The 57,671-nt window shown below is 51.3% G+C and carries 49 protein-coding genes (1 of these 49 running past the window's edge); 38 read left to right on the plus strand and 11 right to left on the minus strand.

Annotated elements, in window-relative coordinates; genetic code table 11:
- Positions 1 to 49: 49 nt before the first annotated feature.
- Together purN and purM are read right to left on the minus strand one after the other, a co-directional pair.
- Positions 50 to 1,018: a phosphoribosylglycinamide formyltransferase gene (gene purN, locus V7676_RS01990; RefSeq protein WP_335657983.1), complete on the minus strand. Its 969-nt coding sequence runs from the start codon at positions 1,016 to 1,018 to the stop codon at positions 50 to 52.
- A gap of 3 nt (positions 1,019 to 1,021) precedes the next feature.
- A complete protein-coding gene (gene purM / locus V7676_RS01995) occupies positions 1,022 to 2,128 on the minus strand; it encodes a phosphoribosylformylglycinamidine cyclo-ligase (protein ID WP_335657984.1) in 1,107 nt (368 codons plus the stop codon).
- 62 nt (positions 2,129 to 2,190) lie between these two features.
- Between purM and V7676_RS02000 the strand changes: the two genes are divergently transcribed.
- The 4 genes from V7676_RS02000 to V7676_RS02015 are packed head-to-tail and all read left to right on the plus strand — an operon-like array spanning position 2,191 to position 7,890.
- Positions 2,191 to 3,537 carry a heavy-metal-associated domain-containing protein gene (locus V7676_RS02000; protein ID WP_335657985.1) on the plus strand — a complete coding sequence of 449 codons (1,347 nt, stop codon included), beginning with the start codon at positions 2,191 to 2,193 and terminating at the stop codon, positions 3,535 to 3,537.
- A complete protein-coding gene (locus V7676_RS02005; protein WP_335657986.1) occupies positions 3,537 to 4,187 on the plus strand; it encodes a DnaA ATPase domain-containing protein in 651 nt (216 codons plus the stop codon). Before V7676_RS02000 ends, V7676_RS02005 begins: the two co-directional genes overlap by 1 nt.
- Positions 4,188 to 6,371 (plus strand): RNA degradosome polyphosphate kinase, encoded by a 2,184-nt coding sequence (locus V7676_RS02010; protein WP_335657987.1) that lies wholly within the window; start codon positions 4,188 to 4,190, stop codon positions 6,369 to 6,371.
- A 28-nt stretch (positions 6,372 to 6,399) separates the two neighbouring features.
- Positions 6,400 to 7,890, plus strand: coding sequence for a Ppx/GppA family phosphatase (locus V7676_RS02015; RefSeq protein ID WP_335657988.1), 1,491 nt, complete (start codon positions 6,400 to 6,402; stop codon positions 7,888 to 7,890).
- A 7-nt stretch (positions 7,891 to 7,897) separates the two neighbouring features.
- Here the strand turns inward: V7676_RS02015 and V7676_RS02020 are convergent, their stop codons facing one another.
- Both V7676_RS02020 and rnd read right to left on the minus strand, forming a co-directional pair.
- Positions 7,898 to 8,206, minus strand: coding sequence for an I78 family peptidase inhibitor (locus tag V7676_RS02020; RefSeq protein WP_335657989.1), 309 nt, complete (start codon positions 8,204 to 8,206; stop codon positions 7,898 to 7,900).
- Positions 8,203 to 9,393, minus strand: a complete 1,191-nt coding sequence (rnd, locus tag V7676_RS02025; RefSeq protein WP_335657990.1) for a ribonuclease D — start codon at positions 9,391 to 9,393, stop codon at positions 8,203 to 8,205. The genes V7676_RS02020 and rnd overlap by 4 nt, the downstream gene beginning before the upstream one ends.
- Positions 9,394 to 9,593: 200 nt before the next feature.
- Here rnd and aspS point away from each other — a divergent pair, with 200 nt between their 5' ends.
- The 3 genes from aspS to V7676_RS02040 all read left to right on the plus strand — a co-directional run bounded on the left by aspS (position 9,594) and on the right by V7676_RS02040 (position 13,166).
- Positions 9,594 to 11,378 (plus strand): aspartate--tRNA ligase, encoded by a 1,785-nt coding sequence (gene aspS / locus V7676_RS02030; RefSeq protein WP_335657991.1) that lies wholly within the window; start codon positions 9,594 to 9,596, stop codon positions 11,376 to 11,378.
- The gene (locus V7676_RS02035; RefSeq protein ID WP_335657992.1) at positions 11,375 to 12,259 is read left to right on the plus strand and encodes an alpha/beta fold hydrolase; all 885 of its coding nucleotides are present in this window, start codon (positions 11,375 to 11,377) and stop codon (positions 12,257 to 12,259) included. The genes aspS and V7676_RS02035 overlap by 4 nt, the downstream gene beginning before the upstream one ends.
- A gap of 118 nt (positions 12,260 to 12,377) precedes the next feature.
- Positions 12,378 to 13,166 (plus strand): polyphosphate kinase 2 family protein, encoded by a 789-nt coding sequence (locus tag V7676_RS02040; protein ID WP_335657993.1) that lies wholly within the window; start codon positions 12,378 to 12,380, stop codon positions 13,164 to 13,166.
- A gap of 61 nt (positions 13,167 to 13,227) precedes the next feature.
- Here V7676_RS02040 and V7676_RS02045 read toward each other — a convergent pair whose 3' ends face one another.
- Positions 13,228 to 15,219 (minus strand): lytic transglycosylase domain-containing protein, encoded by a 1,992-nt coding sequence (locus V7676_RS02045; RefSeq protein WP_335657994.1) that lies wholly within the window; start codon positions 15,217 to 15,219, stop codon positions 13,228 to 13,230.
- A 103-nt stretch (positions 15,220 to 15,322) separates the two neighbouring features.
- Between V7676_RS02045 and dapA the strand changes: the two genes are divergently transcribed.
- From dapA to alaS, 7 genes are all read left to right on the plus strand, one after another.
- The gene (gene dapA / locus V7676_RS02050) at positions 15,323 to 16,198 is read left to right on the plus strand and encodes a 4-hydroxy-tetrahydrodipicolinate synthase (RefSeq protein WP_335657995.1); all 876 of its coding nucleotides are present in this window, start codon (positions 15,323 to 15,325) and stop codon (positions 16,196 to 16,198) included.
- On the plus strand, positions 16,198 to 16,680 hold the full coding sequence (smpB, locus tag V7676_RS02055) for an SsrA-binding protein SmpB (RefSeq protein ID WP_335657996.1): 483 nt from the start codon (positions 16,198 to 16,200) through the stop codon (positions 16,678 to 16,680). The genes dapA and smpB overlap by 1 nt, the downstream gene beginning before the upstream one ends.
- Complete coding sequence (locus tag V7676_RS02060; protein WP_335657997.1) at positions 16,673 to 17,281, plus strand: DUF2062 domain-containing protein; 609 nt, start codon at positions 16,673 to 16,675, stop codon at positions 17,279 to 17,281. The genes smpB and V7676_RS02060 overlap by 8 nt, the downstream gene beginning before the upstream one ends.
- Positions 17,271 to 19,709, plus strand: a complete 2,439-nt coding sequence (locus V7676_RS02065; RefSeq protein ID WP_335657998.1) for a response regulator — start codon at positions 17,271 to 17,273, stop codon at positions 19,707 to 19,709. The genes V7676_RS02060 and V7676_RS02065 overlap by 11 nt, the downstream gene beginning before the upstream one ends.
- A gap of 152 nt (positions 19,710 to 19,861) precedes the next feature.
- Positions 19,862 to 20,959: a recombinase RecA gene (recA, locus tag V7676_RS02070; protein ID WP_335657999.1), complete on the plus strand. Its 1,098-nt coding sequence runs from the start codon at positions 19,862 to 19,864 to the stop codon at positions 20,957 to 20,959.
- A 287-nt stretch (positions 20,960 to 21,246) separates the two neighbouring features.
- A complete protein-coding gene (locus V7676_RS02075; RefSeq protein WP_335658000.1) occupies positions 21,247 to 21,873 on the plus strand; it encodes a glutathione S-transferase family protein in 627 nt (208 codons plus the stop codon).
- Between the two features lie 73 nt (positions 21,874 to 21,946).
- A complete protein-coding gene (gene alaS, locus V7676_RS02080) occupies positions 21,947 to 24,595 on the plus strand; it encodes an alanine--tRNA ligase (protein WP_335658001.1) in 2,649 nt (882 codons plus the stop codon).
- Here the strand turns inward: alaS and V7676_RS02085 are convergent.
- Both V7676_RS02085 and V7676_RS02090 read right to left on the minus strand, forming a co-directional pair.
- Positions 24,579 to 26,387 (minus strand): cation:proton antiporter domain-containing protein, encoded by a 1,809-nt coding sequence (locus V7676_RS02085; RefSeq protein ID WP_335658002.1) that lies wholly within the window; start codon positions 26,385 to 26,387, stop codon positions 24,579 to 24,581. The genes alaS and V7676_RS02085 overlap by 17 nt on opposite strands.
- 57 nt (positions 26,388 to 26,444) lie before the next feature.
- The gene (locus tag V7676_RS02090; RefSeq protein WP_335658003.1) at positions 26,445 to 27,665 is read right to left on the minus strand and encodes an NADP-dependent isocitrate dehydrogenase; all 1,221 of its coding nucleotides are present in this window, start codon (positions 27,663 to 27,665) and stop codon (positions 26,445 to 26,447) included.
- Between the two features lie 182 nt (positions 27,666 to 27,847).
- Between V7676_RS02090 and V7676_RS02095 the strand changes: the two genes are divergently transcribed.
- Both V7676_RS02095 and V7676_RS02100 read left to right on the plus strand, forming a co-directional pair.
- Positions 27,848 to 28,582: a phosphatidylserine decarboxylase gene (locus V7676_RS02095; protein WP_335658004.1), complete on the plus strand. Its 735-nt coding sequence runs from the start codon at positions 27,848 to 27,850 to the stop codon at positions 28,580 to 28,582.
- A 33-nt stretch (positions 28,583 to 28,615) separates the two neighbouring features.
- Positions 28,616 to 29,407, plus strand: coding sequence for a CDP-alcohol phosphatidyltransferase family protein (locus V7676_RS02100; protein WP_335658005.1), 792 nt, complete (start codon positions 28,616 to 28,618; stop codon positions 29,405 to 29,407).
- Here V7676_RS02100 and V7676_RS02105 read toward each other — a convergent pair.
- Positions 29,358 to 29,597 (minus strand): hypothetical protein, encoded by a 240-nt coding sequence (locus V7676_RS02105; RefSeq protein WP_335658006.1) that lies wholly within the window; start codon positions 29,595 to 29,597, stop codon positions 29,358 to 29,360. The two genes, V7676_RS02100 and V7676_RS02105, sit on opposite strands and share 50 nt — an antisense overlap.
- Before the next feature lie 188 nt (positions 29,598 to 29,785).
- Here V7676_RS02105 and V7676_RS02110 point away from each other — a divergent pair, with 188 nt between their 5' ends.
- From V7676_RS02110 to cobA, 10 genes are all read left to right on the plus strand, one after another.
- Positions 29,786 to 30,367, plus strand: a complete 582-nt coding sequence (locus V7676_RS02110) for an ANTAR domain-containing response regulator (RefSeq protein WP_335658007.1) — start codon at positions 29,786 to 29,788, stop codon at positions 30,365 to 30,367.
- Entirely contained in the window at positions 30,364 to 31,581 is a 1,218-nt protein-coding gene (locus V7676_RS02115; protein ID WP_442955383.1) for an ABC transporter substrate-binding protein, read from the plus strand. The genes V7676_RS02110 and V7676_RS02115 overlap by 4 nt, the downstream gene beginning before the upstream one ends.
- Before the next feature lie 254 nt (positions 31,582 to 31,835).
- The gene (locus V7676_RS02120; protein ID WP_335658008.1) at positions 31,836 to 33,248 is read left to right on the plus strand and encodes a CmpA/NrtA family ABC transporter substrate-binding protein; all 1,413 of its coding nucleotides are present in this window, start codon (positions 31,836 to 31,838) and stop codon (positions 33,246 to 33,248) included.
- A 28-nt stretch (positions 33,249 to 33,276) separates the two neighbouring features.
- Entirely contained in the window at positions 33,277 to 34,347 is a 1,071-nt protein-coding gene (locus V7676_RS02125; RefSeq protein ID WP_335658009.1) for an ABC transporter permease, read from the plus strand.
- A gap of 10 nt (positions 34,348 to 34,357) precedes the next feature.
- Complete coding sequence (locus tag V7676_RS02130) at positions 34,358 to 36,082, plus strand: ABC transporter ATP-binding protein (protein WP_335658010.1); 1,725 nt, start codon at positions 34,358 to 34,360, stop codon at positions 36,080 to 36,082.
- A gap of 48 nt (positions 36,083 to 36,130) precedes the next feature.
- Entirely contained in the window at positions 36,131 to 37,363 is a 1,233-nt protein-coding gene (locus V7676_RS02135) for an alginate export family protein (protein WP_335658011.1), read from the plus strand.
- 14 nt (positions 37,364 to 37,377) lie between these two features.
- Positions 37,378 to 39,885 carry a nitrite reductase large subunit NirB gene (nirB, locus tag V7676_RS02140; protein WP_335658012.1) on the plus strand — a complete coding sequence of 836 codons (2,508 nt, stop codon included), beginning with the start codon at positions 37,378 to 37,380 and terminating at the stop codon, positions 39,883 to 39,885.
- Positions 39,882 to 40,226, plus strand: coding sequence for a nitrite reductase small subunit NirD (gene nirD / locus V7676_RS02145; RefSeq protein WP_335658013.1), 345 nt, complete (start codon positions 39,882 to 39,884; stop codon positions 40,224 to 40,226). The genes nirB and nirD overlap by 4 nt, the downstream gene beginning before the upstream one ends.
- On the plus strand, positions 40,223 to 42,817 hold the full coding sequence (locus tag V7676_RS02150) for a nitrate reductase (RefSeq protein WP_335658014.1): 2,595 nt from the start codon (positions 40,223 to 40,225) through the stop codon (positions 42,815 to 42,817). The genes nirD and V7676_RS02150 overlap by 4 nt, the downstream gene beginning before the upstream one ends.
- Entirely contained in the window at positions 42,814 to 43,614 is an 801-nt protein-coding gene (gene cobA / locus V7676_RS02155) for a uroporphyrinogen-III C-methyltransferase (protein ID WP_335658015.1), read from the plus strand. Before V7676_RS02150 ends, cobA begins: the two co-directional genes overlap by 4 nt.
- Before the next feature lie 85 nt (positions 43,615 to 43,699).
- On the opposite strand, the gene V7676_RS02160 is transcribed toward cobA, so the two are convergent.
- Positions 43,700 to 44,479, minus strand: a complete 780-nt coding sequence (locus V7676_RS02160; protein ID WP_335658016.1) for a hypothetical protein — start codon at positions 44,477 to 44,479, stop codon at positions 43,700 to 43,702.
- 306 nt (positions 44,480 to 44,785) lie between these two features.
- Between V7676_RS02160 and rpsB the strand changes: the two genes are divergently transcribed.
- The 12 genes from rpsB to rpmE all read left to right on the plus strand — a co-directional run bounded on the left by rpsB (position 44,786) and on the right by rpmE (position 56,224).
- Entirely contained in the window at positions 44,786 to 45,604 is an 819-nt protein-coding gene (gene rpsB / locus V7676_RS02165; protein WP_335658017.1) for a 30S ribosomal protein S2, read from the plus strand.
- A 122-nt stretch (positions 45,605 to 45,726) separates the two neighbouring features.
- Positions 45,727 to 46,650, plus strand: coding sequence for a translation elongation factor Ts (gene tsf / locus V7676_RS02170; RefSeq protein ID WP_335658018.1), 924 nt, complete (start codon positions 45,727 to 45,729; stop codon positions 46,648 to 46,650).
- A gap of 138 nt (positions 46,651 to 46,788) precedes the next feature.
- Complete coding sequence (gene pyrH / locus V7676_RS02175) at positions 46,789 to 47,511, plus strand: UMP kinase (protein WP_335658019.1); 723 nt, start codon at positions 46,789 to 46,791, stop codon at positions 47,509 to 47,511.
- Positions 47,512 to 47,530: 19 nt separating this feature from the next.
- Positions 47,531 to 48,088, plus strand: coding sequence for a ribosome recycling factor (gene frr / locus V7676_RS02180; RefSeq protein WP_335658020.1), 558 nt, complete (start codon positions 47,531 to 47,533; stop codon positions 48,086 to 48,088).
- Positions 48,089 to 48,123: 35 nt separating this feature from the next.
- Positions 48,124 to 48,852 carry an isoprenyl transferase gene (locus V7676_RS02185; protein WP_335658885.1) on the plus strand — a complete coding sequence of 243 codons (729 nt, stop codon included), beginning with the start codon at positions 48,124 to 48,126 and terminating at the stop codon, positions 48,850 to 48,852.
- On the plus strand, positions 48,852 to 49,658 hold the full coding sequence (locus tag V7676_RS02190; RefSeq protein WP_335658021.1) for a phosphatidate cytidylyltransferase: 807 nt from the start codon (positions 48,852 to 48,854) through the stop codon (positions 49,656 to 49,658). The genes V7676_RS02185 and V7676_RS02190 overlap by 1 nt, the downstream gene beginning before the upstream one ends.
- Positions 49,655 to 50,827, plus strand: a complete 1,173-nt coding sequence (locus tag V7676_RS02195; RefSeq protein ID WP_335658022.1) for a 1-deoxy-D-xylulose-5-phosphate reductoisomerase — start codon at positions 49,655 to 49,657, stop codon at positions 50,825 to 50,827. The genes V7676_RS02190 and V7676_RS02195 overlap by 4 nt, the downstream gene beginning before the upstream one ends.
- Entirely contained in the window at positions 50,824 to 51,948 is a 1,125-nt protein-coding gene (gene rseP / locus V7676_RS02200) for an RIP metalloprotease RseP (RefSeq protein ID WP_335658023.1), read from the plus strand. Before V7676_RS02195 ends, rseP begins: the two co-directional genes overlap by 4 nt.
- Positions 51,949 to 52,056: 108 nt before the next feature.
- Positions 52,057 to 54,765 (plus strand): outer membrane protein assembly factor BamA, encoded by a 2,709-nt coding sequence (bamA, locus tag V7676_RS02205; protein WP_335658024.1) that lies wholly within the window; start codon positions 52,057 to 52,059, stop codon positions 54,763 to 54,765.
- Positions 54,765 to 55,418 (plus strand): OmpH family outer membrane protein, encoded by a 654-nt coding sequence (locus tag V7676_RS02210; RefSeq protein WP_335658025.1) that lies wholly within the window; start codon positions 54,765 to 54,767, stop codon positions 55,416 to 55,418. Before bamA ends, V7676_RS02210 begins: the two co-directional genes overlap by 1 nt.
- A gap of 8 nt (positions 55,419 to 55,426) precedes the next feature.
- Entirely contained in the window at positions 55,427 to 55,885 is a 459-nt protein-coding gene (gene fabZ, locus V7676_RS02215) for a 3-hydroxyacyl-ACP dehydratase FabZ (RefSeq protein WP_335658026.1), read from the plus strand.
- Between the two features lie 108 nt (positions 55,886 to 55,993).
- A complete protein-coding gene (gene rpmE / locus V7676_RS02220; RefSeq protein WP_335658027.1) occupies positions 55,994 to 56,224 on the plus strand; it encodes a 50S ribosomal protein L31 in 231 nt (76 codons plus the stop codon).
- 30 nt (positions 56,225 to 56,254) lie between these two features.
- Here the strand turns inward: rpmE and V7676_RS02225 are convergent, their stop codons facing one another.
- Positions 56,255 to 57,202, minus strand: coding sequence for a biotin-dependent carboxyltransferase family protein (locus V7676_RS02225; protein WP_335658028.1), 948 nt, complete (start codon positions 57,200 to 57,202; stop codon positions 56,255 to 56,257).
- Positions 57,199 to 57,671 carry the 3' portion of a 5-oxoprolinase subunit B family protein gene (locus V7676_RS02230; protein ID WP_335658029.1) on the minus strand. The gene runs 184 nt beyond the window's last position, so 473 of the gene's 657 nt are visible here — the last part of the coding sequence; its start codon lies off the right edge, out of view; the stop codon is at positions 57,199 to 57,201. Before V7676_RS02230 ends, V7676_RS02225 begins: the two co-directional genes overlap by 4 nt.

Raw genomic sequence — 57,671 nt, forward strand, 5'->3', positions numbered from 1 at the left:
AATTGGGTGGATGGATGCCTCGTTCCAGTTCATGGCGCGGCAGGTTGTTCTAAAATTCTTCAGCGATATCCATCATCTTCGTAAGGCGTTTCGGTGCGACCATGCGCCAGCTTTTGCGCAACCAATCGGAAATATGGTCCCAATCGGTTCGTCCGGTATCCATTCGAATCGCAATCCAGCCGGATTTCCCATAAAATTTTGGCGCAAAATAAAGGCCGGGATCGGCATCGAGAAGTGCTGCTTGTTCGTCCAACCCGCTAGTCTTTACGAACACGGACGTACCAGTATCTCCTAAATGACGGTAAGAGAAATAGGCGAAATATTTGGCACTTTTTTCGCTGCCTACCCGCCAGCCGGGCGTGCCGAAACTCTCTCGTTCATGCGTTTCTTCAAGCGCTAATACACGTGTGCGAAGTTGATCCAATATCCAGTCAGGATCGGCCTTCCGCGTAACATATTTAGCAAGAGTTGCCGGATATAATTGATGTTCAGCGATTAAGACGCGATCGGCCAATATATCCGCAGTGTCGTCCGATTGAACCGCAACTTTAGTTTGCCCCAATATTGGCCCGTCGTCGAGCGTGGCTGTGACGAGATGGACGCTGCATCCTGCATGGCTATCGCCTGCGTCCAGCGCCCGTTGATAGGTGTCGAGCCCTTTATATTTGGGTAATAGGCTAGGGTGAATGTTGAGCATATGATCTTGCCATCGGTTGACAAAATCATCGCTCAAAATCCGCATATATCCTGCCAGAGCGATATATTCAGCACCAGCCAGCTTAATTGCATCATGCATAATTTGATCATGCTCTGCACGGTTCATACCTTTGTGTGGATGAGCAAAAGTGGCGATGCCCTCTGCTTCGGCGAGCGTCAGGCCAGGGGCCTCAGGATTATTGGAGGCCACTAAAATAATTTCAAAAGGGCAATTTTCGGCCTTCGCTGCATATAATAGCGCCGCCATGTTAGACCCGCGCCCGGAAATCAGCACAGCCACTTTAGCCCGATTAGGTATCATGCATCAGCCATTATGGGTCGCGGTCCAATCATTGCGGGCTGACCATGTTCCGGTACTACCTGAAACCGTGCAGCCCTTTTCGCCTATTTTAACGACCCCGACTTGATGGACTGTTTCGCCTGCGGCCTCCAAGTCTGCGGAAACCGAAACCAGCTCATCCGGCGAAACGGCCAATATCATTCCGATGCCGCAGTTAAACGTACGTGCCATTTCTTCCGGTTCAATGTTTCCTTGCGCTTGTAAGAAGGCCATTAATCGCGGCTGGTCCCAACTATTCGCATCGACATGGGCGTGCAGTTTATCGGGAAGAACACGAGGAATATTTTCCAGCAATCCTCCACCCGTAATGTGAGCGAGCGCCTTGATTCGGCCGGACTGCATCAAAGGAAGCAAAGATTTTACGTAGATTCGCGTTGGAACGATCAAGGCTTCGATCAGCAAAACTTCGGGATCGAAAATCGCCGGACGATCCAATTTCCAAGCCTTGTCCTCTGCGAGTCGGCGAACCAACGAATAGCCATTCGAGTGTATGCCGGAAGATGCCAAGCCCAGAAGCACATCCCCGTCCGCCAATTGCGCGCCGGTTACGACTTTTTCGCGCTCTACCGCACCGACACAGAAACCTGCCAGATCATAGTCTCCGGCCGCATACATTCCGGGCATTTCAGCGGTTTCGCCGCCAATTAGGGCGCAACCCGATATTTTACAGCCCTCCGCAATTCCCGCTACGACTCGTTCCGCAACGCCATTTTCCAATTTTCCGGTGGCGAAATAATCTAGGAAAAATAGCGGTTCTGCGCCTTGTACGATCAAGTCATTGACGCACATGGCGACCAGATCGATCCCCACCGTGTCATGTCGGTCAAAATCGATAGCCAATTTCAATTTTGTGCCGACGCCATCATTCGCTGCGACCAACAACGGGTCGTCATAGCCGGCAGCCTTTAAGTCAAAAAAGCCCCCAAATCCGCCCAATTCTGCATTGGCCCCCGGCCTTGCGGTTGCTTTTGCTAATGGGGCAATGGCCTTGACCAATGCATTTCCTGCTTCAATCGATACACCCGCTTTTGCATATGTGTATGATTCCGGTTCATTTTGTTTGTCACTCATAAAATAGGCGATTAGACAAGTCGCGGGTGGATTTCCACGTCATAATCGTCAAAAGAGCGGAAATGAAATTTTTGACCAGTTTTAAAATCCATATTGTCGCAATTTTTACGCTGCTTGGCTTAGCCGTGGCAGGGGTTGTCTATGCGCAGCTAGAGGGTAGCGACCGCGGAGTTGCGCCGGTCGCGAGTACCGGCGATTTCGAAGTATTCGGAATCGAAGTCGATACCAGAGGCGATACTGCTGTTGAAGCGCGCAAAAAAGGTTGGGAAGAGGCGCAGCGAAAAGCATGGCAAATGCTTTATGCACGGACACAGGGTGGTAAAACGGCTGGATTATCTGATGGTGCCTTGAATAATATCGTGTCGGCAATCATTGTTGAAGAAGAGCAAATCGGCCCCAAACGCTATATCGCGAAACTCGGAGTGATGTTTGATCGTGCCCGCGCAGGCCAAATTCTGGGTGTGAGCGGCCGCCGATTGCGTTCCCCGCCATTGCTGGTCCTGCCTATCATGTGGAGCGGCGGGTCACCTCAGGTGTTCGAGAATAAGACCGAATGGCAAATGGCTTGGGCCCGGTTCCGCTCGGGTGATAGCGCAATTGACTATGTGCGCCCTTATGGTTCCGACAGCGAATCACTCGTTCTAACAGCGGGACAGGCAGAGCGCCGGGAACGGCGATGGTGGCGGACAATATTGGATCAATTTGGTGCTGCTGATGTAATTATACCGATTGTTCGAATGGAACGAGAATATCCCGGAGGTCCAGTAATAGCGCATTTCAGTGCCCGCTATGGTCCTGACAGCAAATTTATCGATAGCTTCTCGTTAAAGACCAAATCCAGCGCGGGTATCCCTGCGATGATGGACCAGGCGATTAAGAGGTTGGACAGCATTTATACCAATGCACTGTCACGCGGTGTTTTAAAAACTGACAAGTCGCTAGCCTTTGAAGACCCGATTGATCTGGAAGCTTTGGAAAAGGAAATCGAGGCAGAGCTGGCCGCAGAGGGTTTTGGAAATAATGCCAGCAGCAGTGGCGATAGTGAACGGAGCACTTCCGATACCGCTGCAATTGCCGGTGCTGCGGAGGTTCCAACCGGTGCGGCCATAACCGTCACAATACAGTTCGACACGCCTGATGTTAGCGCTGTTGGGCGCGGCGAATCATCGGTCCGGTCAGTAGCGGGCGTATCGTCAGCCGCGACGTCCAGTTTGGCATTGGGCGGCGTTTCGGTTATGCGGGTTTCTTATACCGGTAATCTTGCAAATCTGGCTTCGGCCCTTCGCGCGAAAGGCTGGCAGGTCCAGCAAGGCGCTGGTGCGCTGAGAATTAGCCGGGCGGGAGGAGGCGCTTCAGCTAATCCTCCGCCAGCGGACGGATCGGACTCCGGGGGTGACAGGCCAGAATAGTGAGCCAGATCGCTCTCCCATTGGATATTGGGCTGACATCTCAGGATGAAGGTTATCTTGTCACGGACTGTAATGCCCGCACCCACGAGCAATTGCAAAATTGGGAAAGATGGCCAAATTTAACCGCTATACTTATAGGCCCCCATGGTTCCGGTAAGACAGCGATGGCCAAAAAATTTACCGGCCAAAGCGGTGGTCGGTTTGTTACAAATGCTGATGAATCCGCCGATGATGAGCTTTTTCATCTTTGGAACCAATCGCAAATTGATAAGAGCCCGCTTCTGTTGATGTCCTCGCGGGAAGTGTCGGGATGGAATACGCAGCTTCCTGATCTTAAATCCCGTCTAGCAGCGTCTTTGCTCATTGAAATCGGTCCACCTGACGAAGCGATGATTGAAGGACTATTCCAGAAATATTTCGCTTTACGCGGACTCGCGATTTCGGAAGATGCGCTCTCCTATCTGGGAAAAAGGATGGAACGCAGCTATGAATATGTTCACTTTTTAGCGCAAAATATGAATAATCTTGCTATTGAAAGAAAAAAGCCAATCACGCGTGCTATTGCAATAGAAGCATTAGCGCAGCATCAGGGATCCACCCGAAAGTTGAATGAAGAATCAGAAACATCATTAGATGTTGAGGAAGATTAAATGGATAGTCTTGTCCCCCAAGCACCAGAATCTAACGATGATAATCAAGCCCTGAGCTACGGCGAGCAAGGTGGCTCGGAGCGTTATTTTAACCGTGAGCTGAGCTGGCTTGGTTTTAACGAGCGGGTGATTGAAGAGGCGCAGAATAATGCACATCCGCTGTTGGAGCGGCTTCGCTTTCTGTCGATATCCGGGAATAATCTGGACGAGTTTTTCATGGTTCGGGTCGCCGGACTGGTTGGCCAATACCGTCAAAATATTGAAGAACGGTCTGCTGACGGGTTAACCGCCAAACAGCAATTGGCTGCGATAGCCGAGCATTGCGATATGCTGATGTCTTATCAGCAGAATGTGTGGGACCAGTTGGCGAAGGCTTTGGCGAATGAGGATATTCGTGTTTTGCCCGCGACCGAGATGGATGAGGCTGGCGATGTCTGGTTAGAGCGGCATTTTCTTGACCAGATATTTCCCGTGCTGACGCCGCAAGCGTTAGACCCCGCGCATCCTTTTCCATTTATTCCCAACAAGGGACTGAGTCTGGTTTTTGATCTGGTCCGGCAGTCCGATAACCGGCGCATTCGTGAATTGGTGATGATCCCGTCCGGTTTGCCGCGGTTCATTCGCATGCCTGGAGAGATCGCGACTTATGTTTCTGTCGAATCCGTTATTCAATGCTATTCTGGTCAGCTGTTTCCGGGATATGACGTAACCAGTAGCGGCCTTTTCCGTATCACCCGCGACAGCGATATCGAGGTAGAGGAAGAAGCCGAAGATCTGGTCCGCTATTTTCGTAGCGCGATAAAACGCCGTCGTCGGGGTGATGTTATTCGCCTTGAAATGGGGCCGGGCTTGTCGGAATCAGTTATCACGATGCTCCGTGAGAATCTGTTGACGGACAGTGCTTCAGAAAGCCGGGTCGAGGGGCTGGTTGGGATCGGTGATCTCGATCTACTGGTCGATGAAGATAGGCCGGATCTGAAATTCACGCCTTATAGTCCGCGTTTTCCCGAAAGGATTCGCGAGCATGGCGGGGATTGTTTCGCTGCGATCCGTGACAAAGACATATTGGTTCATCACCCTTACGAATCATTTGAAGTGGTGATCGAGTTTTTGAAACAGGCTGCCGCAGATCCCGATGTGGTGGCGATCAAGCAAACACTTTATCGGGCCGGTAAACAGTCCGCAGTCATTCGGGCGCTTATTGATGCGGCGGAGGCCGGTAAATCCGTTACCGCCATTGTCGAATTAAAAGCACGTTTTGATGAAGAGCAAAACTTGCTCTGGGCCAGTGCGCTGGAGCGCGCGGGCGTACAGGTGGTATACGGCTTTATTGAGTGGAAAACCCACGCTAAAATATCGATGGTGGTCCGCAAGGAACAAGAAGGTTATCGTACCTATTGTCACTTTGGCACTGGCAATTATCATCCGGTAACGGCAAAAATTTACACCGATCTGAGCTTCTTCACTGCTGATCCCAAGGCAGCCCGAGATGCGGCACAATTGTTCAATTATATTACGGGCTATGTCGAGCCGGTAAAACTAGAATTAATCTCTATGTCACCGCGCTATATGCGGCGAGACCTGATGGATTTGATCGATCGGGAGATCGCCAACGAGCGTGCAGGAAAGCCCGGCATGATCTGGGCCAAGATGAATTCGCTGGTCGATCCGGCTTTGATTGAAAAACTTTACGCCGCTAGCAATGCCGGCGTCGAGATTGATCTGGTCATTCGCGGTATTTGTTGTTTGCGTCCGGGCGTACCTGGCATGTCTGATCATATCCGCGTGAAGTCTGTTGTTGGCCGTTTTCTGGAACATAGCCGAATTTGGGCCTTCGGTAACGGCAAAGAACTGCCCAATAATGCTGCTGCGCTCTATATTAGCTCTGCGGACTGGATGCCGCGAAATCTCGACCGGCGGGTCGAATATATGATGCCGATAAAGAATGCTACGGTACATGACCAGATATTGGATCAGGTCATGGTCGCTAATTTCATTGACGATGAACAAAGCTGGGATCTTAATCCAGATGGTAGTTATACACGCGCAATTCCGTCAGAGAAACCGTTTAATCTGCATCGCTATTTCATGACCAATCCGTCTCTATCGGGTCGTGGTAAAGCGTTAAACAAGAATACTGCAGTGCCGCGCCTATCGTTGCGTCGCCGCAAGAAAAAAGATTGATTGTAATTTTCGGATGCAGGTCGGGGGATTGCAAATAACCAGAGAAAGAAAAACCACGCGAACTAATCGCAGGACAGCGATTGTCGATATCGGATCCAACTCGATCCGTCTGGTTGTTTATCAGGGGCCCACACGTGTGCCCGCCATATTATTTAATGAAAAAGTCATGGCTGGTCTTGGCAAAGCCCTTGCGACCACCGGCTCTATTACAGATGAATCAATGGCGCTTGCCGAGAAGGCTTTGGAAAGGTTTCACCGGCTTTGCCTCCAGATGGAGGTCGATTCCATTGCATGTTTCGCGACAGCAGCTGTCCGCGATGCCAGTAATGGAACGGAACTTCTCAGGCTGGCTGCGGAGATCGGATTTGATACGAAAGTCTTGGGCGGTGAGGAAGAAGCGGAACTGGCTGGTCTGGGTGTAATCTCCGCTATACCAACAGCCCGCGGTATCGTTGGCGATCTGGGAGGCGGCAGCCTAGAATTGGCCTTAATCGACAATGGTAAGGTGTTGGAGCGTCAAAGTTTTCCGCTCGGTGTTTTGCGGGTTGCTGAATTGCGGAGCAAAGGCAAAGATCAACTGAAACGCCAAGTCCGCAAAATGCTGAAGAAAACCGGATGGGATGAGAATGCGCAAGGCTTGCCATTTTATCTGGTTGGCGGTTCTTGGCGATCGCTGGCAAGGCTGGATATGTTTGACAGCGGTTATCCGTTGCCAGTGATCCACCATTATGAAATGCAGCCACAGCGTGCACGCAGACTGGTCAGTCAGCTCGCACGATTAAATAAAGCCACGCTGAAGGCTGTTCCAGGACTTTCGACATCGCGGATTCCTACTTTGGCTGATGCAGCATGGCTGCTCTCGTTCATTGTCCGTTATCTTGGCAGCAGCAGCATGATAGTATCTGCTTATGGTGTACGCGAAGGTTTGCTCTTCCGGAACCTCACAAAACTCGAGGCGCGGCGCGATCCTTTGTTGGTAGCAACTGAATCATCGGGGGCGGCACAGTCCCGTTTTCCCGCGAACAGCAAATTGCTCGGCAAATGGATTGCTCCGATTTTCAGCGAAGACCCGCCAGAATGGCAGCGGATCAGGCAGGCGGCTTGCAATCTTGGCGATGTTGCTTGGCGGGCCAATCCCAATTTTCGGGCCGAGCGCGGACTCGTCATGGGCCTGCATGGCAACTGGATTGGCATTACCGGCGCTGAGCGGGAGATGCTGGGGCAGGCGCTGTTCACTAGTTTTGGGGGCGGGAGTACGATATTTCCTGGCGGTGGTAAGCTGGCGAGCGAACAGGCAACACAGCGCGCAATCTGCTGGGGTTTGGCGATGCGGATGGGGCAACGGCTCAGCGGAGGCACTCGTAATCCGCTAGAACAAACACAGCTTCGCAAGATTGAGGGCCGGCTGGAAATTATCATGGCCGACGATATGCGCGGGCTTTATGGAGATGCTGTTGCAAAACGGCATTTGCAATTGGCAAATATGCTGGATTTGGAACCGGTCGTGGCGACCGAGTAAAAGTTGGTTAGCCGCAAGTGACGCGAGTGATCACGCGCTCTTCATCATATTCGATATTTAACCTATCTTGGCGGTAATCCATCGTGATAGCTGTGTGAGGCGGAACCCAGCGGAGCTTTTTTCCCCCAGATTTTGTAAGTGCGTCGGCACCAATTTCAGCAGTCACTTTCAATCCGACAAGGGTTTCAAGGCCATCGGCATTACATTCATAACGCAATGCACCTCCCCGTTCGGGAATGCCCGGTGCGGGGTCAAAGGTTGAACACGCCAGCAATATCGGGCAAGAAATTGCAACAAGAAGCATCTGTTTCTTCATATTGAGTTTTCTCCATCTATTTCCGGTTGATGAGTCATTTGCAGCCTACCATCTTTGACGGTGAAACTCATCCGTCCTTCGACCAGGTCGATCGCATCGCGGCCAAATTCTTCATAACGCCACCCTTCGAGCAGCACGACTCCGGCGCGCTCGCCTCCGACAATACGTTCCAGATCATCGGCGCGGGCCAATAATTTCGATGCGACGTTCATTTCTGCAGATCGGATTTTCAACAATAATTTCAACAGGTCCGCGACCAAAGCATTTTCTTTGCTAAATTTGGTCCGGCGACTATTGCGGTCGGGCAATTCGTCTTTGGAAAGCGGCGTTGCACTAGCGAGCGCCGCCATTAATCGTTCACCGATTTCATTATTTTTCCAACCCGACGACAGGCCGCGGACTTGTGACAATTTGGCTCGGTCTTTGGGTGGATGGGCTGCTATATCCGCCAGCGTTTCATCGCGCATGATCCGGCCGCGGGGCATATCCTTTGACTGGGCTTCTCTTTCGCGCCAAGCAGCCAGTGCTTTGAGGCGACCCAGTCCCTCTAGATTGCGCCCTTGAAATTTGACGCGGCGCCATGAATGTTCAGGATCATTCACATAATTTTCGGGATCAGCCAGCTTTTCCATCTCGGTATTAATCCACATGCCGCGTCCGGTTTCGATCAGCTTTTCGAGCATCATCGGGAAGATCGTGGACAAATGCGTCACATCGCCAATGGCATATTCAATTTGTCGGTCATTCAGTGGGCGGCGTGACCAATCGGTGAAGCGCGCACCTTTGTCGAGCGTTATGCTGAGCCAACTATCGACCAGATTAGCATAACCAATTTGCTCGCTTGGCCCCAAAGCCATCGCTGCCACCTGTGTATCGAATATCGGATGCGGCGTCTTACCCGTCATATTATGGATGATTTCTACATCCTGACCGCCAGCATGGAAGATTTTAAGGACATTCTCGTTGTCTACCAGCAGGTCCAGCAAAGGTTTTAAATCGACGCCTTTTGCAAGCGGATCAATCGCGGCGGCTTCTTTGCCATCGGATATCTGGATAAGGCACAGGATCGGCCAATATGTGTTTTCCCGCATAAACTCGGTATCGACGGCAACGAAGTCAGCGGTCGAAAAACGCTCGCAAATATCGGCAATATCCTGACTATTAGTCAGCAACGGATGAATTTTCATCAGGCTTCTATACAAGCTGTGTAAAAGCTCGCAAACAATTCTGATAGACATTTTCTATAATCACCGTCTTTTGTCCCGCCATGGGGCATTAAAGAAGATTGGTGGATAAAAGCCTTCATCCTTGACAAATGTGCTTTCGGACTGTGTTACGCCATCATAAGTTTCGTGATAAGAAGCACTCCAAATATCAAAGGTTCATCATGCACGTATATCGTTCCCATAATTGTTCACAGCTTCGCACAGTCAATGTTGGTCAAGAAGTCCGCCTATCCGGCTGGATTCATAACATTCGTGATCATGGCAATTTGATGTTTGTCGATCTGCGCGATCATTTTGGACTGACCCAGATTGTTAGCGAGGAAGGCAGCGACGCGTTTAAAGTTCTAGATTCCGCACGGAAAGAATCTGTTATTACGGTCACCGGCAAGGTTGCCGCTCGTTCCACGGAAACGATTAACGGGAATCTTCCTACTGGTGAGATTGAACTGGTCGCAGAGGCCGTGGAAATCCAGGGGCCAGCGGAAGAACTTCCGATGCCAGTCTTTGGTGAGCAGGAATATCCAGAGGATATCCGGCTGCGTTACCGCTTTCTCGATTTGCGGCGTGAGAAAGTTCACGCCAATATGATGTTGCGCTCTAAAGTCATTTCTTCCTTGCGCAATCGGATGACCGAGCAGGGTTTTACCGAATTCCAAACACCGATTTTGACGGCTTCCTCCCCCGAAGGCGCACGCGATTATTTGGTGCCTAGCCGCGTCCATCCCGGAAAATTCTATGCGCTGCCTCAGGCACCGCAGATGTTTAAGCAGATGCTGATGGTCGCCGGTTTTGATCGTTATTTCCAGATTGCTCCTTGTTTCCGTGACGAAGACGCGCGGGCGGATCGTTCTCCCGGTGAATTTTATCAGCTTGATTTGGAAATGAGTTTCGTGACGCAGGAAGATGTGTTCCAGGCGCTTGAGCCTGTTCTTGCCGGTGTGTTCGAAGAATTTGCCAATGGCAAAAGTGTTACACCTGCCGGTGAATTTCCGCGTATCCCTTATAAAGAATCGATGCTCAAATATGGTTCGGATAAGCCTGACCTCAGAAACCCGATCATCATTCAGGATGTTTCGGATCATTTCAAAGGTTCCGGCTTTGGTCTATTTGACAAGATAACAAGCTCTGGCGGAACCGTCCGTGCCTTTGTCGCACCGGAAGCGGGTAAGAATAGCCGTAAATTCTTTGATGATATGAATAACTGGGCACGCGGCGAAGGCTTTGCCGGTCTCGGTTATATCAATATGAAAGAGGGCGCGGCTGGCGGCCCGATTGCCAAAAACCATGGTGAGGAAGGTACGGCGAAATTGCTGGCTGATCTTGGCTGCGGCCCTGATGATGGTATCTTTTTCGCAGCAGGCAAAGAAGCTGAAGCAGCTAAACTGGCTGGTATCGCCCGCACCCGCACCGCTGAACAACTAGGACTTATTAACGACAATGAATTTAAATTCTGCTGGGTCGTTGATTATCCGATGTATGAATATGATGAGGAATTGAAGAAGCTCGACTTCTCCCACAATCCATTCTCTATGCCGCAGGGCGAGATGGAAGCGTTGGAAAATAAAGACCCGCTCGATATTCTCGCATGGCAATATGATATTGTCTGTAATGGCATAGAGCTGTCTTCAGGCGCTATCCGGAACCATCGTCCGGACATCATGTACAAGGCATTTGAGCTGGCTGGCTATGATAAAGCCGCAGTCGACAGCGAATTTTCTGGCATGATTAACGCTCTTAAATATGGCGCTCCGCCCCATGGTGGATCGGCGCCGGGCGTCGACCGGATTGTGATGCTGCTGGCGGATGAACCCAATATTCGTGAAGTCGTACTCTTCCCGATGAACCAGAAAGCGGAAGATTTGATGATGAGCGCGCCAAGCGGGGTTTCGGCCAAGCAATTGCGCGAGCTGCATATTCGTATCGTGGAGCCGCCGAAAGAGGGATGAACGGAAAAGGGCAACCGACAGAAAAACGGTTTCAACAAGGGGGCAGGGATCTCTGCTATTTCGAGTGGGGTGATCCGGACGATCAGACGATCTTGATGGTCCATGCCACCGGTTTCCATGCGCGCTGTTGGGACAAGACTATCGCGGCTTTGCCGTCCGGCTATCATATTATTGCTCTTGACCAACAAGGTCATGGCCGCAGTTCCAAGCCCGAGAGCTTGAGCGATTGGGGCAAGGCCGGTGGTGACGTTTGCGCGCTCGTGGCGGGACTGGATATCAACAACATTATCGGTGTTGGCCACAGTATGGGTGCTCACGTGATGGTACAGGTTGCAGACGCTATGCCAGAGCGGTTTGCGAGACTGTTGCTGATTGATCCAACCATTATGGAACCGAGAGCCTACCAAAACCCGCCTGATGTCGCGGATATGGAGCCGGTATCGCGTCGGCGCAATGATTGGAAGTCTCCTGATGTCATGTTTGCGGCGTTCAAGGGCCGCTACCCGTTTAACTTGTGGCAACCGGATGTGCTGATGGATTATTGCCAATATGGTCTCCTGCCTGCCGATGACGAGCAAGGTTTCATTCTGGCCTGCCCGCCCATATTGGAGGCTTCCGTTTACGAAGGCATATATTCGATGGACCCTTATCCGTTGGTGAAACGAATAAGGCTACCGGTTACGATCCTGCGTGCGCAAATGGGGAGCGACGATGTCACTCCGGTGCGTGATTTTGCCAGCAGCCCGACTTGGCCGGGTCTGGTGAACGTTTTTTCCAATGCGCAGGAGGTTCACATACCTGAGCTTTCGCATTTCATGCCGATGCAGGACCCGGAGCGTATTGCTCATTTTATCGCTGGCGAATCTGGTGTTAGCGCCTAATCCAAGGGCACGTTGGCGCTTTAAACTAAACAGGGTTAACTGATTCGTTCTTTCTTGGGCGCTATACTATATTCCCCTAAACCCGGGTGCTGGGCTGTTAGATATTCTGAGGCGAACAATGAGCAAAAATATCAAATTATCGGACTATGAGGCGGGCAAAGAATTTAGCGGCGATTATGTTGATGCGTTGGATGCAGCGCAGGAGCGTTTGGCGCATGTGCATTTCAAACATATTATCCATGGAAATCGTACAATATTGGTATTTGAAGGCTGGGATGCAGCAGGCAAGGGCGGTTGTATCCGCCGGATGACTGCCGAATGGGACCCTCGCTATTTTAAAGTGTATCCCATTGGCGCGCCCACTAGCGAAGAAAAGGACAGGCATTTTCTTTGGCGTTTTTGGAAACGATTGCCCGGTAGCCGGGATATCGCGGTATTTGATCGCAGCTGGTATGGCCGGGTATTGGTCGAGCGTGTCGAAGGATATTGCTCGAAAGACGATTGGAAGCGCGGCTATGACGAGATTAATGAATTTGAAGCGCAGCAGATTGATGGCGGCACGAATCTCATTAAGCTATTTTTTCACACGACCCAAAAAGAGCAGGACCGGCGGTTTACGGACAGGCTGAATACGCCCTCGAAACGCTGGAAAATTACGGCAGAAGATTTTCGCAATCGATCCAAACGGGGAGACTATGTGGAAGCCATAGAAGATATGTTCAAACAGACTGATACTCGCTGGGCGCCTTGGAAGGTCATTGACGGTAATGATAAAAAAGCCGCGCGTATCGCCGCGATGACCTATGTGGCTGAAACGTTGGAGGCCTCATTGCCTAGTGATTTGCCGGAAGCCGATCCGGAACTGGTGAAATTGGCGAAAGAGGCCTTTGGGTATGAGGCCGAATAACCGATAGCTAAATGTTACCGCCATCCCGAAATAATTTCAGGATGACGGCACAGAAGCTATTTTACCCTTTGTAATTTTTGCCGATATAGCGCGTTAGCGGCGTATCGCTTTTAATCTGTGGGCCACGAGGGTTCAGCGTGTCGTAAACCACTGCGTTTTCCAGTACACGTTTGACATAGTTGCGTGTCTCGGAGATCGGAATTTCTTCGATCCATTTTATCCAGTCGATGCCGCCTTGACGGGGATCGCCATTGGCGCGCAACCATTTGTTCACGTTTCCGGGGCCAGCATTATACGCTGCAACCGCCAACGGATAGCTGCCGCCAAAATAGTCGAGCATGCGCCCAATATAACCGCTACCCAGACGAATATTATATTGCGGGTCGTCCGTTAGAGCGGACAGGTTGTACGAAAGTCCGACTTTTCCGGATTGTTCCCGCGCTGTGCCGGGCATGAGCTGCATCAATCCGCGCGCGCCAGCATGACTGATTGCACCTTCGGCAAACTGACTTTCCTGACGGGTAATAGCGTGAATGACGGTCCAACTGCTTTCGTGACCAAAAGGCACTTGCATGGTCGGGAAAGAAGTCTCGTCGATCGGTCCGACGCCTGCGCCTAGCGCGCTTATGCCCTTGATGACACCAAGGTCACGGGCACCAATCCGGGTCGCCAGATCGCTGAGCAACATATAATCTTTTGCGCTATTGGCATTATAGGCAAGGGCACGGTGGAACCGGATCTGCTCTTTCCATGGGCCGGTGCGAATGGACGATTTGGTCGCAACAACTAGGGGTTGAGTGTCATAAACGCGCCGATCTTCGTCGGTTATGACGACTGCTGGCTTGCGATTAAATTTCGGCAATGGCTGTCCCAGCCGTTCCAGCGCCAATTGGCCATAAAAATGATCGGGAAAGACAGCAGCTTTCTCGAAATAGGCATTTGCTTCTGCCTTTTGACCGGCTTCGGCAGCGGCGCGTCCAGCCCAGTAATAGCCTTTGGACTGGATATTGGGGCTGTTATATGAACGTGCATAGCGATCAAACATCGCGACAGCCTTGGCCGGTTGACGCTGTCCGTACAGAGCTGCGTTGCCCGCTAACCAGGTGAGGTCGGAATATTTGTCTCTGATCCGGCTGGATTGCTCAGCGATATCGATGGGCGCTGCATATACATCATCGACTTTGGATGCGATATCATAGGCGACTGTCCATTGTCGGTCATTGGCGGCAGCTTCTGCGTTGATCAAATTCGCCTCATACCATGTTGCAATATGGTCGGGATCGGTTGGGCGGACGGATAATGGCGGTCGGTTGGCCATTAGCTGGCGGGCATTGTAGCTTTGGCCTGTGTTCCGCAGATAGCGCGCACGGTCAGCAAGATAGCCCGCATCGCTCCGGGCCATTGCATCCACGGCGCTGGCTTTCGATTCGGCATAAGGTGCTTCGGTAAGTAGCGCCAATCGGGCGTCAAAGACGGTTCTGCGGGCTGGTGAAGTAAAGACCAATTGTCGCGCCGCAGGTACGGTTGCCCGTACCCATAGCAAGGCATCCATCCGAGCGTCATGATCGTCCAACGTCAATATAGAGCTGAACCGGCTGAGTATGGCTGCTTCGTCTTCGGTGCTCAGCGTACCACCGAGCCATGCCTGTTTCGCCATGGCATTGGCTTTGACTGTGTCGCCTTTGGATTGCAGGGCGACCGCATATTTCGCGGCTCCCGCATTGGTGATGGGTGCGAACCGTTCAAAAAACGTAATGACCCGGTCAGCGGAATAGCTGTTTATATTAATCGCCTGTTCCGCGTTACGCTGCATTCTCGTGTCATCAGGCCATCCCGGATAGGTGACGAGGAAACCGGCATAATCTTCAAAGGAATAATTGTCCGATTGCGTGAGAACGCGCCAACGTTGCAGGCCGAGTACGGCATTGCCGCCCGTAGGATCGGAAAGCCCTGAACCACCGCCAGTTTGCCAGCCCGCTTGCTCGGCGGCCATGCATGTTACGGGGGTTAAAAGCAGCGCCGCTATAATAATTCTTGGTACCATACTGGACATTTTAGGGGTAGGCTCCTTATCAGGCGCTGAACGAAGAACTATATCACTGTTAAGCTTGTATAAGCATTGGCGCTTTCTAAGCCAAATTTAAAGGAGTATTTGCATGTTTTCCGGCTCAATTCCGGCCCTGGTGACGCCCTTTCGCGACGGATCGTTTGCGGAAGCGGAATTTCGGGCTTTGGTAGACTGGCAAATAGAACAAGGGAGTAGCGGTTTAGTTCCTTGTGGAACCACCGGCGAATCATCGACTTTGTCCAATGCCGAACATCATCGCGTGATCGAAATTTGTGTCGAACAGGCGGCCGGACGCGTGCCGGTCATCGCTGGTTGTGGCTCTAACGATACAACCAATGCGTTGCTTCATTTGAATTTTTCGAAAAAATGCGGGGCGACGGCCGGGTTGGTTGTGGTGCCTTATTATAATCGTCCCAATCAGGAAGGCATTTACGCTCATTTTGAGGCGCTCGCTAAAGGTAATGATTTGCCGATAGTGCTTTATAATGTGCCGGCGCGGACAGTTACTGACATTTTGCCGGAAACGGTTGCGGCGCTTTCCAAATTTCCCAATGTTGTTGCGATCAAGGATGCGAGCGGAGAAATTGACCGGGTCACCGATCACCGGCTTGCCTGTGATGATGATTTCTGTTTGCTGTCTGGCGCAGATGAACTTTCTCTCGCCTTTAATGCCTCTGGCGGAGCGGGTTGTATCTCTGTGACGGCCAATGTTGCACCGAAATTATGCGCAGAATTTCAAGCCGCTTGTGCTGCGGGCGACTATGAACTGGCTCGTCAATTAAATGACAAGCTCTATCCTCTTCACAAGGCAATGTTCGCCGATGCTTCGCCAGGGCCAGTTAAATATGCAATGTCGCGGGTGATTGATGGATTTCCGACTGATTTGCGTTTGCCGATGACGCCGCCTTCGGATGCGGCGCGCAAAGTTGTTGATGCTGCTCTGGAGGGCGCTGGCTTAATCTGATGGCTAAACCGCGTCCCCTGGAATTTGACAAGCAAAAGGTCGTCGCCGAAAATCGGCGCGCGCGTTATGACTATCATCTTGATGAGAAGTTTGAGGCGGGCATTATGCTGACCGGAACCGAGGTGAAATCTCTTCGGTTCGGATCAGGGGCGATTGCGGAAAGCTATGCCGAGGTTAAGGATGACGAAGTTTGGCTGATTAACGCCAATATTCCTGAATGGAGCCACGGCAATCGTTATAATCACGAACCCAAACGCCCTCGGAAATTGTTGCTCAACCGGCGGCAGATTAACAAATTCTACGGCGCTGTAATGCGCAAGGGCATGACGATTGTGCCTCTGTCAGTCTATTTTAATAGTAAAGGCCGGGCCAAGATCGAGCTTGCTTTAGCCAAGGGCAAAAAAGCACCGGATAAGCGAGCAACTGAAAAAGACCGGGATTGGAAACGCCAACAGGGACGTTTGTTGCGCGAACATGGCTGATCCTAGCCCATCGGGCAAAGATTGGGGCGCACGGACGATCTTGTTCGTTTTTAGCTGGCTCAAAGCAAAAATGCCGACGCGTACAGCAATGGCGAATAACCGTTATCTCAAGCCTATAGCACATCGTTTCCTGCGGTCGGACCTATGGCGTTTTACCCGCCGTTCGGTTCCGCGCGGCGTCGCCTTGGGCATGCTCGCGGCCTTCTTGATTCCGGTGGGGCAGATTTTTGGTGCGGTGTTTCTGGCTCTGCCTATTCGTGCGAACGTACCGATAGCGGCACTGACGACATTCATTACCAATCCGCTCACCTATCCATTCTGGATTGCAGTGGCCAATCAGGTTGGCAAGTTCGCACTGCGGATCGATGCATTGACCCTCAGTCAACCTCTGAATAATCACATGAGCAGCGAATTTGGAGTGTGGCTGAGTTGGTTCGTGCGCGAAGCGGGCGTAACGGCTTTTGGTTTCCTATTATTGGCTATTGTTTTCGCGGCATTTGGCTATGTGATCAGTTCTTTCGGATGGCGCTGGTGGACAGCGAGAAAGTGGCGCAATCGAATTAGGAAAATGACGGTAGATAGCGATAACAATGGCGAGTGAAGCACGGGACCAGATCGGCTTGTTAAGCCCCAGCACGCGAAAGAGGACCAATGATGCGCGTCTGCGTGCCGTTATTTTGGCCGCTGCCATTTTGGGATCGCTGGCTTTGCTCTATTGGCAGGTGCAGAATAGCGCGCTGCTATTCGCTTTTATGGCTTTGGTGATGACCACCGGTGCCATTGTCTACTTCTTGCGCCCGCAAAAACCCGTAAATGATGACGAGGCTGCAACTTTTGCCAATTGGGCGGTGACCCGGCTGGTTGCGGACCAATCCGAAACCGGACTGGCCATAACCGATCGCGCGGGGCGGCTTGTCTGCGCCAATGATCTCTTCACCAAATGGTTCAATGGCCCAGCCGTTCCGCCGCAATTGCCGTTGCAGGATGGCGGGAATGAATTGCTCGCCACCGCTGGTCGGAACGCATGGCGCGACGGCCGCGGCTATGCAGAAGGTCTCAAGCGGGGTGTTGCGGAATATAATGCCAGAGTCACCCGCGCGGGACAGGGTGATGAATATCTCCTGTGGAAATTCAAGCCGCAGTTGCGCAATGACATATTGGATGACACCGTTCGTATGGTTGGCGGAGCCACGGGGCGGGCACTATCCGAAGCGGGCGTGCTGGCAACAGTCATCGGCGGTGAAGGACGAATCAGGGCGTCTAATCCTGGCTTCGCGCTGAGAGCGACTGGCCGGGAAGAATCCAATATATCGGGCCGGAATTTCATCAACTTCCTGCGATCTGACGACAAAGGAACAATCTTTTTCGAACGCGATGGTCGTCACGGTACTCCCGTGCGATTATTCCATATTCCTCTCGATCGTAGTCAGGAAAAGGGCCCAGCGCTCATCCTGCTCATTGATGATGACGGTGGCATGGTTGAACGCGGTAAAGCGCTCGAGCAGGTCGAATCGATGTTGTCTTTGCTCCCTCTTGGTCTGGCTCTGACCGACCGAGATGGGCGTTTCCTGTTTTTCAACAATGCCTTTGGCAAAGTCGCTGGTGTACGAGAGGGAGAGAAACCGCTTTATCCCGGAGATCTTATGATCCGCGATGATAAATCAGCAGTTGCAGATGCTGTGCGGCGTTATGCAGCCGGGCAATCCATGTCCGGTGATCTGGCGGTGCGGCTCCGCTCGGGCGGTGATGATCCGGTTGCCCTTGGTATCGCAGGAATTCGCGGACTTGGTGATGCTGCTGTCTTGTTATCGATCAAAGATAACAGCGAAGAGGCGAAGCTGAAAACCCAAGTCGCACAGGCAACTAAGATGCAGGCTGTCGGGCAATTGGCTGGCGGTGTCGCGCATGATTTTAATAACATTCTGACCGCGATTATCGGGCATTGCGACTTGATGCTGTTACGCCATGCGCCGGGTGACAGTGATTATGATGATATTCAACAGGTTAAGAATAACAGCAACCGCGCTGCCGGCTTGACCCGCCAATTGCTGGCTTTTTCCCGTCAGCAAACATTGCGGCCGCAAATTTTGCAGCTCCCTGACGTGGTGGCTGATGTCGCCAACCTGCTAAAGCGGCTGCTCGATGATAGCATTGAGTTGGAAGTGAAGCATGGCCGCAATCTGGGCCTCGTCCGGGCTGATCCGGGACAGCTGGAGCAGGTCATCATAAATCTTGGTGTCAATGCACGTGATGCTATCAATTCCAGCGGCCCTAATGGCGGCAAGATTTCTATCACAACCCAAATGGTTTCCGCCTCCGATGTACGGGCCCTCAAAAGTGAAATTCTGCCAGTCGGTGATTATACCGCGCTGTTCGTAACCGACACGGGCAAAGGCATCGCACCAGAAGTTATGGGCAAGATATTCGAACCGTTTTTTACCACCAAGGAGGTTGGCAAAGGCACCGGATTGGGACTTTCCACCGTCTATGGGATTGTCAAACAATCAGGTGGTTATATTTTTGCCGACTCCAAGCCGGGCGAGGGGGCTAGTTTTTCAATCTATTTTCCCGTGCACAATATTTCTGATCAAGATGCCGCGCGTGCGATGGAGCCACTGAAAGCCGTGGCGAAAAAAGAGCTGTGGGGCAGCGGTCATATTTTGCTGGTCGAGGATGAGGATATGGTTCGTGCCGTGGCGGAACGGGCTTTGACGCGTCAGGGCTATACAGTGGTAACCGCTAGTGATGGTGAAGAAGGATTGCAGCATCTTGAATCTCTGGGTGAGGGGGAAGATATATTCGATATGATCGTGTCCGATGTCGTGATGCCGAATATGGATGGTCCTGCAATGGCAAGGCAAGTTCGCGCGCGATATCCGGATATGCCAATCCTGTTTATGTCTGGCTATGCCGAGGAGCAGTTGCGTAAATCCATTGATCTAGACAATGTCGCCTTCCTGCCTAAGCCATTTTCTGTCGCGCAAATTGCTGAGGCTGTCGGAGAAATTTTGTCCGAACATGCCAAGTGAATGATAGAATTGCATCTAAGGCTTTGTTACAGCGTCATTTTTAATTATTTAAAAAAGTTTGTGTTCTTCTCTTGTTCTAGTGGAACAAATGCGGTACATAATATCCATCATTGATTGATAAGGTACAAGCATTTAGCAAAGGGGACAGGCAAATGGCCGGCAATTTAAAAGTCGTAGAATCGGATACTCAGTTGAACTCATCAGACAGACAAAAGGCGCTTGACGCCGCATTGGCGCAAATTGATCGCGCCTTTGGTAAGGGCTCAGCCATGAAGCTTGGCTCCCGCAAAGCCATGGAGGTCGAATCGATCTCGACAGGTTCTTTGGGGTTGGATATCGCGCTTGGCATCGGGGGATTGCCAAAAGGTCGTGTGGTCGAAATTTACGGTCCTGAAAGTTCGGGCAAAACAACATTAGCACTGCATGTTATTGCTGAAGCACAAAAAGCGGGCGGAACCGCAGCTTTTGTTGATGCCGAGCATGCGCTGGACCCGGTTTATGCCAATGCGCTGGGCGTGGATATTGACGAACTGATCATCTCTCAGCCTGATACCGGTGAGCAGGCGCTGGAAATCACCGATACATTGGTGCGATCCAATGCCATTGATGTTCTGGTTATCGATTCGGTTGCTGCTTTGGTCCCGCGCGCTGAAATTGAAGGCGAAATGGGCGATACCCATGTTGGTCTGCAGGCCCGTTTGATGAGTCAGGCACTACGTAAATTGACCGGTTCTATTAGTCGCTCCAAATGCATGGTGATCTTCATTAATCAGGTCCGGATGAAAATCGGCGTGATGTATGGCAATCCTGAAACCACATCAGGTGGTAACGCCTTGAAATTCTACGCATCGGTGCGGCTCGACATTCGCCGGACTGGCCAGATCAAGGAACGCGATGATATCGTAGGAAATTCGACTCGTGTGAAGGTCGTGAAAAATAAAGTCGCACCGCCGTTCAAACAGGTCGAATTTGATATCATGTACGGGCACGGGATTTCGAAGGTCGGTGAGATTATCGACCTTGGTGTCAAGGCCGGCGTAGTCGAGAAATCCGGTGCCTGGTTCTCTTATGATTCGGTTCGCATTGGTCAGGGGCGTGAAAATTCAAAACGCTTCCTGCTCGAAAATCCAGAGATGATGGCGAAACTCGAAAATCAGATTCGCGGCAACGAAGATGAAATTGCCGTAGAAATGATGACCGGTCCAGTTGGCGGCGCTAGCAATACAGAGAGCGATGACGATAGCGAATAAAATTGGCGTAGAGGCAGATCGGCTCTTCCTCTGCCTCCATTTCTAAAATTTTTACTTTGCCGGTTCGTTTTCCCCGAGGCGAATCTTGGCATCCGGGCCGTCCTTCTGTCCCCCGATAGTTAGGACGGCCCCTTTTTATTTGCCCTCCTGTAATTTCCTATCAAATGTTGGAAAATACGAACGGGCCTCTTGTATATTTTGCCTTCTACCGTGTGATTTGTGTTAACTTTGGGTATATTTTAAGCATCTGACGGTTGAATTCGCGACTATTTGAAAGAGGAGAATTAATGACCCTCATCGTCCATCATCTCGAAAATAGCCGGTCGCAGCGGATACTCTGGTTACTTGAGGAACTGACGCTGCCTTATGAGATTAAACATTATAAACGTCACCCCAAAACACAGCGCGCACCCGACAGTCTGAAGGCTATTCATCCGCTCGGCAAATCGCCGATGATTGAAGATAATGGTCAAGTGATTATCGAGACTGCTGCCATTGTCGAGTATCTTGTGACAAAAGCAGGAGGGACATTGGGCGCGCCGGACGATAAGGCTGGCGCACAGCTTTATACCCAATATCTGCATTTTGCCGAAGGCTCGATGATGCCGCCGCTATTTGGTGCGCTTATCATTAATCGGTTAGGATTTCTGGGTTGGCCAGCAAAAAAGCCGATAATGTCGATGGTCCAGGAATTACTAGTCTGGCTCGAAAGTGAACTGGCATCGCGCCCTTATTTCGCGGGTAGCGAATTGACCGCTGCGGATGTGATGATGAGCTTCCCTTTGGAAGCCAGTCAATCGCGCGCCGGCCTAGATGATCGTTTCCCCAATCTGCAAGCGTGGCTCAAACGGATACATGATAGGCCGCAATATAAAATCGCACTCGAAAAGGGTGGGCCTTATGCCTACGCGTGAATTTTCTCGTGATTTTATCAATCCCACTATTGACGGGATTGTAAACTGTGCGGGGCTCGCCTAAGTCAAATCTATGATTACGACCAATGACATAAGACGTTCTTTTTTGGACTATTTCGCAGCGCAAGGGCATGAAATTGTGCCCTCATCACCGCTTATTCCGCATAATGATCCGACATTGATGTTCATCAATGCGGGTATGGTGCCATTTAAAAATATATTCACCGGTGCTGAAAAGAGCAAATATTCGACCGCCACGTCGAGCCAAAAGTGCGTCCGTGCTGGCGGTAAGCACAATGATCTCGACAATGTCGGCTATACCGCCCGGCATCATACATTTTTTGAGATGCTCGGCAATTTCTCGTTCGGCGATTATTTCAAAGAGCAGGCGATTCTCAATGCTTGGGATCTGATCACCAATAAATGGGGCATAGCGGCCGATCGTTTGACGGTGACTGTCTATCATACGGATGACGAAGCCTTTGATTTGTGGCGCAAGATTTCCGGCCTTCCGGAAGAGCGGATTATTCGCATCGCGACCAATGATAATTTCTGGTCGATGGGCGATACGGGCCCCTGCGGACCTTGTAGCGAAATTTTCTATGATCATGGCGACCATATTTTTGGTGGACCTCCGGGGAGTCCTGATGAGGACGGCGACCGGTTTGTAGAAATTTGGAATCTTGTCTTCATGCAGTATGAGCAGCATGCTGACGGCAATCGTGTCGAACTGCCCAAGCCGTCAATTGATACCGGCATGGGGTTGGAACGTGTCGCTGCCGTGATGCAGGGCACGCATGACAATTATGATATTGATCTGTTTAAGGCATTGATCGCGGAATCCGGCTCTTTGACGGGCACGGTGACGACGGGCGATAATCAAGCCAGCCACCGCGTAATTGCCGATCATCTACGTGCTTCTTCTTTTTTGGTTGCTGACGGTGTGCTGCCCGCCAATGAAGGCCGCGGCTATGTTCTGCGGCGGATCATGCGCCGCGCCATGCGCCATGCGCATTTGCTGGGTGCGCAAGACCCGTTAATGCATCGGATGGTTGGGGCGCTGACCGGTGAAATGGGTAATGCATTTCCTGAGCTTATTCGCGCAAAACCCCTGATTGAAGAGACGTTACTGCGAGAAGAAACCAATTTCCGCCAGACCCTCGACAAGGGGCTGAAGCTGCTGGACGCCGAAATAATCGACATGAACGAAGGGGACACTTTGCCCGGTGCTACGGCTTTTAAGCTATATGATACATTCGGCTTCCCTTATGATCTGACCGAAGACGCCTTGCGTGCGAAATCACTCGGCGTTGACCGCGAAGGCTTCGATGCCGCAATGGCGGAACAAAAAGCTGCGGCTCGCGCTGCCTGGAAGGGCTCTGGGGATCAGGCTTCGGAAGCCGTCTGGTTCGATATAGCCGAACGCGAAGGCGGAACGGAATTTACCGGATATAGCGCCGAAGCGGGTGATGGTATGGTCGTCGCGCTGGTTAAGGATGGCGAAGAAATTCAGACCGCTAAATCCGGTGACGTCGTGCTCTTGTTGACCAATCAGACTCCGTTCTATGGTGAAAGCGGCGGCCAGATGGGCGATAGTGGTGCTGCTTCCGGTCAGGATGGTTTTACAGCTAGCATTGTGGATACTAGCAAACCTCTCGGACGTCTCCATGCACATCATATGACAATTGAAGAGGGGGCTGTTTCGGTTGGCGATACCGTTCATCTGGTAGTTGATGCTACTCGGCGCTCGCAGCTCCGCGCCAATCACAGCGCAACCCATTTGCTGCATAAGGCCTTGCGTCATCATCTTGGTGATCACGTAACGCAAAAAGGGAGTTTGGTGGCGCCGGATCGCTTGCGTTTTGATTTCTCCCATCAGTCGGCTTTGAACGAAGCGGAAATTAAAGCAGTTGAAGTCGATGTTAATGCGCAGATCCGCGGTAATAGTGCCGTGGTAACGCGGCTAATGAGTCCTGACGATGCGGTTGAGGCCGGTGCGCTTGCCTTATTTGGCGAAAAATATGGTGATGAAGTTCGTGTGCTTTCTATGGGCGCAGAAGATAATCTTGATTATTCGGTCGAACTTTGTGGCGGCACACATGTCAACGCGCTTGGTGATATTGGATTGATGGTTATCGTTTCCGAATCCGCAGTTTCCAGCGGTATTCGTAGGATAGAATCGCTAACCGGAGAAGCCGCGAGACTATGGTTAAGCGACCGCGATAGCAAATTGAAAACCATAGCTGCAACTTTGAAATCCGCTCCCGATGATGCGGCGGAACGGGTGGCTGCATTGGTTGAAGAACGTAAAAAACTTGATCGTGAACTGACAGAAGCTAAAAAAGCATTGGCGCTAGCTGGTGATGGCGGAGGCGCGGCGATGGCTGAAGCCGAAACTATCGGCGATGTTACTTTTAGTGGTCAGGTCATTATTGGTCTGAATCCTAAGGAACTGCGCGGCTTGGTTGACGAATCCAAGAAGAAAATGGGAAGTGGTATCAGCGCACTTATTGCAGTTGATAATGGCCGTGCGACCGTGGCCGTCGGAGTGACTGATGATTTAACAGCTAAGTATAATGCGGTTGAACTGGTTCAGTCTGCCGTAGCTGCTGTCGGAGGTAAAGGCGGCGGTGGACGGCCCGATATGGCGCAAGGTGGCGGACCGGATGGAGCAAAAGCCGATGAGGCCATCGCTGCAATAAAGGCTATTCTTGCGGGTTAAGTTTGGCCGAAATATCGGGGCTTTTATCAAGAGCGGAAGATTTGAGCTTTGGTTCGAATTCCAGATCGCCGTCTTTTTGAATTTTTTGACGAATCTGGTCTCGTTTTGCATGAATCGATGCGATAACTGGTCCCATTGCGACGCCATTTTCGACTAAAATGGCTTCGGACAATTGCAAGGACCCCTCCAATGCCTCTGGGACAGCATTGGTCGCGCCAGCTTGATATAGTTCAGCCGCATGTTTCGTATCACGCGCTCTGACCAAGATCGGCAAATCGGGAACCCACGCCCGCACCCGTTTTACAATCTGGACGGATAGAACCGGTTCATCCATTGTCAGCACCAGAGCCTTGGCATGCCCCAGTCGGAGCCGATCGAGCATTTCATTGCGTGCAACATTACCGAATATAATAGAATAACCATCCCGCCGCGCGTTGGCCACCACATCTATATTGGATTCGATGGCGAGATAATTTTGATTATGAGCCTTCATCATATCCGCAACTAAACGACCGACCCGTCCAAAACCGATGATGATCGTTTTTTCTGCATCAATGACCTGATCGTCTGTTGCCGCAATATTTTCTCCACGCAATTCAACGCGACGGGCCATGTCGTGACCAAATCTTGCCAATAAGGGTGTGATTGTCAGGCCAATTGCAGTCACGATCTGCCAAAAAGCGGCTGTCTGGGGTTGAATAAGCTGCGCCTGTGTGGCTGCCGCTAAGACGATCAGGGTCGTTTCTGAAGGGCTTGCCATTAGGACACCTGCTTCCGTGGCCGTGCCGGGTCGCGCGCCTGCAAAGCGCAATAGCCCCCCGGTAACAATAGCCTTGACCAGGACCACACCAACAACTGCGGTAATCAGACTGGCCCAATTGTCCAAAATCACGCGAATATCAATTTGCATGCCCACGGTGATTAGGAATACGCCGAGAGCAAGACCTTTAAATGGTTCGGTAATGACTTCAACCTCGCCATGATATTCCGTTTCGGCGATCAAGAGGCCGGCCAGCAAAGCGCCGACAATTGGAGAAAGACCAGTTGCTGCTGTTGCGAGACTAGCGAGAATTATAACAAGCAGGCTGACGGACAGAAAAAGTTCCGGACTTTTTGTTCGGGCGGCCTGAGCAAAAATACGTGGTAGCATAAGTCGGCCGAGTACTAGCATGCCGATAACTACAGCGCCGCCAATAACCAGCGTATTGACCATTTCTTCCCAAGATGATCCGCTGGCATAGGAGGGGGCGAGGGCGCCGAGTAAAAAGATAATCGGTACGATCGCGACATCTTCAAACAAAAGCATAGCTAGCGCCGCACGGCCTACCGGGCTTTTTGTTCCGGACATGGGCAGAACAAGTGCGGTCGACGACAGGGCGAGTGCAAGACCGAGGCCTAATGCACCGGAAGCGGGTTGTCCGATCAGGTAGAGAACGAAGCCAATGATCAAAGCTGAAATAGTTAGTTCTGCAGCACCAACCCCGAATACGAGTCGGCGCATGGACCAAAGGCGTTTGAAAGAAAGTTCGAGGCCGATTGAAAAAAGTAATAAAATAATACCGAATTCAGCAAATGGTTCAATTGCCTCTCGATCATTTATCGTAACAAATTTTAGCCAATCATATTGTGCAGATAGCGAACCAAGTCCTGAGGGACCTAGCAAAACGCCTACCAGAATGAAGCCGATGATCGGCGTGATCCGAAAGCGGGCAAAGGCAGGGATAATTACCCCTGCCGCGCCCAATATTACGATTGCATCAATAAATGCCGGATTGTCGAGAGGTGTGCTCATAAGGGTTACCTATACGCAAACCATCCGGTTTGTCAGCCATTCAAAACATATGGAGGATTATTTCCAGTTTGCCATTTCGGTTTCGAGATTGGAACGGACCGCTTCGAAAAATTGCTCGGTGGTCATCCAGTTTTGATCTGGCCCGATGAGGATAGCGAGATCCTTGGTCATATCGCCGTTTTCAACTGTCTGGATGCACACTTTTTCAAGTGTTTCAGCAAAGCGTGTCACATCAGGTGTGTTATCGAATTGGCCGCGATATATCAGGCCGCGGGTCCATGCGAAGATTGACGCAATCGGGTTGGTTGATGTCGCTTTACCTTGCTGATGTTGGCGATAGTGCCGCGTAACAGTACCATGTGCGGCTTCAGCTTCTACGGTATTGCCGGTTGGCGTCATCAATACTGACGTCATGAGGCCAAGGGAACCAAAGCCTTGCGCGACCGTGTCGGATTGGACATCGCCGTCGTAGTTCTTGCATGCCCAGACGAATTTTCCGCTCCATTTCATGGCCGATGCGACCATGTCATCGATCAAGCGATGCTCATAAGTTATCTTAGCTTTCTCAAATTTGTCTTTAAATTCAGCTTCAAATATTTCTTCAAACAGGTCTTTAAAGCGCCCGTCATAAGTTTTCATGATCGTGTTCTTGGTCGACAGATAGACAGGCCATTGGCGATTGAGACCGTAATTCATTGAAGCGCGGGCGAAGTCGCGAATGGAATCGTCGAGATTATACATCGCCATGGCAACGCCGGGTGATGGAAATTGGAAGACTTCTTCGTCAATTTTCGTGCCATCATCACCGTCAAATACCAGACGGAGCTTGCCGGGGCCGGGCACTTTGAAATCGGTTGCGCGATATTGGTCACCAAAAGCGTGACGACCAATCACGATAGGATCAGTCCAGCCAGGAACCAAGCGCGGCACATTATCGATTACGATTGGTTCACGGAATACGACGCCGCCCAATATGTTACGGATCGTACCATTTGGAGACTTCCACATACGTTTCAGGCCGAATTCTTCGACGCGGGCTTCATCAGGAGTGATGGTCGCGCATTTTACGCCGACACCATGTTTTTTGATCGCATTGGCGGCATCAACGGTAATTTTGTCGTTTGTATCGTCGCGCACTTCAATGGCGAGATCATAATAATGCAGATCAATATCGAGATAGGGTACAATCAGTTTCTCGCGAATCCATTGCCAGATGATCCGTGTCATCTCATCGCCATCGAGTTCGACGACCGGGTTTTTGACCTTAATTTTCGACATAGAAATTATACTTTCCTGAAAGCAAGATTGACTGAAATAGACTTTGGGAGGAATCTAATTTGACGATCTCTTAGCAAAGATCACAATTTGTTCAACCATCTGTTAAAAACTCTCGCGATTGATCGCACGAAACTGACGTAGGAGTATTGTCAGAACAGAACACTCCTTCTAAGGATTAAATCATGGCAATAGAGAAATATTCAAACAAGGGCCTTGGCGAAGCCAAATGGTCCTTCCCCCCCATCCATCCCGAAGGTCGTAAATTTGCTGTCATCGCGGCGGCTATTACAGCGGCCTTTGCGTTTTTCGCATGGGAGACATTGGCATGGCCAATGGCGGGCATTACTATTTGGGTGCTGGCTTTCTTTCGCGATCCGAAACGGGTAACGCCGCTCGACGATAAATATATTGTCGCGCCGGCTGATGGATTGATCAGTTTAATCATGCCGGTGGTCCCACCGGTTGAATTGCAGGGTGAGGGCGGTCTGGGCAATGAAGAGCTAATCCGCGTATCCATTTTCATGAGCGTCTTCGATGTACATATTAATCGGACTCCAATCGAAGGCACAGTGAAACGACAGGCCTATATCTCGGGCAAGTTCCTGAACGCTGATCTGGATAAAGCCAGCGAAGAAAATGAGCGTCAGCATTTCATGGTGGAACGGAATGATGGTTTAAAGGTGGGCTTTACCCAGATTGCGGGCCTTGTTGCACGGCGGATCATGTCTTTTGTTAAAGAAGGTGATTTTGTCGCGGTCGGACAGCGTATCGGCCTGATCCGTTTTGGCAGCAGGGTAGATGTGTATCTTCCAAAGGGCACGTTACCAAGCGTCGTTCTGGGGCAGCGTTCCATTGCAGGCGAAACCGTACTTGCAGAAGTCGGCCAAATGAAAGAAATTGAAGGCGTCGGTCAATGACCAACAGGTCTAAAAATCAGGGGCCTCTAACTAATGGCCAATAAAAAGCGGTTGATGCGCCCCGAAAAAGGCATATCTTTGCGGGCTTTTACCCCCAATGCTGTGACAGCCTTGGCTCTGTGTGTCGGGCTGAGCGGTGTGCGCTTTGCCTTTATGGAAAATTGGGTATTGGCTGCCGGCGCCGTTGTACTGGCCGGCATATTGGATGGCCTAGATGGCCGTATAGCGCGGCTGTTAAACGCGCAAAGCCGCTTTGGTGCTGAACTCGACTCGCTCTCTGACGTGATTGCATTTGGCGTAACACCAGCGCTGATCATGTTTTTCTGGTCTCTACAATATATGCCGCAATTTGGCTGGGTGCTCTCGCTCACCATGGCTGTTGGTTGCGCGTTGCGACTCGCTCGGTTCAATGCTCAGATTGATGATGAGGATCAGCCGCATAAGTCAGCAGGTTTCTTGACGGGCATTCCCGCGCCCGTTGCAGCCGGTCTGGCCATGCTTCCGCTATATCTTTGGGTTATTACGGAACTGGAATTGTTCCGGCAATATTGGCTTGTCGGGCCGTGGATCGTATTGGTTGCATTCTTGATGATTTCCAATACCGCAACATATAGCTGGTCATCGCTTCGCCTCCGCAAGAATATCCGGTTGGAGGCGCTTGCTGGCTTTGCTTTGCTGGGCGTTGCGTTGATTACCAATCCTTGGGTGAGCCTCAGCGCGATCAGCATTGCTTATATTATAGCAATCCCATTCAGCGTCAGAAGCTATGCAAGGGTTAAGCGGCAGCGCGTAAAGGAACGGGTTGAGAAGGCCGCTGACGCATAGGCAAATAGGGTTTGCTTACGCGAACGCGGTATGGCGATGATGCCATCGAAGTTGGCGCCAAATTTTCACCAAGCTCGGCCATAATCACGGCCTTCACTTTATCCTTATAGCCAAGGAACATTACACCAATGGTCAAAACCGCACCGGCCAGAGCAAGGGCAAAAAAAGTAGAAATCGCGACGGTCAGCATATCATATTCCTATGTGTTCTTTCTATAGGCATGTAATGTTCTATTTATGTTCCACATGTCAAGGATTTAATTGAAACATATCTGAAGTACGCTGTGCGAATCAAAAAGGTTGCCTCATCGTTCATGTTGCACCTGCACACAAAAAGGCGTTACATAGCTTAAACTTTCTTCCGCTATCGGAGTGCCCATTGCGTATTGCTGTTATCGATGAAAACCCCGTTCGCGCGGCCATAATAGAAGACGGGCTTGCCGAAGTGGGGGAGCGCGATGTGTTTGTCATTTCCGAGCGGACCGGCATGGCACGGGCCATTGAAACCATTGATCCTGAAGTCATTCTGATCGATTTGGGCAATCCCTCCCGCGATATGCTGGAGGAATATTTTGCTGTCAGCCGTGCAGTTTCACGCCCCATTGCTATGTTTGTCGAACAATCGGATGACGATACAATAGCGGCAGCGATTGATGCAGGGGTTTCTGCTTATATTGTTGATGGACTTTCACAGCGCCGATTGAAGCCTATACTTGATCTGGCCGTAAGGCGATTTCAGGCGTTTTCTCGTTTGCAAACAGAGTTACAAGAGGCGCGGGATGCGCTGTCTGATCGAACGACGATCGACAAAGCCAAAAAAATATTGATCCAAAAACGAAACATTGGCGAACCGGAAGCACATAAGCTGCTGCGCGATCATGCGATGAACAGTAACAAGCGGATGGTCGAGGTGGCAGAGGCAATCGTCACGGCCGAAACATTATTGGGAGGCGGTCTGTGAGTATCGATCAAATGAATATCGGTTTTCTGCCGCTCGTGGATGCCGCTTTGCCGATATTGGCTCAGGAACATGGTTTTGCGGAAGAGCAGGGGCTCCATCTGAATTTTACACGGGATGTCAGCTGGGCATCGGTGTTGGACCGGCTGCTTTACGGTCATACAGATGCCGCACATATGCTCGCCCCCCTTGCGATTGCCACTACATTGGGCAGGGGGCGTCCAGCCAAAGCGCTATCCGTACCCTTTATATTGGGGCTGAATGGCAATGCGATTACTATGTCCCACAAATTGGCAAATGTGGTGGCCCCGGCCGGAAAATTGGGGGAGCCGGTTTCTGTTGGTGAAAAGCTAAAGGCTGAAATTGCAAAACGTGCAGAGGCGGGCGAACGGGTTCGGTTTGGTGTTGTTCACCGCTATTCCAGTCATAATTATAAGCTGCGCTATTGGCTCTCGGAATGCGGCATTGCGCCAGATTCCGATGTTGATATTGTTACCATCGCGCCGCCCTTTGCCGCCGATGCGCTTGCCAATGACGAAGTTGACGGGATTTGTGTCGGTGAACCGTGGAATAGTGTTGCGGTGGAGCGCGGTGTTGGACGTATTGTGCTGGTTACAGCACAAATCTGGCGGCGCGGTGTTGAAAAAGTTTTGGCATTGCCGACCGAGAAATTGGACGATGATCGAGATAAGATTGAACGTCTCGTGCGTGCATTGCATTTTGCCGCAAAACATTTTGTCGATCCAGAAAATTGGGATACAAATGCCGCGATCCTGTCTCGCAAGGAATATCTTGATGGGTCTGCGACGCTCATAAATCGCGCCATTTCAGACCGCATCATGCTGACTGCTGGTGCCGAAACTTTTGATGCGCCAGATTTCATGTTTCAATACCGCGAAGCGGCCAATTTCCCTTGGATCAGCCAGGCGGCATGGATTTATTCGCAAATGTTGAGATGGGATCATCTGGAATATAATGCGGATGATCAATTGCGCGCGGAACAGGTTTTTCGTCCCAATGTGTATCGTACGGCATTAAAAGGATTGGATACGCCCATTCCCGGTGCCAATTCCAAATTGGAAGGAAGCGTGACCGACAGTTTGCCGGTCGGTTCGACTCAGGGTCGTCTGACGCTTGGGGCCAATCCATTTTTCGATGGCCGTATTTTTGATCCAACAGAAGTTCTCAAGTATCTGGAATCATTGCCAAAGTCATAAAAATTGTTGCGGCGCAATATTTGTGCTTGCCTTTTCCAACGGGCTAATGTTATTTAATTCGTGACGGGAAAACTTCCCGACATCTTATTTACCGGTTTGTCCAATGACGGGCGAACATAGGGTAGAACGATATATAATCGAATAGGCAATGTCGCCGCCCAAGCCAGTCTTATCGACTGTCGCTTGAGGCGGTTTTTTTGTGTGTTTCTTCGTTCTTCCTCTTCGTTGTTTTGGAAAAGAAAAAGGGATTGAATATGAAACCGAATCGCCGCAATTTTCTTATCTTGGCTGTATGTGCAGCATCTTTGTCAGCTTGCGGAGGCAGCGGAGACAGCAAGTCGAATAGCGGAGAGACTGTGACGGCCGCTACCGTGGATGGTGCCATTGAAAAGCCGGCACTGAAACTCGGCTTCATAAAGCTCACCGATATGGCACCACTCGCGATTGCGAAGGAAAAGGGATTTTTCGCTGAAGAAGGTTTGAACGTCACTCTTGAGCCGCAAGCGAACTGGAAAGTGCTTCTTGACGGCGTGATTGGTGGTCAGCTGGACGGCGCGCATATGTTAGCAGGGCAACCTTTGGCCGCAACAATAGGTTATGGCACGAAGGCCGATCTCATCGCTCCGCTATCGCTCGACCTTAATGGCAATGCGATCACCCTCTCCAACAAAGTCTGGGATCAAATCGAGCCGGGCCTTAAGAAAAATCCAGACGGTAAGCCGGTACATCCGATTAGTGCGTCAGTCCTGAAGCCCGTGATTGCCAATTATAAGTCACAGGGGAAGCAGTTTAAAATGGGAATGGTTTTCCCGGTTTCCACCCATAATTACGAACTGCGTTATTGGCTAGCCGCTGGCGGTATTGAGCCCGGTTATTATACTCCGGGCGATGTCGGTGGGACTGTCGGCGCAGAAGCGGCGCTTTCGGTAACGCCGCCACCGCAAATGCCCGCCACGATGGAAGCCGGTACGATTGACGGCTATTGTGTTGGCGAGCCTTGGAACCAAGCGGCTGTGCAAAAGAAAATCGGCGTGCCTGTTATCACCGATGACGAAATCTGGAGGAAAAATCCGGAAAAAGTGCTTGGATTGCGCAAGGATTTTGCTGAGAAATATCCAGCCACGACAGCGGCGCTGCTTCGCGCGGTTATCAAGGCCCAGTTATGGTTAGACGTCGATAATGGGAAAAACCGTGCTGAAGCCGTGAAAATATTGTCGCAATCTAATTATGTCGGTGCAGACGAGGCTGTCATCGGTGCTTCGATGACCGGAAAGTTCACCTATCAGGCTGGTGACACGCGGGCAGCTCCTGATTTCAATATCTTCTTCAACGATTATGCCGGCTATCCATTCTATTCGGATGCTATCTGGTATCTGACTCAGATGCGGCGTTGGGGACAGATTGCTGACGACCAGACCGACCAATGGTATTTTGATACCGCTAAAGCCGTCTATCGTCCTGATCTATATCTCGCTGCTGCGAACAAGCTGGCAAAAGACGGCGTTATTCCAGCGGACTCTATCCCGGAATCCGATGGTTATAAAGGTGAGCAGTCGGGCTTTATCGATGGGATTACCTACAACGGCAAAGCACCGAATGCCTATCTCGCGAAATTTTCGATTGGACTGAAAAAGGGTCAAAAAGTGACCACTTCAGGCGTCAAATAAGCATCAGATGAACAAAGGAAACCAAGACATGGCGACCGTCATTGCAGATAAATTCAACAGCAATACCGAAAGTGAGAATAAGGTGTCGAACAATGAAGCTGGCGATGACGGTCGCACGACGGAAAAAGCCGCTCTCGCTACTAAAGCTGCCGGCGCTGGGAGGATGAAATATATTGATCCGAAGAAAATCCTGGATTGGCTGAAAGGCCTCGGCGCTCCTGCTTTCGGGATTCTGGCATTTCTGGCGCTTTGGGCCGTGCTGGCACCGCAAGTTGATACTTCTTTGGGTAGCTTGCCTGGACCGGTTGAGGTCGCGGGGCAGGGTGTCGCACTTTTTGATGAATGGTCCGCAGCGCAAGACCAGAAGGCGGAGTTTTATGCAGCACAGGACGCCAGAAATGCGGCAGCGGTTGAAAGCGGCGGACAGACACGGGATTTTCAATATAGTGGACCGCCGACCTTTCTTGACCAGATTTGGACGTCTCTGGCGACGGTTGCTTTGGGATTTTTTCTAGCCACTATTTTCGCCGTTCCCATCGGCTTGATCTGCGGCCTTTCGAAAACATTTAATGCAGCGATCAATCCGTTGATACAAATCATGAAGCCGGTTAGCCCGCTCGCGTGGCTTCCGATTGTGACGATGGTGATTTCGGCTACAATGACCGATCCAGATCCGACATTGCCAAAAAGCTTTGTTATCTCTGCCATTGTCGTCATGCTTTGCTCGCTTTGGACAACGCTGATCAATACGGCAATCGGGGCGGCGTCCATCGACAAGGATTTGCTGAATGTTGGCAAAGTCTTGCGTCTCGGGTGGTTCGCTAAATTGACCCGCTTGGTCCTGCCCTCTGCATTGCCCTATATTTTTACCGGCATGCGTCTGTCGCTGGGTGTGGGCTGGATGGTGCTCATCGCGGCTGAAATGCTCGCACAAAACCCGGGACTTGGCAAATTTGTATGGGACGAGTTCCAGAATGGATCAAGCCAGTCTCTCGCACGGATTATGTTCGCTGTCATCGTGATCGGTTTGATCGGCTTCATGCTCGACCGGGTCATGATGCTCCTACAAAATTTAGCCAGCCGTAATCGTACGGTTTGAGGGAAAAAACATGACCAACGCCCCTCCCATTTTATCGCTAAAAAACGTCAGCAAATCTTTTGTTGATGGATCCGGAACCCGCACTGAGGTACTTGATAATATCAACCTTGATGTCGCTGATGGAGAGTTTATCGCTATCCTCGGGTTTTCGGGGGCCGGTAAGACGACCTTGATAAATTGCATCGCTGGACTGACCGAAGCCGACACAGGTGAAGTGCTAGTCAAAGATAATCCATGCAAAGGTCCAGGGAAGGACCGCGGGCTGGTGTTTCAAAGCTATTCGCTTTTCCCGTGGCTAAGTGTTGAGGCCAATGTCGCACTGGCAGTAGATGCTGTTCATAAGGACAAAACAAAAGAAGAACGCGCTGCGCTCGTAAAGCAGAAGGTTGAACTGGTTGGTCTGGGCCATGCCATGGACCGTAAACCGGGACAGCTTTCAGGCGGTATGCGGCAACGGGTAGCGGTAGCCCGCGCTCTGGCGATGGAGCCGGAAATCCTGTTGATGGACGAACCACTCTCGGCCCTCGACGCGCTGACCAGAGCCAAGCTACAGGACGAAATTGAACGTATCCGCAAGCATGAAAAACGCACCATTGTTCTGGTGACCAATGATGTTGATGAAGCGTTGCTTCTCGCTGACCGGGTGGCGATCTTAACCCCCGCTCCCTCAGCAACCATCGGGAAGATATTCGATGTGAATATCGAGCGTCCCCGTGAGCGCGAAGCGATGAACGAAGATGCTGCGTATAAAACACTGCGCAATACGATTGTGGGTTATCTTGATATATTGAGCAGCGGTCAAAAAGCAGTGGCGTCGGAGTCAACCAATCTGCCCGATATCACGCCTTTGGACCTTTCAAGTTTACGGGAAGGCAAAGAGGTCGAATTGCCACAGGCCTATCTCGATGCCGCAAAAAGCCCGATTAAAACGCGCTATCTCGAATTTTTTAAGCTTAAGAAAATTTATCCAACCCCCAAAGGTTCGCTGACGGTTGTTGAAGATGTAAATATCCTGATGGACAAGGGCGAGTTTATTTCGCTGATCGGCCATTCTGGTTGCGGAAAATCGACGGTACTCACCATGGCCGCCGGATTGAATAGTATTAGTGATGGCGGGATTGTTCTGGACGGACGCGAAATTGACGTAGCAGGACCTGATAAAGCGGTTGTTTTTCAGGCACCCTCGCTTATGCCTTGGCTGACTGCCCGGCAGAATGTCGCTCTCGGTGTGGAGCGGGTTTACCCGCACACCTCGCGTTCAGAACGCACAGATATTATTGAATATTATCTTGAGCGCGTAGGACTTGGTGACGCGATGGACAAAATGGCCGCCGATATGTCGAACGGTATGCGCCAGAGAGTGGGTATAGCCCGCGCTTTTGCTCTGTCTCCGAAATTACTGCTACTCGACGAGCCATTTGGCATGCTCGACAGTCTGACTCGCTGGGACTTGCAAGATGTGCTGATTGAGGTCTGGAACCGCACTAAAGTGACCGCGATTATGGTTACCCATGATGTGGACGAGGCGATCCTGCTCGCCGACCGCGTGGTGATGATGACCAATGGTCCGCATGCCACCATCGGTAAAATTCTTGACGTTGATTTGCCGCGACCACGTGATCGTAAGGCGTTGCTCGAGCATCCGAAATTTTACGCTTACCGGCAAGAGGTTCTACAATTTCTCGCCGAATATGAACATGGAAATACCAAGGGATCGTCCGCAGAGGCGGCCTGAACAGAGAGGGTGCCCGGCAAAAGCGAAGCTATTTAACGGGAAACGAAAATGAAAAAAATGAAATTAAATTCATATCTACTATTATCAGCCACTGTTCTTGCTGCACCGTCATTGGCGCATGCGAAGACCGGTGATCCGGTTGTCGTTGCCGAGGGTATAACATTGGACCCGATTTTTGATGCACGGCTTGCTTATGAACATGTTGACCAACCGGCAACGAGCGCGGATTCGTTAACTTTGCGGACACGCGCCGGAATAGAGTTGGCCAGTGATATCGGCTTGTCCTTCTTGATCGAAAGCGAGGCCACGCTGGGTCTGGTCAATGATTTTAATGATACCAACATTGGCAATGGCATTGAGCCCTATTCTGTTGTTGCCGACCCCGAAAATATTGAACTGAATCGTATTCAGCTTAAATTTGCGAAAAAGGATAAAGGCAGTCTCACCGTCGGTCGTCAGCGGATCAATATTGACGATCAGCGTTTTGTCGGCAGCGTTGGTTGGCGGCAAAATGAGCAAACTTTTGATGCTGTCAGTGCATCTGTTACGGCGCTGAAACCGCTGACATTGGAAGCCACTTACGCGATTTCCCAGCGCACGATATTTGGTGCGGATGCCGGAACGCGTGAAGCCTTTGACGGGGACCTTATATTCTTGGGCGCAGGGGTAAAAGCTGGGCCAGCCAATCTGAAGGGGTTTGCTTATTTACTCGATTTTGATGCGGGCCAACCGGTTTCACTGAGTTCCAGCGCAACTTACGGTGCGCGCGCGACGGCGACGTTCCCGGTGGCCGAGGGTTTCTCGATAGACTTGGCCGGCAGCTATGCCGTGCAAAAAGATTATAAAGCCAACCCTAATAATTACTCGGTCGATTATATTGCCGGTTCCGTTGGTACGTCTTTCTCCGGTTTTGGCCTAACGTTGGGATATGAGAGTTTAGGCGCGGATGGTGCGGGAAATAGTTTCCAGACGCCACTGGCTACACTGCATAAATTTAACGGGTGGGCGGATGTTTTCCTCAACACACCGGGGGCAGGTCTTGAAGATAAATATGTCAGCGTGAGTAAGAAGTTCAAGTTGCTAGGCGGACTCGCTGCCAGCGCTGCCTATCACGATTTTCGTAGCGATGTGGGAAGCGTGAAATATGGCACCGAATTTGACGCGGCGCTTAATTTCAACATCGACGTGATCAGCGTTGGTCTCAAATACGCCAATTACAACGCCAAAAATTTGGCTGTTGATACCGAGAAATTCTGGCTTCGGCTGGGTTATAGTTTCTAACAAGGAATAATCGAATGAACGCACCAGTTACACTAGGCGACAAGAAAAAAGACGCTTCGCACTATCCCCGCGAACGGCTTGTCGTTATCGGTAATGGCATGGCGGGATGCCGCGCCGTGGAAGAAATTCTTGCCCGCGATGCAGACCGCTATGCCATTACTATTTTTGGTGCGGAGCCCCGGGTCAATTATGACCGGATAATGTTGTCACCCGTGCTCGCGGGTGACAAGACATTTGATGAAATCATCATCAACGACCAAAATTGGTACGATGATAACGGTATAGAATTGGTCAGCGGTGATGCCGTAATCGCGATCAAGCGGGAAGCGAAAGAGGTGGTTAGCGCTTCCGGCCGGGTTACGCCTTATGATCGGCTGCTTATCGCTACAGGGTCTGACCCGTTCATTATTCCGGTGCCGGGACATAAGCTGCCGGGCGTTATCACTTTCCGTGACCTGGACGATGTCGAAAAAATGTTGGCAGCGGCAGAAGGCGGCGGCAATGCGGTCGTCATCGGCGGCGGTTTGCTGGGCCTTGAGGCAGCACATGGCCTTTCTCTGCGCGGAATGCAGGTGACGGTTTTGCATCTGATGCCAACGCTTATGGAGCGCCAGTTGGATGAGGCTGCAGGCTTTCTTCTAAGAAGCGAACTGGAAAGGCGCGGGCAGACGATCATCACGCAGGCCGATACTGCCGAGATATTGGGAGACACCCATGTTGCGGGTGTGAAGCTAAAAGATGGTACCGAAATTGCCGCTGATTTGGTGGTCATGGCCGTCGGGATAAAACCGTCCGTTAGTCTCGCCAAGCTCGCCGAGTTGGAAGTGGAGCGCGGGATTGTTGTCGATGATCACATGGTGACCAGCGATCCAGCGATATTGGCGGTGGGAGAATGTGTTCAGCATCGCGGCGCTTGCTATGGACTTGTTGCACCGCTCTGGGAAATGTGCCGTTCGCTCGCTGATTTTATGACGGAACAGCCAAGCGGCTATACAGGTTCAGTCACGGCTACCAAGCTCAAGGTTTCAGGTATCGACCTTTACTCTGCTGGTGATTTTTCGGGCGGCGATGACACAGAAGATATTGTCATGCGTGATGCCACGCGGGGCGTTTACAAGCGGGTTGTCGTGAAGGGTAATCAGCTGATTGGCGCGGTGCTGTACGGCGATGTCGCTGACGGTAGTTGGTATTTCGATCTCCTAAAACGCCAAGAAGATATATCCGATATTCGCGAAGCGCTGATATTCGGCCAGGCCTTTGCTTCTGGAGGCGCTACGCTGGACCCTGACAGCGCCGTTGCAGCATTGTCCGACGACGCAGAGATCTGCGGCTGCAACGGCGTAACAAAGGGACAGGTTATTGCATGCATCGAAGGCGGGGCAGGCGATCTTGACGGCGTAAGGGCAGGTTGCAAGGCATCCGCTAGCTGCGGTTCTTGCACTGGTTTGGTCGAGAGCTTATTGAGTCTCTCGCTTGGTGATGATTATGGCGGTGCGCGCACTGTCACGCCGATGTGCAAATGCACCAGCTTCACCCATGAAGATGTGCGGCGTAATATTCTCGACAAGGAATTGAAATCCATTCCGCAAGTAATGCAGGAACTGCATTGGACCACGCCGGATGGCTGCGCTTCCTGCCGCCCTGCGCTCAACTATTACCTGTTATGTGCATGGCCTACCGAACATGAGGAAGATCCGCAAAGCCGGTTCGTCAATGAACGGATGCATGCTAATATCCAGAAAGACGGAACCTATTCGGTTGTCCCAAGAATGTGGGGTGGGATTACCTCGCCGAGTGAACTTCGGGCGATTGCTGATGCAGCCGATAAATACGGCGCGCGTCTGTTAAAAGTAACGGGCGGTCAGCGGCTTGATATTTTCGGTATCAAAAAAGAAGATCTACCCGCAATCTGGGCAGATTTAAACGCCGCTGGTATGGTGTCCGGCCATGCCTATGGCAAAGCGCTGCGCACCGTAAAAACCTGCGTGGGCAGCGAATGGTGCCGCTTTGGTACGCAGGATTCCACAGGCCTCGGCATTAAAGCCGAGCAAATGACATGGGGCAGCTGGATGCCGCATAAATTCAAAATTGCCGTGTCAGGTTGTCCGCGCAATTGCGCGGAAGCTTCGATCAAAGACCTTGGTATCATCTGTGTTGATAGCGGTTATGAGCTGAGCGTTGGCGGCAATGGCGGTATCCATCTGCGCGGCACTGACTTCCTGTGTAAAGTGGAAACCGAAGAGCAAGCGCTCGAATATATCGCGGCCTTCATCCAGCTCTACCGCGAAGAAGCCCGCTATCTTGATCGCACGGCACCCTGGGTTGAGCGTGTCGGCATGGACTATATCAAAAACCGTATTGTGGAAGATGAGGAAGGACGCAAAATGCTTCAGGAACGCTTTCTATTTGCCCAGTCGGTCCAACAAAAAGACCCATGGGCGGAACGGGCCGCAGGTGCCGAAGGTCACTTGCATAAACATATCGCCGAGATCCGTCCCTTTGCTGTTCTGGAGCCTGCATGATGGCCGATGCAAAATGGATTGATATTGGACCCGTGGAACAACTGCCTGCGATGGGATCGCGAACTTTGCCTGTACAGGGCGGTCAAGAGATAGCGATATTCCGCACAGCGACAGGCAGCATCCATGCTTTAGCCAATAAATGCCCGCATAAACAAGGCCCGCTCAGCCAAGGTATGGTGCACGACACTAGCGTCACTTGCCCGCTCCATAATTGGCGCATTTCCTTGATTACTGGCGAGGCGCTAGGCGAAGATAAGGGGTGTGTTCCAGTCATTCCGGTCAAGATTGACGCGGGGCGAATTTATATCGAACGGGCGGCTGCTTTGGCCGGGGTCGTGTGACGCAGATTTGCACCACTTGTCCCTATTGCGGGGTCGGATGCGGCATCAAGGCTGACGTCGTCGGTGATCGCGAAGTCGTTATCAAAGGTGACGCAGACCATCCGGCAAATTTCGGTAGGCTTTGTTCCAAAGGTACGCATCTCGCCGAAACCGTCAGTCTGGAAGGGCGCTTACTCCATCCGGAAATTGGCGCTGAGCAGGTCGAGTGGGACGAGGCTCTTAATCTGGTAGCAACGCGCTTCGCCGATACGGTGCGCGAACATGGCCCCGATAGCGTCGCTTTTTATGTCTCCGGTCAATTGCTGACCGAGGATTATTATGTCGCTAACAAGCTGATGAAAGGCTTTATCGGCAGCGGTAATATCGATACCAATAGCCGCTTGTGCATGGCCAGCGCGGTTGCAGCGCACAACCGCGCCTTTGGCGAAGACGTGGTGCCTTGCAGCTATGACGATCTCGAGGCGGCGGATCTCATCTTGCTGGTAGGGTCCAATACCGCTTGGTGCCATCCGGTGATTTGGCAGCGCATCGAAAAGGCACGCAGTGAACGCGGAACAAAGCTGGTTGTCATTGATCCCCGCCTTACCGAAACGGCTGAACGCGCCGATCTGCACTTACCCATCTGCCCTGACGGTGACGTCGCATTGTTCAATGCTTTATTGGCTGAGATGATGACGAGAGGCGCGCTTGATGAAGGCTATCTGCGCGATCATGTTGACGCCCCGGATCAATTTTGGAATGGGCTCGAGGGTGATGCAGAGGCGGCTGGAATTGACCCCGCATTGCTCGACCAACTGGCCGATCTTGTCGTTGCTCATCCAAAAATGGTCACTCTGTTCAGTCAAGGCGCGAACCAATCGGTAAACGGTACAGATAAGGGCAACGCGATTATCAATTTGCATCTGGCTACGGGCCGGATCGGTAAGCCCGGTGCTGGGCCATTCAGCATAACTGGACAGCCCAATGCGATGGGCGGCCGTGAAGTTGGCGGGCTGGCCTCTATGCTGGCTGTGCATATGGGTTTCTCCGATGCCGAATGCGACGCGGCCCAAGCATTCTGGAACAGCCCGACCATTGCACGTCAGCCGGGCCGTAAAGCTGTCGATATGTTCCGCGATGTCCATGAAGGGCGGATCAAGGCAATCTGGGTAATGGCAACCAATCCGGCTGTCTCCATGCCCGATGCAGGCTTTGTGCGGGAAGCCTTGGATCGCTGTGATTTTGTAGTGGTCTCTGATGTAATATCCGAAACCGACACCACCGCCTATGCCGATGTAAAGCTACCGGCGCTTGCCTGGGGCGAGAAAGATGGAACGGTCACCAACAGCGAGCGCGTGATCAGTCGCCAGCGGCCCCTATTTGCGGCGCCAGGAGAGGCAAAAGCTGATTGGTGGATCATTCAGGAAGTCGCTCGCCGCATGGGATTTGGCGACTCCTTCATGTTCGACAGTCCGGCTGCTATATTCCGCGAATATGCCGCACAAACCGGCTATCGCAATGATGGCAAGCGCAAGCTGAATCTGTCGGAATGGGCCAAAACCACAGATGCTGAATTTGACTCTTGGACGCCAAAAATATGGGGCGGAATATCACCCTATGCCGACGGCAAATTTTCAACCACCAATGCTAGGGCCCGATTGACGGCAGTGACACCGATTGCATTGCCGGCGGCGGACCTATCCTTTCCGCTGCGTCTGAATACTGGACGATATCGTGACCAGTGGCATACTATGACCCGCACTGGCCTCAGTCCGCGTTTGTCGCAGCACCGCCGGGAACCGCTCGCTGAAATTCATCCACAGGATGCCTTGGAACGCGGCATTGATGATGGAAGTCTGGCACGCATTACAACACCGCAAGGGGATAGCATTTTTCGTGTCCAGACCACTGAAGCACAGCGGCGCGGTGAAATATTCGTGCCGATGCACTGGACGGATCAGATGAGCAACGGCGGCCGTGCAAACCAGTTGCCGGACCAAACTGTTGATCCAGTGTCAGGCCAACCCGCTTATAAAAATAGCCTTTGCAACATCGAAGCTGTTCAGCCCGAATGGCATGCATTTTTGGTCAGCAATAAACGTCCGGCTTTGCCCCCACTGCTCTATTGGGCGAGCACGCGGATTGCAGGTGGATGGCTTACCGAAATGTCGGGCCAAGGCAATATTGAGTTGGAGGCGCTGCTTCCCGAAGGTGATCGTGTCGAGGCTGTAGACATGAAGCGCGGAATGCGCCGAATTGCCGTCCGCGATCAGGAAGACAAACTGGCGGCTGCGCTTTTTCTGACCCGCAAAGGACAACTGCCATCGCGTGATTGGATCGCGGGACAGCTTGTCAGCGAGGAGCAAGCAGATGCACCATCATTGCTCGCGGCACGTCCGAAAATTGCGGGGCCGGATAAAGGCGCAATCGTGTGCATTTGTTTTAATGTCGGGGTGAAGCAGATTATCACTGCAATTGCAGACCAATCTCTGACCAGTTTGGATGATATAGGCACTGCGTTGAGCGCCGGGACAAATTGCGGCAGTTGCCGTCCCACGCTTTCCAAATTGCTGAACGATACACCGCAACCAGAATTGGAGGCCGCCGAATGAGTGAAATTGTCATTGAGCTTGGAAGCGTATGGCTAGTCGGTGCAGGTCCGGGTGATCCAGATCTGCTCACCCGCAAAGCCGAGAAATTAATCCGCGCCGCCAGCATCATTTTTTACGACGCGCTTGTTGGAAAAGGCGTTCTGGAGCTTGCGCCGCAGTCCGCCAAGCTTGTTCCAGTAGGTAAACGGTCTGGCCGCCATTCGAAAGATCAGCGCAGCATTAACGACATGCTGGTGGACGCAGCATTGGCGGGGAAAAGAGTGGTTCGGCTAAAAGGCGGCGACGTAGGCATTTTTGGACGTGCGACCGAGGAAATGGATAGGTTGACCGAACATGGCATTTCCTGTCATATTTGCCCCGGTATAACCGCCGCATCAGCCGCTGCAGCAAGCGCGGGAATATCGCTCACCTTGCGCGGTCTCGCCCGTAAGCTTGTCTTTGTAACCGCTCACGCAAAAGCAGGCGAGGAGCTCGATCTCGATTGGCAGGCGCTGGCCGATCCCAAAGCGACGCTCGCAATCTATATGGGCAAAGCGGCAGCGGCGACCATTTCACGTCAGCTTACAGAGGCTGGCTTGGCTGGAGACACTCCGGTGCTATTGATAGAAAATGCCAGTCTGCCGGAAGAATGTCAATTTAGCACAAGGCTTGATTTGTTGGCCCTTTCGGCGAAATCTGCCCTTGGGGATGGTCCTGCGTTGATGCTGATCGGCGAAGCCGTGCGGCAGCGCCGTGTGGCCAATGCTTCAACTTCCGTGTCTATTTTAACGCCACCAGTACGGACGCTATTTGGCTAGCGATGGACCTTAAGATTTGTCGCTGGAATATTCTGACAGAGGACATTGAAATTTGTTTGGCTTTGCTGCTCATTCAACCGTCGTGTTATATAGAAACTGCTGGTCCGGTTCTAAGTAGGGAAATTGATCGCTCCTGTGCTGCATAGCGAGCCGCAATAGCTGTGGCTCCGACGGGCAGTAACGCCAGAAACCCGACCACTAAAGCATCGATTGTCATAATTATCCAAACAAGCCATATTGGCTTACCCATCGCTCCATAACCTAAGGCGTAATGAACGGCCATAAATGGCAATGTGGCGGACAGCATATAGATAATTGTTCGCCAAAAATGACCTTTCATGATGTAGAATGATAGAACCGGTCCGAGCGATGTATTGCCCAAGGGCAGGGCCACAAAAAATGCAGTAAGATAAATACCGATAATTGACAGAATAAGGAAAAATAATAGAGCCACAGTCATCGCATATTGGTCAGAAAAACCTGCCAATTCGCCAATGCTAGATCCGAACATTTGCCAATATTGCACCAACACTTGATATGCGAAGACGCAGAACCACAATCCAATGGCGGGCCATTCAACGCGGCGCGCTGCATTGCTGTCACGTCCATATATGATATATCGGACGAACCAGTAGCCCGGCAACAATAGAGCCAAAACTTTCACAAATCCGTAATTGAGGCGATCAGGATTATTTGCGACCGCCTTTGCCGCTTCTCCGCTGACATACATGCCAATATTGATTTCGATAATATGCTGAACGAACTCCACAAACGGGGGAATTAGGAATAATATCGGACACGCCAATGCGAAGGCCCAAGCCGATTGATAGTTATCTTTAATGTCGCTCCAGATTGATGACATCATAGCAATTATTCCCCTGCATAAATAGCAAGACTTATTGAAGATCATCAATATGATTGATTTAAATAATTATCAAGTTTCCAATCGTTCACGCAGTGTATACTTACCACTATACTGAATTATATTGAGTGTCTCATGTCCGCGCGGGTTCCCATCCTCGCTCCAATTTAGGGTTGCATTTTGCACCACTTCGCTTTAACGGCACGCTCATTCCACATGGAAAGCACTCATACCGGTGCCAATAGCGGTCTTTCAGGTCGTTTGAGGTTCTCAGCTTTCCAGAGGCATAACCGGATAAGGAGAATTATTATGGCGGCCCCTGTCGTCACCCTACAGCAATTGATTGAAGCCGGAGCTCATTTCGGCCACCAAACCCACCGTTGGAACCCAAAGATGAAATCATACATCTTTGGTGCCCGTAACGGTGTCCATATTCTTGACCTTTCGCAGAGCGTACCTTTGTTCGCTCGTGCGCTTGATTTCATTGCAAACGCAGTGGGCTCCGGCGGCAAGGTTCTCTTCGTTGGTACGAAGCGTCAGGCGCAAGAGCCTATCGCAGAAGCAGCCCGTGCAAGCGGCCAGCATTTCGTAAACCATCGTTGGCTCGGCGGCATGCTGACCAACTGGAAAACCATTTCCAATTCGATTCGCCGGATGAAGACGCTCGAAGAGCAGCTTTCCGGTGACATGGCTGGTTTCACCAAGAAAGAAGCCCTGCAGATGACGCGTGAGCGTGATAAGCTGGAACTGTCTCTTGGCGGTATTCGCGACATGGGCGGCATTCCTGACGTAATGTTCGTCATTGACGCCAACAAGGAAGAGCTCGCCATTAAAGAAGCCAATGTTCTTGGTATTCCGGTTGTTGCGATCCTCGACTCGAACGTTGATCCCAGCAATATCGCATTTCCGGTTCCAGCAAATGACGATGCGGCACGTGCCATTCGTCTTTACTGCGAATCAGTGGCTGCGGCTGCAACCAAAGGCGGCCAAGAAGCGGCTGTTGCATCGGGCAAAGACCTCGGCGCAGAAATCGCTCCACAAGCAGAAGCTATTGCCGCAGAAGCACCAGTTGCAGCGGCTCCGGCTGCTGAAGCGGCACCTGAAAAAAAGGCTAATGAAACAGCCTGATCTTGCAGCGTCTTCGTTCAGTAATATATTGAACGCATAGCAAAATGGCGGGGCGGCAAGTTGCTGCCCCTTCGTTTTATAAAAAGCAATATTCTCACACACGAAATTTGAGGAACATAAAAATGGCTATTACAGCAGCAGCAGTGAAAGAACTGCGTGAGCGCTCCGGCGCCGGCATGATGGATTGCAAAAAAGCGTTGAGCGAAACCGACGGTGATGTTGAAGCAGCGGTAGATTTGTTGCGGACCAAAGGTCTCGCGGCCGCACAGAAGAAATCAAGCCGGACGGCTGCAGAAGGTCTGGTTGGCGTTGCTGTTTCGGGCACCAAAGGCGTTGCTGTCGAAGTGAACAGCGAAACCGACTTTGTAGCCAAAAATGACCAGTTTCAATCTTTCGTGGGCAATGTAACCAACGTCGCACTGGCTCTCGGCAACGACGATGTTGAGGCTTTGGCCGCAGCGGCTTACCCTACGGGCGGAACCGTTAAGGAAGCGCTGACCAACAATGTTGCGACTATTGGTGAAAATCAAGCGATCCGCCGGATCAAAACTGTTGCGGTAAGCAGCGGTGCGGTGGTGCCTTACATCCATAATGCCGTCACCCCTACAATGGGTAAAATCGGCGTTTTGGTTGCTCTGGAAAGCACCGCCGGTGCTGATGTTCTTGAGCCACTTGGTAAGCAGATTGCTATGCATATTGCTGCGGCATTCCCATTGGCTTTGAATGCCGACGGTCTGGATCAGGAATTGATGGAGCGCGAGCGCGCAATTGCGGCCGAAAAAGCGGCAGAGTCTGGTAAGCCAACCAATATCGTTGAGAAAATGGTTGATGGCGCGATGGCCAAATTTGCAAAAGAAAACGCATTGCTCAGCCAGATTTTTGTGATGGATAATAAATCATCCATCGCTCAAGTTGTCGAAAAAGCCGGTAAAGATGCTGGCGCCGAGATCAAATTGACGGATTATGTTCGTTTTCAACTTGGTGAAGGCATCGAGAAGAAAGAAGAAGATTTCGCGGCAGAAGTGGCTGCAACGCTCGGAAACTAAACACCAAATTTCTCGCCAAATATTGTTTGGCGGATTAACACTTGGCGCAATGGCGCGGACTAACTATGGTCTGCGCCATTGTTGTTTTTGGTGCCAAATATGGGGCTAACGCGTAACAGTTAGTGGAATGGAATTTGCATGAAAAGACCAGCGTTTAAGCGCATTTTGTTGAAGCTCTCTGGTGAGGTTCTGATGGGATCGGGTGATTTCGGTATCGATCCGGAAACCGTGAATCGCATTGCAGCGGAAGTGAAATCTGCCAAAGAAGCCGGTTTTGAGCTCTGCCTTGTCGTCGGCGGCGGAAATATATTTCGCGGTTTGGCGGCCGCAGCCAAGGGCTTCGAACGGACGAGCGCCGATTATATGGGCATGCTGGCCACTGTGATGAATGCATTGGCTGTACAAAATGCGCTGGAACAGATGGACTGTGACACGCGGGTATTATCTGCAATCCCTATGGCAAGCGTTTGCGAACCCTATATTCGCCGCAAAGCCGTCCGGCATCTTGAGAAAGGCCGGATCGTGATATTCGCTGCCGGTACGGGCAACCCCTATTTCACCACGGATACAGCGGCGGCATTACGCGCGGCTGAAATGGGCTGCGAAGCCTTATTCAAAGGAACTAGTGTGGACGGGGTTTATGATGCTGACCCTAAAACAAATCCGGACGCGGTGCGCTATGATGCGCTCAGCTTTGATCAGGTTTTAACCGACAATCTGAAGGTAATGGATGCTAGTGCGGTTGCGCTATGCCGGGAAAATAATATTCCGATTGTCGTCTTTACGATCCGTGAGCAGGGCAATCTGGCTACCGTTCTTGGCGGCGGCGGCACTGCGACAATGGTTGGCGAAACAGCATAGAATTTGGGAGAAATATACCATGGCTAAATATGACAAGAGCGATCTTGAAAGACGCATGAAGGCATCACTTGAGGCTTTGAAACACGATCTCAGCGGTTTGCGGACCGGGCGTGCGAATATCGCTTTGCTCGATAATATTACGGTTGAGGTCTATGGCGCAAAAATGCCGCTTAATCAGGTCGCTACGGTTTCGGTTCCTGAATCGCGCATGTTGTCCATTCAGGTTTGGGACAAAGGCAATATCCAGCCAGTTGAAAAAGCCGTTCGATCTGCCGGATTGGGCCTGAACCCGATTATCGATGGCCCTAATATCCGTTTGCCTATCCCCGATCTTACCGAAGAGCGCCGTAAGGATCTCGCAAAGTTAACCGGTCAGTTTGCTGAAAAAGCACGTATTGCCATCCGCAATGTGCGCCGCGATGGCATGGATGACATCAAGGCAGACGAAAATAAGAAGGAAATCAGCGAGGATGATAAAAAGCGTCTGGAAACCGATGTCCAAAAACTGACCGACGATATGATCGCGGAAGCAGATAAATTATCCTCCGCCAAGGAACAGGAAATCCTGACACAGTGAGGTTAGTGCCCTCCAAGAAAGGGTCAAATGATCCGGTGGTGGACGCAGCACAGGCGGCGGATCTCACCCATGGCGCGCGCCATATTGCTATCATCATGGATGGCAATGGCCGGTGGGCGAAAAAAAAGCACCTGCCGAGGGCATTAGGCCATAAAAAAGGCGTTGAGGCTGTACGCAATATTGTCCGGGTTGCTGGAGAAATGGGCATTGAGGCGTTAACGCTCTATGCTTTTTCTTCGGAAAATTGGAGTAGACCGGCCGATGAGATCACCGATCTTATGGGGTTGCTGCGCCAATATATTCAATCGGATATCAACGAGTTTGACGAAAACGGCATCCGCCTGAAAGTCATTGGCAATTATAAGGCACTGGACAGCGACATTGTGCAATTGATCGACAATGCACTGGAACGGACGGCGAATAACGACCGGATGACGCTGGCCATAGCGTTAAACTACGGGGCGCAGGATGAAATGTTGCGCGCCGTTCAAAGCATCGCCGCCGCCGTAAAACGGGGTGAAGTTGATCCTGATGAAATTAATATCAGCCATATGTCAGGCGCGCTTGATACCGCCGATTTGCCGCCGCTGGATTTAATGATACGGACATCCGGTGAACTCCGGCTGTCCAATTTCCTGCTCTGGCAGGCGGCTTATTCTGAGCTTTATTTTACCGATACCTTATGGCCCGATTTCGACAAGCGTGAGCTACAAAGGGCATTAAAATCCTTTGGAGACCGAGAGCGCCGTTTTGGCGGACGCTGATGACTGATCCTGAGAGCCCAGTAAAAAAGCAGCCCAGCGAACTTCTGACCCGCGTCCTTGTTGGTGTGGGCCTTGTCGCGGCGGCGGTGATTGCTCTCATCCTTGGCAATCATGATATCGGAAGGCATGCCTTATGGCTGCTCGTTGTGTTGATGTCGCTGGGCATATTATCGGAATGGGCTGACCTAACCGGACGCACCGAAAATAAGCGGCTGGGGCTTTATGCCTTGTCCGTACCGCTTGCGATCATGTCGTACATGGCTGCGGGGCCTTCCTTTTTGGCACTGGGATTGATTATCGGGTCCGCGATGTTCATTGCGGCCTTCGACCGTTCGATTAAATTATCTCTCGGGATATTTTATGCGGGATTACCAGCACTTTCCATCCTGTATCTCAGGGGTATTGATAACGGGCTGTTGATTGTATTCTGGACACTTGCGCTGGTATGGGCGACTGATATCGGTGCATATTTTTCCGGCAGGGCCATTGGCGGGCCGAAGCTTGCACCGACTTATAGCCCCAATAAGACATGGGCAGGATTGATCGGAGGCGTGATTGTCACCGCGTTGTTCAGCTTTGCGTTGCATGTCTATTTCCAATTGCCGTTGCAGTTGGTCCTGCTCAGCATCCCGCTGGCTGTATTGGCGCAGATGGGCGATTTGTTTGAAAGCCAGATGAAACGCCGGGCAGGGGTCAAAGATAGCGGTACAATATTCCCCGGCCATGGCGGAGTTATGGATAGGCTGGACGGCTTGATTCCAGTGGCACCTGTGGTCGCAATCATCATGTTATTTGCGTTCCAATGAACAAGCTGTCGCCCAGAACTGTCTCAATATTCGGAGCCACGGGGTCGGTTGGGACCTCCACACTGGAATTGATCCGGCTAGACCGCGATAAATATCATATTGTCGCCTTAACAGCGAACAGCAACGCGGAAGAACTGGCGAAGCTCGCCAAAGAATTTAACGCCGAGGTTGCCGTTATTGCGGACGTCAGCCAATATGATGCGCTGAAAGCCTTGCTCGCGGACACCAATGTCGAAGTTGCCGCCGGACCCGATCAGTTGGTCGAAGCTGCTGCATTGGGGGCTGATTGGACGATGGCCGCGATTGTCGGATGTGCGGGACTACCGCCGACATTGGCAGCTTTAAAATGCGGAAAAACTGTTGCACTCGCCAATAAAGAAGCCTTGGTTTCCGCCGGTGCCCTAATGATGGCACAGGCGCGGGATGCCGGGGCGACACTTTTACCGGTGGATTCCGAACATAATGCAATTTTCCAGTGCCTTCAGGGCGGGCGGATTGATCAAGTTCGCAAGATAACATTGACGGCCAGTGGCGGCCCTTTTCGGACTTGGTCGAAAGAACAAATGGCTTCTGTCACGCCGGAACAAGCTGTGGCCCATCCCAACTGGGATATGGGCGCCAAAATTTCGGTCGATAGCGCGACTATGATGAACAAAGGGCTGGAACTGATCGAGGCGCATCACCTTTTTCCCGTCGGTCTAGAGAATATCGATATATTGGTTCACCCCCAATCGGTTATCCACTCGATGGTGGAATATCATGATTGCTCTACCCTAGCGCAGCTGGGATCGCCGGATATGCGAATTCCCATTGCCAGTGCATTGGCATGGCCCGAACGTATGAAAACCGATTGCTTGCCGCTTGATTTGGCCAAAATCGGCAAACTCGATTTTGAAGCACCTGACTATGATCGCTTCCCGGCGATAAAGCTTGCGCGTGGTGCGATAGAGGCCGGTGGCGCAGTTCCAGCGATATTAAATGCGGCCAATGAAATCGCTGTTGCGGCCTTTCTGGCGGGCGACGTTCAGTTTCTGGAAATCACCGAGATTGTATCCCGCATTATTGACGGCTATAGCCCGCCTGAACCCAATGATCTTGCGGATATATTCGGGATTGACAAAGAAGCGCGTGAACGGACTATCACCATGATTGAGGATGTTAAAGTTTGACAGAAAATCCGGGTATATTACTGACCTTATTTGCTTTTTTGCTCACTATCGGCGTGCTCGTGTTTATTCACGAAATGGGCCATTATCTGGTTGGTCGTTGGTGCGGCGTAAAGGCTGACGCATTTTCCATTGGTTTCGGCAAAGAGATCATCGGATGGAATGACAAGCGCGGGACGCGGTGGAAAATTGGTATGTTGCCGCTTGGCGGCTACGTGCAATTTGCTGGTGACATGAATCCTGCCAGCACACCTAGTGACGACTGGCTCCAATTACCTGCGGAAGAACGCAGCCGGACTTTCCAGTCGAAATCATTGTTGCAGCGGGCCGCTATTGTGCTTGCCGGTCCGGCAATTAATTTTCTCTTTGCCATATTGATATTGGCCGGTTTTGCTTTGGTGTATGGCGAAAGCGTCACCCCGCCAATTGTCGGAACTGTTGCGGAAAACTCGACCGCTGAGTCAATTGGCCTGGAAAATGGCGACAAAATCGTTGAAATTGATGGTGATAGGATCAACCTTTTCTCTGATCTGTCGCGTGAGATTTCCATTATCCCTGATGAAGAGGTGGAAATTAAATTTGAGCGTGATGGCTCTATTATTTCCAAAGAAGCCAAAATCGGCGTGCGGATTGAGAAAGACCGGTTCGGCAACGAGTACCGGATCGGCTTGCTCGGTATATCTCCGGGCAGTCTGGAACGCCGCGATGTGCCTCTATGGGAAGCGCCGATCGTGGCGACGCGCCAGACTGGGGAGATTGTCGATCTTATCGTGACGACGTTAGGTCAGGTGATTACTGGACGGCGTTCGGTCAAAGAACTTGGCGGGCCATTAAAAATTGCTCAGGTTTCAGGCGAACAATTTGTCGCAGGATTAAACCAGTTCATATTTTTTGTAGCGTTAATTTCAATTAACTTAGGGTTCATCAACCTCCTGCCAATCCCCATGCTCGATGGGGGGCATTTGATATTTTATGCCATAGAAGCGGTACGGCGAAAGCCCGCTAATCCTATGGTTCAGGAATGGGCGTTTCGATCCGGTTTTGCTCTTGTCGTGATGTTCATGTTGGTGGTGACATTTAATGATTTAACCTCTTTCGGACTGTTCAGAGTTTTCTCGGGTTGATTGCCCATTGATTGATCGGTCCGGTTGGGGCAGGGAGTTTCGCAAACCTGATGCATTTTGTGCACAGGTTGATTTTTTTGAGTTTAAGGCGTGAAAGCGAGTTTGTCTGTGAAGCATAAAAAACGGCTCCTGCCCATATTATTGAGTGGTACTATTCTGGCGGGCATTACGGTGCCTGTCCATGCTCAGGAAGTGCCCGCTGTTCAGTCGGGCCTTGTCACCGGCAACACTATCAGATCGATTGTGGTAAATGGTTCGCAGCGGTTAGAGTCAGGGACTGTTCTGTCCTATATGAAGTTGCGGGTCGGACAAACATATACGCAGGAATCGGCTGACCAAGCGCTGAAAGATTTGTTCGAGACCGAATTGTTCAAGGATGTCAGCATCCGGAACAATGCAGGGGCAGTGGTCATCGAGGTGATTGAAAACCCGGTTATTAACCGCATATTGCTTGAAGGCAATAAGCGGATCAAGGAAGACAAGATTCGTCCGGAAATCCGGTTGGCACCGCGTCAGATTTTTACGCGATCCAAAGTGCGCGCCGATGTTGCGCGCATCGTTGAGCTTTATAAGCGCAAGGGCCGTTTCGCTGCTAGCGTTGAGCCTAAAATGGTTCAGCTCGACCAGAACCGTGTCGATATTGTTTTCGAAGTGAACGAGGGGCCTAAATCCAAGGTTCAACAGATTAATATCATTGGGAATGACGTATTTTCTGATGGCCAGCTCCGCGGTGAAATGGCGACAAAACAAGCGCGTTTCTATCGTTTCTTTAGCTCCAGCGACACCTACGATCCGGATCGCCTGGCCTTTGACCAACAAAAGCTGCGGCAATTTTACCTGACCGAAGGCTATGCCGATTTCCGCGTGATTTCTGCTGTGGCAGAACTGACACCAGACAAAAAAGATTTCATCATCACTTATGTGGTGGAGGAGGGCGATCGCTATAAATTTGGCGGCGTCACCGTTGAAAGCGATATTCGAGATTTCACTGCTGCAACGCTGACACCGCTGTTGCCAATGAAAGAAGGCGATTTTTACGACGCGAAGCAAGTCGAAGACACGGTCGAAAGCCTATCCGAAACGGCCGGACTCTTTGGCTATGCGTTTGCCGATGTGCGCCCGGAATTTGATCGTGATAAAGACACGCTCACTATGGGGATTACCTTTAAGGTTGCCGAAAGCGATCGCGTCTATGTTGAACGTATCGATATTAACGGGAATACACTGACGGTCGACAAAGTTGTCCGCCGCGAATTTCGTCTAAATGAAGGCGACGCCTTTAATAGTTTTCAGGTTAAGCGTTCAGCCAACCGGATAAAGTCACTAGGATTTTTTCAGGAGACATTGGAAATTGAACAGAAGCAGGGTAGTGCCCCTGACCGGATTATTTTGGAAGCGAATGTAGAAGAGCGTGCAACAGGTGAATTACAGCTCTCTGCTGGTTTCTCAAGCGTTGAAAATTTCATTTTGCAAGCCTCTATCCGTCAACGGAATTTCCGTGGTAAAGGACAGGAATTGCGGGCCAGTGCCAGCTTGTCCAGCTACTCGAAATCTTTGGAACTTGGCTTTACTGAGCCTTATTTGTTCGACCGGAATATTGCTGTTGGTGTGGATCTTTTTCGCCGTGATTTGAACAGCTTTAACTATATCAACAATAATCGCGAAACAACCTATGAACAATTGACCACCGGCTTTCAAGTGCGTGCCGGTGTGCCAATTACCGAATATCTGTCCGCTTCGGTACGTTACGGGCTGAGCTTTGATGACGTGACCTTGGATCGAAGCTTTTTTACAGATTTCGACGGCGATGGCGACCGTGGGAACAGCGCTGAAGATGAATGTGATCCTTTGGTTGCAGGCCGTTTCTTGTGCGATGCACTTGGTAAAAGAACGACGTCTTCGATCGGTGCCTCGCTCATCTATGATGACCGTGATAACCGGGTACGGCCAACAAAAGGGCAAACCGTCGTCGGCAGCATAGATTTTGCTGGCTTAGGCGGCAGTGTCAAATATTTGAAAGGGCGCCTCAACGCCGCTAAATATTGGCGGGTATTGGGTGACTTCATCTTCTCGATTAGCGGTGAAGGCGGTTATATCCATCCGCTCCAAAATCGCGGGAGTACGGCTGACGGGATCGACGACGTTCGTTTGACGGACCGTTTTTTCCTCGGCGAACCGCAAATTCGCGGCTTTGACATTCGCGGAGTTGGTCCTCGTGTCGTCCGTAACTTCACGACGCCAGCGCTGGATGCAAATGGCACGCCGTTTAACCAAATCGTCGTTAGTAATAGTCAGCAAACTGATGATGCTATCGGTGGGCGTGCTTATTATCTGGGACGTGCTGAGCTTGAAATTCCTCTCGGCTCTGGTGCCCGCGAACTGGGCTTGCGGCCTTCGATCTTTGTCGATGCTGGCGCCGTGTTCAATGTCGTTTCTCCAATTTTGCAAAACCCGCAAGCAGTTGGTACCGTCTCGGTTAGGGATGCCAACGGTGCCGTTGTTACAACGACAGACCCAACTAGCGGGGCGGTTACAATTGTGACGGATACCGGCCCTCTTTATCTGAGCACTTCCGATACCGGCGAAGCGGTTCAAGTTGTGGATCAGTTCAATGCAAATGGTAGCCCCAATCCCATCGCTACCAGCTTTACTGAACGTTTCTTTGGCGATAGCATCAGTCCGCGTGTTTCCGTGGGCATTGGTGTTAACTGGAACTCTCCATTCGGTCCATTCAGGATCGATGTAGCGCGCGCTTTGTTAAAAGAGCCGGGTGATGATACCAAACTATTCACTTTTAATGTAGGAACCCAATTCTAATGACCATTTCAACAAAAACTCTTTTGAAATCTGCTGCTTTGGCCCTCGCGACCTTGTCAGTACCAGCCATGGTTGCAACGCCCGCTGCGGCACAATCAAAGACCAGCATTGCGGTCGCCAATTATGAAGCGGCTGTCGTTAAGTCTCAGGCTTATCAAACGGCTGTGGCGCAGATGAAAGTTACCTATAAGGCGGACATTGATGCCACCAACGCACGCGCGACGGCTCTGCAAGCAGAATTAACGCCTCTCGTGGAAGCTTATAATGCCGCTGTTCAAAAGCCCGGTGCTAATCAGACCACTGTTCAGCCACAGGCTCAGGCTCTTCAAACGAAGCGTCAGTCCGGCCAGCAGGAATTGGCTCGTTTGCAACAGCGTGTGACTTTAGCGACGGCCTATGTTGAAGAACAGGTCGGCATGAAATTGAACGATGCGATCAAAGCGGCAATGAAAACGAAGAAAGTTGATCTTGTGCTACAACCACAAGCGGTAGTCGCGCGTGAACCATATGTTGATATGACCGATGACATTGTTCTGGAACTCAACAAGCTGGTTCCCACGGCATCGATTACGCCGCCTGCAGGTTGGGAGCCCGGCCAAGCGCAACAGCAAGCTGAGCAAGCTGCCGCCGGTCAACAACCTTCCGGTCGTTAATAAACTCAATGTCTGAAACGCTAAATTATGATGTAACCAAGGTGATGGCGGTGTTACCGCACCGTTATCCCATGTTGCTTGTCGACCGTGTGGAAGAATTGATCAAGGACGATTCCATTCGCGCAGTGAAAGCTGTCACGATTAATGAAGGGTTTTTCCAAGGTCACTTCCCCGGACGGCCAATCATGCCGGGCGTTCTGATTGTGGAGGCATTGGCTCAGGCTGCCGGTGTTTTGGCAATGGAAAGCTTCGGATTAGTTGGCTCCGGCAAGCTGGTTTATTTTATGGCCATTGAGGGCGCAAAATTCCGCAATCCGGTAGAGCCGGGCTGTTTAATGTCGTTGAACGTGCAATTTGTTCAGAAGCGAGCCCGCGTTTGTAAATTTTCGGGCCAAGCAATGATTGGCGATAAAGTGGCTGCGGAAGCAAATTTCACGGCGATGATTGCAGATCCACCAACCGCATAGACGACAAAAGAATCTTGCACTTTATAGCAGCGGCGGTTAATGCGCCGCTTCGCAGAATTTTACACGCTTAGGGATATGGTCGGAAACCAACCCGTTTTGGAGCAAAAAATGAAAAAAGATATACATCCCGATTATCACGTGATCAAGGTCCAGATGACCGATGGCTCAGTGTTCGAAACCCGCTCCACATGGGGCAAAGAGGGTGCAACGCTGCAACTTGATATTGATCCTTCCTCGCACCCAGCATGGACCGGCGGTAACCAACGCCTTCTCGATGCCGGTGGTCAGGTCGCACGCTTCAACAAGCGTTTCGGCGGTTTGTCACTCAAGAAAAACTAAGCTGTGTTGGCAGAGGTCTAGTGCCTCTGCTTACCACAGGTTGATGGTGCCCAGCCATGGTGTGAGAAGCGCAAGCTTCTGGCGATAGATTTCTGTAGCCCGTTCATTTGAGACTTTCACAAACTGGATTTCCGAACCGGGCCGAAGCTGTCCGATCAAATGACGGTCGGCCCTTATCACTTGGGCTATCCGTGGATAGCCGCCAGTAGTTTGGGCGTCTGGTCCCAGCAGAAACGGCTCACCATCTGGCGGGCATTGTATTGTACCCGAAAAGACCGGAGCGCTCTGCATTTGCGATTGCTTTTCCATTGCCAGAATCTCTGCTTGCAAGCTAAGACCCATGCGATTGGTCCGTGGTCCAACTTGATATTTAATCTCAAACAATATTTCTCTGGAACGGCTGTCGAGCGCCGAAAACTCGGGGCCAGCGGTGACTCGCAGGATATAATTATCAGATAATATCGGCCGCAGGCCCTGCGGTGTTGTTTTGCCCATTCTCTGGGGCGCGTGGCCCGGCGCCCATTTGATAATATCCCCCGCTTTCGACGCGCGGCCATGAAATCCCCCTAGTCCAGCACCGAGATAGGTAGATTGCCCGTCCAAGAGGGATTGCGCTTCAATTTTCCCTGCGACAGCCAAATAGGACCGGCAGCCATGAAGGGTCGGACCGATATGGATTTCATCGCCAGGGTTTATATATATCAGTTCATGCAAGGGCCGGTCATCGCCGTTCACGCGAAAATAGCTGGCAGCGCCGGTCAGAGCGACGACGCTGGGATGATCTGCAGTAAAGTGGGCATCATCCAGCGTAATTTCGATCGCTATCGCATCGGCCGCATTTCCTACCAAATGATTCGCCAAAGCAAGGGATAGGCAATCAGCGGCCCCGGCGGCGGGCATGCCCAGATGTCGGTGACCTGAAAAGGGCGAGCCTTGCAAGGTCGTTTGCAATCCGGGTTTGATGACTGCGAGCGTCATTCGGCTTGCCCTCGGACAAGAGTATCAAACTCGCTTTTGCTTATGGGGCGGAATGAGACCGTTTGATTAGCGGAAAGCAATGCTGGCGGTTCTCTGTCGGGAACGAACAAATTATACGGCGTGCGTCCAATGATCGGCCATCCACCGGGGCTGCTGAATGAATAGATACAACTCTGAGCGCCAATGATACCGATCGAACCCGCCTCTACTTTCTGTCGGGGTTTGGATAACCTCCCGATATCGGTAATATCCTCATCGCACTGTAGATAGGCAAAACCCGGCATGAAACCAAGCATCGTCACGGTGAATTGCAGACCGCTGTGCCATTCTTTCAGGGCTTGTGCGGATAGGCCCATTTTATTAGCCAACCAAGCCTGATCGGGGCCAAAACTTTCATCATAACAAACCGGAATGACGAGGGGAGTTGCAGTTAAAGCCCCATTTTCTCGCGGTTCTAAAAGTTGTTCTC

It is taken from the genome of Parasphingorhabdus sp., assembly GCF_036963805.1.
GTDB lineage: Bacteria > Pseudomonadota > Alphaproteobacteria > Sphingomonadales > Sphingomonadaceae > Parasphingorhabdus.

Coding starts and splice junctions, on each gene's coding strand:
- nirD (WP_335658013.1), top strand. CDS start 39,882: ATGATGGCCGATGCAAAATGGATTGATATTGGACCCGTGGAACAACTG.
- V7676_RS02195 (WP_335658022.1), top strand. CDS start 49,655: ATGAACAAGCTGTCGCCCAGAACTGTCTCAATATTCGGAGCCACGGGG.
- V7676_RS02095 (WP_335658004.1), top strand. CDS start 27,848: ATGGCAATAGAGAAATATTCAAACAAGGGCCTTGGCGAAGCCAAATGG.
- frr (WP_335658020.1), top strand. CDS start 47,531: ATGGCTAAATATGACAAGAGCGATCTTGAAAGACGCATGAAGGCATCA.
- V7676_RS02225 (WP_335658028.1), bottom strand. CDS start 57,202: ATGACGCTCGCAGTCATCAAACCCGGATTGCAAACGACCTTGCAAGGC.
- V7676_RS02065 (WP_335657998.1), top strand. CDS start 17,271: ATGGCGAGTGAAGCACGGGACCAGATCGGCTTGTTAAGCCCCAGCACG.
- rpmE (WP_335658027.1), top strand. CDS start 55,994: ATGAAAAAAGATATACATCCCGATTATCACGTGATCAAGGTCCAGATG.
- aspS (WP_335657991.1), top strand. CDS start 9,594: ATGCACGTATATCGTTCCCATAATTGTTCACAGCTTCGCACAGTCAAT.
- recA (WP_335657999.1), top strand. CDS start 19,862: ATGGCCGGCAATTTAAAAGTCGTAGAATCGGATACTCAGTTGAACTCA.
- rpsB (WP_335658017.1), top strand. CDS start 44,786: ATGGCGGCCCCTGTCGTCACCCTACAGCAATTGATTGAAGCCGGAGCT.
- dapA (WP_335657995.1), top strand. CDS start 15,323: ATGTTTTCCGGCTCAATTCCGGCCCTGGTGACGCCCTTTCGCGACGGA.
- smpB (WP_335657996.1), top strand. CDS start 16,198: ATGGCTAAACCGCGTCCCCTGGAATTTGACAAGCAAAAGGTCGTCGCC.
- V7676_RS02060 (WP_335657997.1), top strand. CDS start 16,673: ATGGCTGATCCTAGCCCATCGGGCAAAGATTGGGGCGCACGGACGATC.
- tsf (WP_335658018.1), top strand. CDS start 45,727: ATGGCTATTACAGCAGCAGCAGTGAAAGAACTGCGTGAGCGCTCCGGC.
- V7676_RS02210 (WP_335658025.1), top strand. CDS start 54,765: ATGACCATTTCAACAAAAACTCTTTTGAAATCTGCTGCTTTGGCCCTC.
- V7676_RS02090 (WP_335658003.1), bottom strand. CDS start 27,665: ATGTCGAAAATTAAGGTCAAAAACCCGGTCGTCGAACTCGATGGCGAT.
- V7676_RS02130 (WP_335658010.1), top strand. CDS start 34,358: ATGACCAACGCCCCTCCCATTTTATCGCTAAAAAACGTCAGCAAATCT.
- cobA (WP_335658015.1), top strand. CDS start 42,814: ATGAGTGAAATTGTCATTGAGCTTGGAAGCGTATGGCTAGTCGGTGCA.
- purN (WP_335657983.1), bottom strand. CDS start 1,018: ATGATACCTAATCGGGCTAAAGTGGCTGTGCTGATTTCCGGGCGCGGG.
- V7676_RS02100 (WP_335658005.1), top strand. CDS start 28,616: ATGGCCAATAAAAAGCGGTTGATGCGCCCCGAAAAAGGCATATCTTTG.
- V7676_RS02020 (WP_335657989.1), bottom strand. CDS start 8,206: ATGAAGAAACAGATGCTTCTTGTTGCAATTTCTTGCCCGATATTGCTG.
- V7676_RS02075 (WP_335658000.1), top strand. CDS start 21,247: ATGACCCTCATCGTCCATCATCTCGAAAATAGCCGGTCGCAGCGGATA.
- V7676_RS02035 (WP_335657992.1), top strand. CDS start 11,375: ATGAACGGAAAAGGGCAACCGACAGAAAAACGGTTTCAACAAGGGGGC.
- fabZ (WP_335658026.1), top strand. CDS start 55,427: ATGTCTGAAACGCTAAATTATGATGTAACCAAGGTGATGGCGGTGTTA.
- V7676_RS02040 (WP_335657993.1), top strand. CDS start 12,378: ATGAGCAAAAATATCAAATTATCGGACTATGAGGCGGGCAAAGAATTT.
- V7676_RS02190 (WP_335658021.1), top strand. CDS start 48,852: ATGACTGATCCTGAGAGCCCAGTAAAAAAGCAGCCCAGCGAACTTCTG.
- V7676_RS02045 (WP_335657994.1), bottom strand. CDS start 15,219: ATGTCCAGTATGGTACCAAGAATTATTATAGCGGCGCTGCTTTTAACC.
- V7676_RS02125 (WP_335658009.1), top strand. CDS start 33,277: ATGGCGACCGTCATTGCAGATAAATTCAACAGCAATACCGAAAGTGAG.
- nirB (WP_335658012.1), top strand. CDS start 37,378: ATGAACGCACCAGTTACACTAGGCGACAAGAAAAAAGACGCTTCGCAC.
- pyrH (WP_335658019.1), top strand. CDS start 46,789: ATGAAAAGACCAGCGTTTAAGCGCATTTTGTTGAAGCTCTCTGGTGAG.
- V7676_RS02135 (WP_335658011.1), top strand. CDS start 36,131: ATGAAAAAAATGAAATTAAATTCATATCTACTATTATCAGCCACTGTT.
- V7676_RS02120 (WP_335658008.1), top strand. CDS start 31,836: ATGAAACCGAATCGCCGCAATTTTCTTATCTTGGCTGTATGTGCAGCA.
- V7676_RS02000 (WP_335657985.1), top strand. CDS start 2,191: ATGAAATTTTTGACCAGTTTTAAAATCCATATTGTCGCAATTTTTACG.
- alaS (WP_335658001.1), top strand. CDS start 21,947: ATGATTACGACCAATGACATAAGACGTTCTTTTTTGGACTATTTCGCA.
- V7676_RS02010 (WP_335657987.1), top strand. CDS start 4,188: ATGGATAGTCTTGTCCCCCAAGCACCAGAATCTAACGATGATAATCAA.
- V7676_RS02085 (WP_335658002.1), bottom strand. CDS start 26,387: ATGAGCACACCTCTCGACAATCCGGCATTTATTGATGCAATCGTAATA.
- purM (WP_335657984.1), bottom strand. CDS start 2,128: ATGAGTGACAAACAAAATGAACCGGAATCATACACATATGCAAAAGCG.
- V7676_RS02160 (WP_335658016.1), bottom strand. CDS start 44,479: ATGATGTCATCAATCTGGAGCGACATTAAAGATAACTATCAATCGGCT.
- rnd (WP_335657990.1), bottom strand. CDS start 9,393: ATGAAAATTCATCCGTTGCTGACTAATAGTCAGGATATTGCCGATATT.
- V7676_RS02105 (WP_335658006.1), bottom strand. CDS start 29,597: ATGCTGACCGTCGCGATTTCTACTTTTTTTGCCCTTGCTCTGGCCGGT.